This is a genomic window from Nocardia acidivorans NBRC 108247 (assembly GCF_001625085.1).
In the GTDB taxonomy this organism is placed as follows: domain Bacteria; phylum Actinomycetota; class Actinomycetes; order Mycobacteriales; family Mycobacteriaceae; genus Nocardia; species Nocardia acidivorans.
This window is the reverse complement of sequence record NZ_BDAW01000023.1, coordinates 1-55,211: the sequence shown is the minus strand read 5'-3', so window position 1 is coordinate 55,211 and position 55,211 is coordinate 1. Positions and strand designations below refer to the sequence as shown.

General features: G+C 66.9%; 57 protein-coding genes, 1 tRNA gene and 3 pseudogenes (1 of these 61 running past the window's edge). 33 read left to right on the top strand and 28 right to left on the bottom strand.

All coding sequences use genetic code 11. The features are described from left to right. Positions 1-178, top strand: the end of a protein-coding gene (locus tag NA10_RS14190) for a hypothetical protein (RefSeq protein WP_067568222.1). Its footprint begins 239 nt before the window's first position; the window shows 178 of its 417 coding nt (coding positions 240-417); its start codon lies beyond the left edge, outside the window; it ends in the stop codon at positions 176-178. A gap of 265 nt (positions 179-443) precedes the next feature. On the opposite strand, the gene NA10_RS14185 is transcribed toward NA10_RS14190, so the two are convergent. Next, positions 444-1,094 (bottom strand): TetR/AcrR family transcriptional regulator, encoded by a 651-nt coding sequence (locus NA10_RS14185; protein ID WP_067568220.1) that lies wholly within the window; start codon positions 1,092-1,094, stop codon positions 444-446. Positions 1,095-1,223: 129 nt separating this feature from the next. Here NA10_RS14185 and NA10_RS14180 point away from each other — a divergent pair, with 129 nt between their 5' ends. Continuing rightward, entirely contained in the window at positions 1,224-2,153 is a 930-nt protein-coding gene (locus NA10_RS14180; RefSeq protein ID WP_067568218.1) for a zinc-binding dehydrogenase, read from the top strand. A 55-nt stretch (positions 2,154-2,208) separates the two neighbouring features. On the opposite strand, the gene NA10_RS14175 is transcribed toward NA10_RS14180, so the two are convergent. The 3 genes from NA10_RS14175 to NA10_RS14165 are packed head-to-tail and all read right to left on the bottom strand — an operon-like array spanning position 2,209 to position 4,947. Continuing rightward, positions 2,209-3,000, bottom strand: a complete 792-nt coding sequence (locus NA10_RS14175) for a crotonase/enoyl-CoA hydratase family protein (protein WP_067568217.1) — start codon at positions 2,998-3,000, stop codon at positions 2,209-2,211. 42 nt (positions 3,001-3,042) lie between these two features. Then, positions 3,043-4,053: a quinone oxidoreductase family protein gene (locus tag NA10_RS14170; protein WP_067568215.1), complete on the bottom strand. Its 1,011-nt coding sequence runs from the start codon at positions 4,051-4,053 to the stop codon at positions 3,043-3,045. A gap of 42 nt (positions 4,054-4,095) precedes the next feature. Continuing rightward, on the bottom strand, positions 4,096-4,947 hold the full coding sequence (locus tag NA10_RS14165; RefSeq protein ID WP_067568213.1) for an MBL fold metallo-hydrolase: 852 nt from the start codon (positions 4,945-4,947) through the stop codon (positions 4,096-4,098). A 76-nt stretch (positions 4,948-5,023) separates the two neighbouring features. Here NA10_RS14165 and NA10_RS14160 point away from each other — a divergent pair, with 76 nt between their 5' ends. Next, positions 5,024-5,377: a winged helix-turn-helix transcriptional regulator gene (locus NA10_RS14160; protein WP_218021518.1), complete on the top strand. Its 354-nt coding sequence runs from the start codon at positions 5,024-5,026 to the stop codon at positions 5,375-5,377. 309 nt (positions 5,378-5,686) lie between these two features. On the opposite strand, the gene NA10_RS14155 is transcribed toward NA10_RS14160, so the two are convergent. Beyond that, entirely contained in the window at positions 5,687-6,622 is a 936-nt protein-coding gene (locus NA10_RS14155; RefSeq protein WP_067568211.1) for a GlxA family transcriptional regulator, read from the bottom strand. A 71-nt stretch (positions 6,623-6,693) separates the two neighbouring features. On the opposite strand from NA10_RS14155, the gene NA10_RS14150 reads away from it, so the two are divergent. Continuing rightward, on the top strand, positions 6,694-7,029 hold the full coding sequence (locus tag NA10_RS14150) for a cupin domain-containing protein (RefSeq protein WP_067568356.1): 336 nt from the start codon (positions 6,694-6,696) through the stop codon (positions 7,027-7,029). Here the strand turns inward: NA10_RS14150 and NA10_RS39520 are convergent. Both NA10_RS39520 and NA10_RS39515 read right to left on the bottom strand, forming a co-directional pair. Beyond that, complete coding sequence (locus NA10_RS39520; RefSeq protein WP_373862376.1) at positions 7,026-7,346, bottom strand: phthiocerol/phthiodiolone dimycocerosyl transferase family protein; 321 nt, start codon at positions 7,344-7,346, stop codon at positions 7,026-7,028. The two genes, NA10_RS14150 and NA10_RS39520, sit on opposite strands and share 4 nt — an antisense overlap. Further along, positions 7,240-7,494 (bottom strand): phthiocerol/phthiodiolone dimycocerosyl transferase family protein, encoded by a 255-nt coding sequence (locus NA10_RS39515; RefSeq protein ID WP_373862375.1) that lies wholly within the window; start codon positions 7,492-7,494, stop codon positions 7,240-7,242. Before NA10_RS39515 ends, NA10_RS39520 begins: the two co-directional genes overlap by 107 nt. 163 nt (positions 7,495-7,657) lie before the next feature. On the opposite strand from NA10_RS39515, the gene NA10_RS14140 reads away from it, so the two are divergent. The 6 genes from NA10_RS14140 to NA10_RS14120 all read left to right on the top strand — a co-directional run bounded on the left by NA10_RS14140 (position 7,658) and on the right by NA10_RS14120 (position 11,434). Continuing rightward, positions 7,658-8,467 carry an alpha/beta fold hydrolase gene (locus NA10_RS14140; protein ID WP_067568207.1) on the top strand — a complete coding sequence of 270 codons (810 nt, stop codon included), beginning with the start codon at positions 7,658-7,660 and terminating at the stop codon, positions 8,465-8,467. 80 nt (positions 8,468-8,547) lie between these two features. Next, the gene (locus NA10_RS14135) at positions 8,548-9,120 is read left to right on the top strand and encodes an NADPH-dependent FMN reductase (RefSeq protein ID WP_067568205.1); all 573 of its coding nucleotides are present in this window, start codon (positions 8,548-8,550) and stop codon (positions 9,118-9,120) included. A 92-nt stretch (positions 9,121-9,212) separates the two neighbouring features. Then, positions 9,213-9,431, top strand: a complete 219-nt coding sequence (locus NA10_RS36690; protein WP_157556502.1) for a hypothetical protein — start codon at positions 9,213-9,215, stop codon at positions 9,429-9,431. Positions 9,432-9,475: 44 nt separating this feature from the next. Further along, complete coding sequence (locus NA10_RS14130) at positions 9,476-9,994, top strand: DoxX family protein (RefSeq protein ID WP_067568203.1); 519 nt, start codon at positions 9,476-9,478, stop codon at positions 9,992-9,994. A 44-nt stretch (positions 9,995-10,038) separates the two neighbouring features. Beyond that, positions 10,039-10,722, top strand: a complete 684-nt coding sequence (locus NA10_RS14125; RefSeq protein WP_067568201.1) for a DsbA family oxidoreductase — start codon at positions 10,039-10,041, stop codon at positions 10,720-10,722. A gap of 58 nt (positions 10,723-10,780) precedes the next feature. Beyond that, positions 10,781-11,434: a TetR/AcrR family transcriptional regulator gene (locus NA10_RS14120; protein WP_067568198.1), complete on the top strand. Its 654-nt coding sequence runs from the start codon at positions 10,781-10,783 to the stop codon at positions 11,432-11,434. A 154-nt stretch (positions 11,435-11,588) separates the two neighbouring features. On the opposite strand, the gene NA10_RS37940 is transcribed toward NA10_RS14120, so the two are convergent. Together NA10_RS37940 and NA10_RS14110 are read right to left on the bottom strand one after the other, a co-directional pair. Next, positions 11,589-11,924, bottom strand: coding sequence for a hypothetical protein (locus NA10_RS37940; RefSeq protein ID WP_174562513.1), 336 nt, complete (start codon positions 11,922-11,924; stop codon positions 11,589-11,591). A gap of 251 nt (positions 11,925-12,175) precedes the next feature. Further along, on the bottom strand, positions 12,176-12,724 hold the full coding sequence (locus NA10_RS14110) for a hypothetical protein (RefSeq protein WP_157556501.1): 549 nt from the start codon (positions 12,722-12,724) through the stop codon (positions 12,176-12,178). 751 nt (positions 12,725-13,475) lie between these two features. Between NA10_RS14110 and NA10_RS14105 the strand changes: the two genes are divergently transcribed. Beyond that, entirely contained in the window at positions 13,476-13,952 is a 477-nt protein-coding gene (locus NA10_RS14105; protein WP_157556499.1) for a hypothetical protein, read from the top strand. Between the two features lie 390 nt (positions 13,953-14,342). Here the strand turns inward: NA10_RS14105 and NA10_RS14100 are convergent, their stop codons facing one another. Continuing rightward, the gene (locus NA10_RS14100; protein ID WP_245677200.1) at positions 14,343-14,762 is read right to left on the bottom strand and encodes an SRPBCC family protein; all 420 of its coding nucleotides are present in this window, start codon (positions 14,760-14,762) and stop codon (positions 14,343-14,345) included. Between the two features lie 424 nt (positions 14,763-15,186). On the opposite strand from NA10_RS14100, the gene NA10_RS14095 reads away from it, so the two are divergent. Beyond that, positions 15,187-15,435: a hypothetical protein gene (locus NA10_RS14095; protein WP_067568190.1), complete on the top strand. Its 249-nt coding sequence runs from the start codon at positions 15,187-15,189 to the stop codon at positions 15,433-15,435. 231 nt (positions 15,436-15,666) lie between these two features. On the opposite strand, the gene NA10_RS14090 is transcribed toward NA10_RS14095, so the two are convergent. Beyond that, positions 15,667-15,743, bottom strand: a tRNA-Pro gene (locus NA10_RS14090). A gap of 140 nt (positions 15,744-15,883) precedes the next feature. On the opposite strand from NA10_RS14090, the gene NA10_RS14085 reads away from it, so the two are divergent. Then, the gene (locus NA10_RS14085) at positions 15,884-17,566 is read left to right on the top strand and encodes a cation:proton antiporter (RefSeq protein ID WP_307188391.1); all 1,683 of its coding nucleotides are present in this window, start codon (positions 15,884-15,886) and stop codon (positions 17,564-17,566) included. 368 nt (positions 17,567-17,934) lie between these two features. Here the strand turns inward: NA10_RS14085 and NA10_RS14075 are convergent, their stop codons facing one another. Continuing rightward, positions 17,935-19,455, bottom strand: a complete 1,521-nt coding sequence (locus tag NA10_RS14075) for a catalase (protein WP_067568186.1) — start codon at positions 19,453-19,455, stop codon at positions 17,935-17,937. 366 nt (positions 19,456-19,821) lie between these two features. Between NA10_RS14075 and NA10_RS14070 the strand changes: the two genes are divergently transcribed. The 10 genes from NA10_RS14070 to NA10_RS14025 all read left to right on the top strand — a co-directional run bounded on the left by NA10_RS14070 (position 19,822) and on the right by NA10_RS14025 (position 28,500). After that, entirely contained in the window at positions 19,822-20,643 is an 822-nt protein-coding gene (locus tag NA10_RS14070) for a CoA transferase subunit A (RefSeq protein WP_067568184.1), read from the top strand. Beyond that, positions 20,640-21,422 carry a CoA-transferase subunit beta gene (locus NA10_RS14065; RefSeq protein ID WP_067568182.1) on the top strand — a complete coding sequence of 261 codons (783 nt, stop codon included), beginning with the start codon at positions 20,640-20,642 and terminating at the stop codon, positions 21,420-21,422. The genes NA10_RS14070 and NA10_RS14065 overlap by 4 nt, the downstream gene beginning before the upstream one ends. 29 nt (positions 21,423-21,451) lie before the next feature. Continuing rightward, positions 21,452-22,165, top strand: coding sequence for a protocatechuate 3,4-dioxygenase subunit beta (gene pcaH / locus NA10_RS14060; protein WP_067568354.1), 714 nt, complete (start codon positions 21,452-21,454; stop codon positions 22,163-22,165). Further along, positions 22,158-22,718 (top strand): protocatechuate 3,4-dioxygenase subunit alpha, encoded by a 561-nt coding sequence (pcaG, locus tag NA10_RS14055; protein WP_067568180.1) that lies wholly within the window; start codon positions 22,158-22,160, stop codon positions 22,716-22,718. Before pcaH ends, pcaG begins: the two co-directional genes overlap by 8 nt. Positions 22,719-22,744: 26 nt before the next feature. Further along, positions 22,745-24,862: a 3-carboxy-cis,cis-muconate cycloisomerase gene (gene pcaB / locus NA10_RS39355; RefSeq protein WP_067568178.1), complete on the top strand. Its 2,118-nt coding sequence runs from the start codon at positions 22,745-22,747 to the stop codon at positions 24,860-24,862. After that, on the top strand, positions 24,859-25,236 hold the full coding sequence (gene pcaC / locus NA10_RS14045; RefSeq protein WP_084514638.1) for a 4-carboxymuconolactone decarboxylase: 378 nt from the start codon (positions 24,859-24,861) through the stop codon (positions 25,234-25,236). The genes pcaB and pcaC overlap by 4 nt, the downstream gene beginning before the upstream one ends. Continuing rightward, positions 25,233-26,054: an IclR family transcriptional regulator domain-containing protein gene (locus tag NA10_RS14040; RefSeq protein ID WP_157556497.1), complete on the top strand. Its 822-nt coding sequence runs from the start codon at positions 25,233-25,235 to the stop codon at positions 26,052-26,054. Before pcaC ends, NA10_RS14040 begins: the two co-directional genes overlap by 4 nt. A gap of 6 nt (positions 26,055-26,060) precedes the next feature. Then, a complete protein-coding gene (locus NA10_RS14035; RefSeq protein ID WP_067568174.1) occupies positions 26,061-26,837 on the top strand; it encodes an IclR family transcriptional regulator in 777 nt (258 codons plus the stop codon). Between the two features lie 113 nt (positions 26,838-26,950). Then, entirely contained in the window at positions 26,951-28,123 is a 1,173-nt protein-coding gene (locus NA10_RS14030; RefSeq protein WP_067568172.1) for a 4-hydroxybenzoate 3-monooxygenase, read from the top strand. Positions 28,124-28,224: 101 nt separating this feature from the next. Next, positions 28,225-28,500 carry a DUF2277 domain-containing protein gene (locus NA10_RS14025; RefSeq protein ID WP_067568170.1) on the top strand — a complete coding sequence of 92 codons (276 nt, stop codon included), beginning with the start codon at positions 28,225-28,227 and terminating at the stop codon, positions 28,498-28,500. 63 nt (positions 28,501-28,563) lie between these two features. Here the strand turns inward: NA10_RS14025 and NA10_RS37550 are convergent, their stop codons facing one another. After that, positions 28,564-28,719, bottom strand: coding sequence for a DUF6131 family protein (locus NA10_RS37550; RefSeq protein WP_169812577.1), 156 nt, complete (start codon positions 28,717-28,719; stop codon positions 28,564-28,566). A gap of 309 nt (positions 28,720-29,028) precedes the next feature. On the opposite strand from NA10_RS37550, the gene NA10_RS14020 reads away from it, so the two are divergent. After that, a complete protein-coding gene (locus NA10_RS14020) occupies positions 29,029-30,036 on the top strand; it encodes an alpha/beta hydrolase (protein WP_067568168.1) in 1,008 nt (335 codons plus the stop codon). A 616-nt stretch (positions 30,037-30,652) separates the two neighbouring features. Here NA10_RS14020 and NA10_RS14015 read toward each other — a convergent pair. After that, entirely contained in the window at positions 30,653-31,087 is a 435-nt protein-coding gene (locus tag NA10_RS14015) for an Hsp20/alpha crystallin family protein (RefSeq protein WP_174562514.1), read from the bottom strand. Between the two features lie 190 nt (positions 31,088-31,277). Between NA10_RS14015 and NA10_RS14010 the strand changes: the two genes are divergently transcribed. After that, a complete protein-coding gene (locus NA10_RS14010) occupies positions 31,278-31,913 on the top strand; it encodes a TetR/AcrR family transcriptional regulator (RefSeq protein WP_157556495.1) in 636 nt (211 codons plus the stop codon). Between the two features lie 28 nt (positions 31,914-31,941). Here NA10_RS14010 and NA10_RS14005 read toward each other — a convergent pair whose 3' ends face one another. The 3 genes and pseudogenes from NA10_RS14005 to NA10_RS13995 all read right to left on the bottom strand — a co-directional run bounded on the left by NA10_RS14005 (position 31,942) and on the right by NA10_RS13995 (position 34,376). Next, positions 31,942-32,700: an SDR family NAD(P)-dependent oxidoreductase gene (locus NA10_RS14005; RefSeq protein ID WP_067568164.1), complete on the bottom strand. Its 759-nt coding sequence runs from the start codon at positions 32,698-32,700 to the stop codon at positions 31,942-31,944. Between the two features lie 172 nt (positions 32,701-32,872). Continuing rightward, positions 32,873-33,061 (bottom strand): annotated as a pseudogene (locus tag NA10_RS35575) (DUF1214 domain-containing protein); the annotation flags it as partial. Positions 33,062-33,398: 337 nt separating this feature from the next. Continuing rightward, the gene (locus NA10_RS13995; RefSeq protein ID WP_084514633.1) at positions 33,399-34,376 is read right to left on the bottom strand and encodes a LysR family transcriptional regulator; all 978 of its coding nucleotides are present in this window, start codon (positions 34,374-34,376) and stop codon (positions 33,399-33,401) included. Positions 34,377-34,615: 239 nt separating this feature from the next. Between NA10_RS13995 and secY the strand changes: the two genes are divergently transcribed. Together secY and NA10_RS13985 are read left to right on the top strand one after the other, a co-directional pair. Next, positions 34,616-35,935 (top strand): preprotein translocase subunit SecY, encoded by a 1,320-nt coding sequence (gene secY, locus NA10_RS13990; RefSeq protein WP_067568160.1) that lies wholly within the window; start codon positions 34,616-34,618, stop codon positions 35,933-35,935. A gap of 17 nt (positions 35,936-35,952) precedes the next feature. Continuing rightward, the gene (locus tag NA10_RS13985) at positions 35,953-36,807 is read left to right on the top strand and encodes a LuxR C-terminal-related transcriptional regulator (protein ID WP_084514631.1); all 855 of its coding nucleotides are present in this window, start codon (positions 35,953-35,955) and stop codon (positions 36,805-36,807) included. A gap of 33 nt (positions 36,808-36,840) precedes the next feature. Here NA10_RS13985 and NA10_RS13980 read toward each other — a convergent pair whose 3' ends face one another. From NA10_RS13980 to NA10_RS13945, 8 genes are all read right to left on the bottom strand, one after another. Beyond that, a complete protein-coding gene (locus NA10_RS13980) occupies positions 36,841-37,956 on the bottom strand; it encodes an alpha/beta hydrolase family protein (RefSeq protein ID WP_067568158.1) in 1,116 nt (371 codons plus the stop codon). Positions 37,957-38,161: 205 nt separating this feature from the next. Further along, positions 38,162-39,523, bottom strand: a complete 1,362-nt coding sequence (locus NA10_RS13975; protein ID WP_174562512.1) for an NAD(P)/FAD-dependent oxidoreductase — start codon at positions 39,521-39,523, stop codon at positions 38,162-38,164. A 75-nt stretch (positions 39,524-39,598) separates the two neighbouring features. Beyond that, entirely contained in the window at positions 39,599-40,027 is a 429-nt protein-coding gene (locus NA10_RS13970) for an SRPBCC domain-containing protein (protein ID WP_067568156.1), read from the bottom strand. 426 nt (positions 40,028-40,453) lie between these two features. Further along, a complete protein-coding gene (locus tag NA10_RS13965) occupies positions 40,454-40,930 on the bottom strand; it encodes a MarR family winged helix-turn-helix transcriptional regulator (protein WP_245677198.1) in 477 nt (158 codons plus the stop codon). Between the two features lie 93 nt (positions 40,931-41,023). Beyond that, complete coding sequence (locus tag NA10_RS38625) at positions 41,024-41,596, bottom strand: hypothetical protein (RefSeq protein ID WP_245677197.1); 573 nt, start codon at positions 41,594-41,596, stop codon at positions 41,024-41,026. 250 nt (positions 41,597-41,846) lie between these two features. Beyond that, positions 41,847-43,307 carry a patatin-like phospholipase family protein gene (locus tag NA10_RS13955; RefSeq protein WP_067568152.1) on the bottom strand — a complete coding sequence of 487 codons (1,461 nt, stop codon included), beginning with the start codon at positions 43,305-43,307 and terminating at the stop codon, positions 41,847-41,849. Between the two features lie 35 nt (positions 43,308-43,342). Then, complete coding sequence (locus NA10_RS13950) at positions 43,343-44,338, bottom strand: 1-acyl-sn-glycerol-3-phosphate acyltransferase (protein ID WP_067568150.1); 996 nt, start codon at positions 44,336-44,338, stop codon at positions 43,343-43,345. Positions 44,339-44,346: 8 nt separating this feature from the next. Next, positions 44,347-45,948, bottom strand: coding sequence for a lipase family protein (locus tag NA10_RS13945; RefSeq protein ID WP_067568148.1), 1,602 nt, complete (start codon positions 45,946-45,948; stop codon positions 44,347-44,349). Between the two features lie 162 nt (positions 45,949-46,110). On the opposite strand from NA10_RS13945, the pseudogene NA10_RS39715 reads away from it, so the two are divergent. Continuing rightward, positions 46,111-46,277 (top strand): annotated as a pseudogene (locus NA10_RS39715) (cyanase); the annotation flags it as partial. Positions 46,278-46,283: 6 nt separating this feature from the next. Here the strand turns inward: NA10_RS39715 and NA10_RS13940 are convergent. Then, positions 46,284-47,210, bottom strand: a complete 927-nt coding sequence (locus NA10_RS13940) for a LysR family transcriptional regulator (RefSeq protein WP_157556493.1) — start codon at positions 47,208-47,210, stop codon at positions 46,284-46,286. Between the two features lie 160 nt (positions 47,211-47,370). On the opposite strand from NA10_RS13940, the gene NA10_RS13935 reads away from it, so the two are divergent. Genes NA10_RS13935 through NA10_RS13925 form a run of 3 tightly spaced genes read left to right on the top strand, consistent with a single transcriptional unit; the run spans position 47,371 to position 51,466 of the window. Continuing rightward, the gene (locus tag NA10_RS13935; RefSeq protein WP_067568347.1) at positions 47,371-48,747 is read left to right on the top strand and encodes an MFS transporter; all 1,377 of its coding nucleotides are present in this window, start codon (positions 47,371-47,373) and stop codon (positions 48,745-48,747) included. After that, positions 48,744-49,493, top strand: a complete 750-nt coding sequence (locus NA10_RS13930) for a 3-hydroxybutyrate dehydrogenase (protein WP_067568143.1) — start codon at positions 48,744-48,746, stop codon at positions 49,491-49,493. The genes NA10_RS13935 and NA10_RS13930 overlap by 4 nt, the downstream gene beginning before the upstream one ends. Continuing rightward, entirely contained in the window at positions 49,490-51,466 is a 1,977-nt protein-coding gene (locus NA10_RS13925; protein ID WP_157556491.1) for an acetoacetate--CoA ligase, read from the top strand. Before NA10_RS13930 ends, NA10_RS13925 begins: the two co-directional genes overlap by 4 nt. A 201-nt stretch (positions 51,467-51,667) precedes the next feature. Here the strand turns inward: NA10_RS13925 and NA10_RS13920 are convergent, their stop codons facing one another. Both NA10_RS13920 and NA10_RS13915 read right to left on the bottom strand, forming a co-directional pair. After that, positions 51,668-53,272, bottom strand: coding sequence for an FAD-binding protein (locus NA10_RS13920; protein WP_067568344.1), 1,605 nt, complete (start codon positions 53,270-53,272; stop codon positions 51,668-51,670). 91 nt (positions 53,273-53,363) lie between these two features. Then, complete coding sequence (locus tag NA10_RS13915) at positions 53,364-53,966, bottom strand: TetR/AcrR family transcriptional regulator (RefSeq protein ID WP_067568141.1); 603 nt, start codon at positions 53,964-53,966, stop codon at positions 53,364-53,366. A 148-nt stretch (positions 53,967-54,114) separates the two neighbouring features. Here NA10_RS13915 and NA10_RS13910 point away from each other — a divergent pair, with 148 nt between their 5' ends. Beyond that, the gene (locus NA10_RS13910; RefSeq protein ID WP_067568139.1) at positions 54,115-54,966 is read left to right on the top strand and encodes an alpha/beta fold hydrolase; all 852 of its coding nucleotides are present in this window, start codon (positions 54,115-54,117) and stop codon (positions 54,964-54,966) included. Further along, positions 54,963-55,211, top strand: a pseudogene (locus NA10_RS13905) (glycosyl hydrolase); the annotation flags it as partial. The gene NA10_RS13910 and the pseudogene NA10_RS13905, both read left to right, overlap by 4 nt.

The window sequence follows — 55,211 nt, the reverse complement described above, 5'->3', positions numbered from 1 at the left end:
CGTCGATGCTCCTGAACTGGTGGCTGCCCTGGCCGAACACTCGGGATTCTCCGTGCTCACCGCGGCCGATCTCGATGGCCCGTTCGACGCCGGAGCCTGGCCTGAAATCGATCGAGCCGATATCAACTATTGGAAACCACGGACTCTCGGCGAAGCTCTCTTCAACTACTGGGACTAGGAAGAGCACGTCCTGGCCGCATCGCGATGTCCACGAGCCCGGCCCGGAGGAGGGCTACGTGCTCGCGAGCACCTTCAACGATGGCGCACGCGAATACCCCGCCGGGACGTTCTGCACGCCCCGGCTCGATCGTGGCACCTGCCTTCGACCACTACCGGCTGCACGCTGTTCCTCTTCTGCCCCGACGGCCAGCACTTCGCTCCGGTCTGCAGCCCGAGGTGTGGAATCCCAAGGCAGCGGACAGGGACGGGCGGATGCCTTTGTGTCAGTTCGCTGCTCGTGGCGCTGGAGTCAGGGTGAGGGCCGCGGGCACACTATCGAATGCGCGGCGCACATGCCGGGTGAGGGTAGCGATGTCGCGTGTCTCGGAGCCGGCGCTCCACTCATCGAGTGCGCAGTGGAATGAGGCGACAACGATGTCGAGGGCCAGGCGGGGGCGGTAATCGGCGCGAGGGTCGATGTCGAAACGCTCCTGCAGGACATCCAGGGCGTCGCGCACAGTTCGGGCGCAGAACTGGAGGTTGTTCGCGCCCATGGAGGGTGTGCACTGTGCGAGGCGGTGGCTGCGTGCGGCACGCTCGGCCCAGGCTTGCGGGGGCATTCGATCCAGCGCCGTGAGCAGGCTGTCCTGCAGTGCTTGATGGAGCGAGCCGGTACCGGGGGCGCGATCGGCCATGTCGGTCAGGAAGGCGGCCCACAGCTCGCGCAGCGGTGCCATGGCGACGTCTTCCTTGCTGGTGAAATTGCGGAAGAAGGTGCGTTTGGAGACGTCGACGGTGTCGCAGAGCTGCTCCAGGGTGACGTTGTCGAACCCATGGGCGTCGAACAGCTCGAGCGCTGTGTCGATCAGCGCCTGCCGAGTGCGCTGTTTCTTACGTTCCCGCAGCGGCAGTCGTTCGATCGCGGTATCGGGCATAACCCCAACATAGCGGCTTTAGCCTCTTAATGGCTACTGCGCATTGACACCTTTTGCCCCTCGGTGGCATATTGCGGCTTGCGCCGGCGTCCGTTCGGCGCACAGCATCCCTCCGAAAGGCGTTTCGACATGCGCGCATTGGTAGTCGACCGTTCCGTACCGTCCAGCTTGCGGATCGCGGAGGTGGCAGATCCGGAGCCGACACCACAGCAGGCGGTGGTTCGTGTCACCGCGACTTCGCTCAACGATGGAGAGGTTCGGTTCATGCTCGCCGACGCTCCTGAGGGTTCGGTGCTGGGCTGGGATGCGGCGGGGATCGTGGAACGAGCGGCCGCCGACGGCTCCGGCCCCGCGGTGGGCACGCCGGTAGTTACTCTCGGCTGGACCGGAGCCTGGGCGGAACTGCGCGCGGTCGACACCGATCGAATCGGCACGATCCCGCCCGGCGCGGACCCGGGCGCAATCAGCACCGTTCCAGTCGCGGGCGCGAGCGCCCTGCGCTCGCTGCACCGGCTCGGACCCATTCTGGGGCGGCGAGTGTTGATCACCGGGGCGACCGGTGGCACCGGCCGCTACGCGGTCCAACTTGCCCGCCTCGGCGGTGCGCACGTCATCGCCTCGACCGGCGACCCGGATACCCATGCTCGGGGCCTGCGTGACCTCGGCGCCGCCGAGGTCATCACCGGTCCCACCGAACTGCGCGAACCCGTTGATGGTGTGATCGATCTGGTGGGTGGCCCCCAGCTCGTCGATGCCTACCAGCGCTTGTCCGAAGGCGGAACGATCGTGGCTGTCGGCCATGCCGCCGGCGTGGCCGAGACGTTCCCGTTCGGAGCGTTCTTCGGTGACCGGGGGCGCCACGACCGGTCGATCACGACATTCTTCCTGCTGGCCTGTGCCGGCCTCGGCCCGGATCTGAGCTGGCTGGCCGAGCAAGTCGCCAGCGGCACCTTGGACCCGAACATCGCCTGGCGTGGTGAGTGGACCCGGTTCGGTGAAGCGGCCGAGGCACTGCTCTCACGCCGACTGCATGGCAAGGCGGTGCTGGAGCTGTCCTGAGCGCGGGTGCGCACCAGGTAAAACGCCACTGACTGGGGCGGAGCCCTTGTGCCGCCTATCGGCCCGTGAATTGGGCGTCGCGGCGTTCGAGGAACGATCGCATCCCTTCGTGGCCGTCGGCAGTGGTGAACAGGTGCGCGACAGTCGGTGCGAGTTTGTCGATCGCGGCCTGGTCGCCCTCGTCGCGAGTGAGATGTGCGGAGGCGAGGATGGCCCGGACGCCGAGGGGGGCAGCGCTCTCGGCGATGGTGTGGGCTATCTCGCGGGCTCGGTGCAGCGGGTCGGCGTCGACGAGGTCCTGGATCAAGCCGATGCGGTGCGCTTCGGCCGCATCGAATTCGTCGCCGGTAAGCATCCAGCGCATGGCGTTGCCCCACCCGGTTTCGCGCGGAAACCTCAGGGTCGCACCGCCGAATGGGTAGATGCCGCGGCGGACCTCGAGTTGGCTGAATCGGGCGTCGCGGGTGGCGACGCGGATGTCGGCGGCCAGCAGCAATTCGATGCCGAGGGTCAGCACACGTCCGTGTGCGGCGGCGACGACCGGTGTCGTCCAGTCGCCGTCGAGGCGCCACGGGTCGCGGCCGTCGGGCGGGTAGAAGTCGGAGCCGTCGGCGATCAAGGGTGCGACGTCGGCGAGGTCGAGACCGGCGGTGAAGTGCTCGCCGTGAGCGAATAGCACGCCGCAGCGTAGCTCGACGTCGGATTCGAGCAGAGCGTAGGCGCGAGAGAGGTCGTGCAGCATGGCCCGGTTGAACGCGTTGCGTTTGTGCGGGCGGTTGAGCCCGATCAACAGAATGTGCTCGTCGCGTTCGAGTGTGACTGTGCCGTAGTCGGTTTCGAAGTTCATTGCAGCTCCTGGGGCGGATGGTGCGGTGAATGGTTGTGGCACTCAGTGCGGGCTGTCGGCGCCTGGATCGAGGAACACCCTGCCGAGCGGGCGATCCTCGACAACGCGCCGTTGCGCCTCGGCGGCTTGTCCCAGTGGGTAGATCCGGTCGACACCGGGGTCGAGCGCGCCGGTGGCGAGGTGACCGAGCAGGGTGCGGTAGGTGGCGGCGAGCTTCTCTTGCGAGAAGGCGGTGAAGAGAAACCCTCTCAACTGCGCGGTTTTCCAGATGAGGTCCGTGACCTCGATGGTCGCCGTGGTGCCCGCGGTGTAGCCGATGGCGACCTGGATGCCGCCCGGGCGCAGGGTGCGCAGCGCTTGTCCGGTGAGGTCCCCGCCCAAGCTATCCAAGACGATGTCGACTCCGGCTCCGTCGGTCAGTCGCCGCACGCCGGTACTCAGGTCCTCGGCATCGAGGTCGATGATCGAATGTTGCTCGATGGGCGGAATCTCATCGAGGCGAGCCGCGCCGCGGACGGTCGAGATCAGTCGGGCAGCGCCGAGCAGTGGTGCGACCTGGGTCGCTGCCGCTGCCACCGCGCCGTACCTGCCGGGGGCGAGTACCACCTGACCCGGCCGCAGGTCGGCAACCTCGGTGAGCGCCAGCCAGGCAGTGAGATACCCGGCGCCGGCCACCAGGCCCGCGGCCTGATCGTCGGTGACCCCGTCCGGTATCGGCACCAGATGCGTGGCGGGGACGGCCGCGAATTCCCTCCAGGTGCCATCGGTCTTTGTTCCATAACCCCACGCGCACAACAGGACTCGTGCCCCGGCGCGCAGATCGGAGGCGCCGGGGTGTACGACGCTGCCCACCGCGCTGGCGCCGGGAACAAGGGGGAGTGGTTTGTGCATCGAGGCGGGCAGCACCCCGGTCCGGACCTTGTCGTCGAGCGGGCTGACACCCGCACGGTTGATTCGAATCAATACCTGGTCGCCGTGTGGTTGCGGTTCGGGCAGGGTGTCGACTTGCAACACCTCTGGTCCGCCGAAGGAGTGGAACCGGACTCCGCGCATGAGGGGGCCTATCGTTGTCGGGTAAGGGGTATGCCGGGATGCTCAACCGAGCAGCAGGGTCGCATTCAGCCAGACGGTGCCGGGATTGACATGATCCGGGTAGCGGCCGACCATATGGTCGAAAAATGCTTCAGGAGAGGGGTTCTCGTCGAGTGCCCGCTGTGCGCTGCGCAGGTATTCCGCGGTTTCGTCGAGGATGGCCGGGTCATCGGCGCGATCGGGGTCCTTGTGTCCGGCGATCACGGCTTCGGGTCGTAGGGTGCGCACGATGTCGATGGCCTGCAACCAGGAGTCGATACCGCCGGTGAGCCCGCCATCGGCGAGGTATTGGTGTACACCGTTGTAGGCGACGTCGCCGGCCACGACCAGCCCCAGCGTGGGAACGTGCAGCACCGTGGAGTCGTCGGCATCGCTGTGACCGACCTCGATCGGTCGCAACCTCCGACCCTCTAGGTCGAACCCGTTGACGGGAACGGGTTGCGCTATCACTCGGGTGTCTGGGATCTGACCGGGAAACAGCCGGTCCCAGAACAGTTTGCGTCGGCCGGTTGTCGAAAGCCGCATGAGTTGGATGGTGCCGGTGGTGGCATACACCACGACGCTGGGGAACCGTTCGGCCAGCCGGGCGGCACCGAACCAGTGATCACCGTGACCGTGAGTGATGTAGATGTGTGTGAGCCGTTTGCCGGATCGCCGCACCCAATCGCCGACACGCGCGGTCTGCTGCGCGGTCAACGGAGGATCGACGAGCACCGCGTCGCGCACCCCGCTGATCAGCGTGGTTGATAGCGGCGACCACAACTGCCGCGCGCCGGTCGGCAATGTGCCGGTCGTCGGAATCGGTTCGGAGACGAACACCTCGTACGACAACGTAGGGGCAGGGCGTCGTGACATATGCTTCTCCTTACCCGACAAAAGTAACTATCCTCAAGATAGGTACTATTGTCGAGAAAGTTTAGAAAGGTGAGCTGTGTCACATAGAAAGCTGGATATCGCGTCTCTGCGCCCGTATTGCCCGTACTACGCGGCGGCGTTCGATTCGATCGGCCGACGGTGGGCCGCGACCGTGTTGCGCGCCCTGTTGGGCGGCGCCACTCGATTCGGTGATATCGCGACGGCCGTACCCGGCATGACCGACAAGCTGCTGTCGCAGCGGTTGAAGGACCTCGAGGCTGACGGTCTCGTCGAACGCCAGGTTCAGCCGACCACTCCGGTGCGGATCGAATACCGGCTCACCGAGAAGGGCGCCGAGTTGGGCAAGGTGCTACTTGCCCTCAATGAGTGGGCGCTGGAGTGGATCGAACTGCCCGCCGAAGCCGGGTGAGTATCCGACTCGAATCGATGGTGCACGAGCTGGGTCGGGGTTGATCCTGTGGGCCTGTCGTGCTCCCGCTGCCCCACGGATCGTATGGGTTCCGGCACATGCTGCCACTGTCCTGTGGATGGCCCCGCGCTAATACTGCAACGCCACTCAGGTGAGTGGGTGGCCTCGGCGTTTGAAGTGCGATAGGCGGGCCTGGTGCTGGCGGCGTCGCCGCCTGCACCACCAAGAACAGGTGTGGTCGGCGGGATGGAGCCGACTTGCTCCGCGAAATTCCTCAGGCGAGCCCCGGATTGCATGGATCTCCGTCGGTCACGGGACCTGGAACGCTCGCCGGTAGGCGCCGGGTGTCGTGCCTACCTGAGCGCGGAAGCGGCGGCGCAGGTTGACCGCCGAGGTGAGTCCGACGCGGGCTGCGATCGCTTCTACCGGCAGGTCTGTCTCCTCGAGAAGGATGCGTGCCGCGGCGATCCGGCGGGACAGCAGCCACGCTCCCGGGCTCGTGTTGAGTTGGTCGGTGAAGCGTCGTGCCAGTGTGCGGGGCGAGACGGTGAGGTACGCGGCCATATCGCTCACCGACAGCGGTGTCGCGAGGTGTGCGTCGGCCCATTCGAGGAGGCCGTCCAGCGCGTCTGCGGGTGGTGGGAGTGGCGCGTATTGTGCCTGGCCGCCGTCGCGGTGCGGTGGTATCACCATGTGGCGCGCGACGAGTGCGGCGTGGGCTGCCCCGTGGTCCTGTCGGACGAGGTGCAGGCACAGGTCGATACCCGCTCCCGCCCCGGCGCTCGTGGCGACGTCGCCGTGGTCGACGTAGAGCACGTCCGGCTCCACGCGTATTCGGGGGAACTCCTGTCGTAGCTGCTCGGCGCGCGCCCAGTGTGTCGTGGCCGAGCGGCCGTCCAGTAATCCCGTGCGGGCTAAGGCGAACACCCCGGAGCAGATCGTGACAAGTCGCGCCCCGCGCTCGTGTGCCCGCAGCAGCGCACGGCGCACGCGAGCCGACAACGGCGCCTCCACTGGCGCCCAGCCCGGGATGAGCACGGTGTCCGCGGACGCGAGCGCCGAAAGGCCCCGCGTCACGGCGATCGAGTACCCGGCCGACGTCGGCACCGGGCCGGGCGTCTCGGTGCACACCTCGAACTCGTAGTGCTGCGGTACCCCGGCACGCACCGTACCGAAGACCTCGGCGGCGCAGCCGAGCTCGAACGTCGACTGCACCGGCCGTACCAAGGCCACCACGCGATGCATGGCAGAAAAGTACCCTATGACGTCATTCTCGACACTGTCTCGACACGATCGCGCACGGCACCGTGGAAGACATGCATCCCGAGATCCTCGCCCAAGAGGGCTACACCGCCGTCTCCGTCACCGAATCCTCCGTACGCGAGATCTTCCCCGGAATCCGGCTACGTCCGCTCTGGAAGGGGCCAAGCGGCGCGCACGCCAACGTATTGGAGATGGACCCGGGGACGTCGTGGCCGCACCGCGACGTCCACGAGCCCGGCGCGGAGGAGGTCTACGTGGTCGACGGCGTCTTCAACGATGGCGCGCGTGACTACCCGGCGGGGACGTTCCTGCACGCCCCGGCTGGATCGTGGCACGTGCCCGCGTCCACGACGGGATGCACGCTGTTCCTCTTCTACCCGCAGGGCTAGCCAGACCCGCCGCGGTCGGTCTGTCGCTTGCTCGTACGCTGAAGCCGCTCTCGAGCCGTGACCGGGGCTGGGATCCGCGTTGCTGGGGCGGGTCTGACAAGCACAGCACCGCAGCGCGACCTGTCCAGGTGTTCGCCGGTGCTCGATGCGGTCTCGATCCCGGCGACGATCTGCGCCTTGACCTCTTTGCCCAGGACACGCAGGTCGGTCTCAGGGGTGCAGGCGGTGACAGTCGGCGCGAAGCCCAGCGCGTTGGTGGCGTCGGTGGGCCCGGCCGAGGGCCGCAGGTGTGGGCGCATGTCGACGAGGTGATACAGGCATCTGCAATCCGATAGCGGCACTGGGTGTTTCGGTGTTTATCGCTCGTTCGGCCCGGATGATCGCGGCGGACACCAGGGCGTGCAGGGTGGTGCGCGCGGCACGCCCTGGTGCAGCAGTGCCTCGGTGTCGTTGGCCGACAGCCAGATTCGCTGTGCGGGAGCTGGACGGAAATCGTCGCCGGTGCCGTGACCTGTGAGGTTGTCATCTCACAGACAGTTACGTTACAGTCATGCATCGTAACGCAACTGGGTTCGCGGACCACGTTGCGCCACCACCCCTTTCGATGGATAGACAAGGAAGCACAACCATGAGCAATCACTCCCACACTGGTCTCGTCGCCTCTGTCAAGGCCGCCCTGGCTTCCCTGGTGTCGCACACCGCCGAGGGTGACGGCGACGGGCAGCCCAAGCCGACGGTGGTGCTGGTGCACGGCGCGTTCGCCGACGCCTCAGGATGGGAGGCGGTCGCCGCGCGGCTGCACCGGCGTGGGTTCCCGGTGCTCGCGGTACCGAATCCGCTGCGCGGCCTCGCCTACGACACCGCCTACGTGCAGGGCCTCCTGGCCGGCGTGGAGGGCCCGAAGATCCTGGTCGGGCACTCCTACGCCGGTGCGGTGATCTCCAACGCCGCGCCCTCCGTCGCCGACGTGGACGCGCTGGTGTTCGTGGCCGCGTTCGTCCCCGACGAGGGCGAAGCCCTGGGCGGCCTGCTGGAAACACATCCGGACTCCACGGTGCCGCCGCTGCCGCAGCAGGTCTTCCAGTACACCCGCCCGGACGGGTCCACCGGCACCGAAGTGTGGCTGGATCAGGCGCAGTTCGCGACCGCGTTCGCCGCCGACGTCGACGCCGCCACCGCCGCCTACTTGGCGGTGTCACAGCGTCCGGTCGCCGCGGAGGCCTTCGGCGAACCCGCCACCGCGGCTGGGTGGAAGAGCACCCCGTCGTGGGCGCTGGTCGCCACCAAGGACCAGGCCATCGCGCCGAGCCTGGAGCGGTTCATGGCGCAGCGGGCCGGTGCCCAGATCAGCGAGGTCGATTCCTCGCACGCGGTCATGGTCAGCCACCCGGAGGTGGTCGCGCAGGTGATCGAGAAGGCATACCAGGGCACGCGCTGACCCGTATCCGGCGGTGACACCCCGGGCGGGCACCGATGCCCGTCCGGCACCAGGATCGATCTCTCTCAGGAGCATTCCTCATGTCCGACCTGCGATTTCTCGCGTTGTCCGGCAGCCTGCGCCGCGGCTCCCACAACACCGGTTTGCTGCGCGCGCTCACCGCGCTGACCCCACCCGGAGTACACATCGACCTCTACGACGGCCTGGGCGGGTTGCCGCATTTCGACCAGGACTTCGAAGCCGACCCGCCCGCCGCGGTGGTCGAGCTGCGGGACCTGGTCGCGGCCGCCGACGGGGTGCTCATCGCCACCCCCGAATACAACTCGGCGATCCCGGGAGTGCTGATGAACGCCCTGGATTGGCTCTCGCGCCCGGCCGGCTCCTCGGCCCTGTCCGGGAAGCCGGTCGCAATCCTCGGGGCCTCGCCGTCGCAGTTCGGCACGGCGCGTGCCCAGCTGGTGCTGCGCCAGATCCTGCACCGCATCGGCGCCCCCGTCGTCGCCGGACCCGAAGTCACCGTGTTCCAATCCCACCTGCGCCTGAACACCGAGGGCGAGTTCACCCCCGACGAGTTCACCGCGACCCTGCTACGTCAACTCCTCGACGGGCTGACCGACCTGGCCACGCTGCGGACCCCTGCCGCCATCGCCTGACATGCCGACCAGCGAGCAGCATCGTTTTCCCGGCGCCCTGGGCGCTCCCCTGGCCGCGCGCCTCGAGCTGCCCGATACGCCGCCGCGCGCGTATGCGGTGTTCGCGCACTGCTTTTCGTGCGGCAGGGTTCGAACAGTACTTCGCCGAACTCGGCGGACTCATGGACGCCCCCGACACCGCCCCCGCCGTCTATGACGACCTGGCAGCCCGGTACGGGCTGAGCTACGGCCACCCCGACTGGCTCGAAGAGATCATCGCCCGCTACCGGCTCAACCCGCCCACCCACGGCACCCCCACCGTGCACCGGTAACACCGCCACGCACGGGATCGGGACGCAAAAGGTAAGGGACACAGATGCATTCGTTTAGTTTCGCCGTACTCGTGCTGCGAGCCGGACTGGGAATCATGATGGCCGCGCACGGCTATCACAAGGTGTTCCTCGGTGGCCGCCTGGCCGGGAACGCAGCCTGGTTCGAGAGCCTGGGCATGGCCCCGGGCTGGCTACACGCCCGGCTGGCCGCCGCCACCGAGGTCGGTGCCGGAATCGCCCTGGCGACCGGGTTTCTCACCGCCCCCGCCGCGGCGGCGTTCGTGGCGTTGATGCTGGTGGCCGTCGTCACCGTGCACCGCCGCAACGGCTTCTACGTCATGGACTCGGGCTGGGAATACAACCTGCTCATCGCGCTCGCGGCGGTCGCGGTCGCGGGCCTGGGCGCAGGACAGCTCAGCGTCGAACAGTTGCTGTTCGGGCATCCGGTGCTCACCGGCTGGACCGGGCTGGGCCTGGCCGCCCTCGGCGGAATCCTCGGCGGGGCCGCGCAACTGTCTCTGTTCTACCGGCCCACCGCCACCGCGGCGCACCCGCAGGCGTGACCGGATCACTCTGCACGGCAACCTGATCGGTGAAAGGAACGCTGGTGAAGATCGAGATCGTCTCCGACATCTCCTGCCCGTGGTGCTTCGTGGCCAAGGCACGCTTGCGTCGCGCGCTGGCCGAAGTCAGCCACCCCGACGCGATCACCGTGGAATACCTGCCCTTCCAACTCAATCCGGCGATGCCCACCACGCCGCAGCCGCTGCTCGAGTACTGGCTGGCGCGCGGTGGCCCGCGGTTCCGAGACGACCACGTTCGTGTCGCCGACATCGCCGCCGCCGAAGGCCTGACGATGCGCTTGGACAAGGCACTGGCGGTCAACACCTTCGACGGGCACCGCCTGATCCGGCCGGCCGGACACGACGGTGGCCCCGCCGCCCAGGCGGCCGTCGACGGCGCGCTCGAGCGCGCCTACTTCACCGACGGCGGCAACATCGCCGACCCGCACACCCTTACCGCGATCGCCGTCCAGGCCGGGCTGGACGGCGACCGGGTCGCGGCCGCGCTCGCCACCGATCTCGGTGCCGCCGAAGTACAAGCCGCGATCGCGCGCACCCGGCACGCCGGAATCCGCGCCGTCCCCACCCTTCTGGTCGACGACCACTACGCCCTGGTCGGCGCGCGCACCGCGGGTGACTACGCCGCCCTCTTCGCCCAGGCCAGCCTCGAACCCACCCCTCGCGCCCCGGGCGCAGCCTGTCACCTCGACGGCGGCTGCACCGACTGACACATCCCACCACCAGTTACAGTCTGAGCGTGTAACGAAACACAGAAACGGGGAGGCCATGACACCGTCGCGCACCGCATCCGGGGAACCCTCCGGAGAATTGTCGGCCCGCAAATCCGGTCCACGAGGCGGTCGTCCTCGCGACCCCGGCGTGGACGAGGCCATCCTCGTGGCGACACGGCGGCGGCTGGTCACCGACGGTTACTCGCGCATGGCCCTCGGTGACATCGCCGCCGACGCCGGGGTCACCCGCCCCACCCTCTACCGGCGCTGGCCCGGCAAGCTGGAACTGGTCATCGACGCCCTCGACTACGGGCTGCGCGCCCAGACCGCGGCCACCCCGCCGCTGCTGCTCGAAGTCATGACACCGAAAGAGGCGTTCACCGAGGCCATCCGCCGCGTCGACCCCTGCTACTACAACCCCGATGCCATCGTGCTGCAGGGCGGGTTCATCAGCGAAGCCGACCGCGTGCCCGAGCTCTTGGAACATGTCGTCACCCGCGCCGTCGAACCCCGCGTCAGCCAGGTCGAGAATGTGCTGCGGCAACTCACCGACCGCGGCGCGGTCCGCGCCGACGTCGATACCCGCACCGTCGCCACCATGGTCTTCGGCGCCTACTTCGGCGCGTTCCTGCGCGGCGATGACGCACGGACCCGCGCCGGGCTCGCAGACAAGCTCACCGCCAGCCTCTGGCCCGCCCTGCGGGCCTGAAACGCGCCGTACTCCCTCCTGGCCCCGGCCACAGCGTCGCTGGCTCCCGCCGGTCGATGCGCGCGTGCACGCCCGGGCAGGCGCGCACCCACGCACCACCGGCAAGGGCACCCGAACCCCATGACCGTTGAAGTGACCGATACACATCAGCTGCTCACCGCGCTGGACAGGCGGACCCGGCTTGCCCTTGCCACGGCGCTTCTTGCCGAACACGCTCCACCAGCCCCGAGCAGATCCGCCACGCGGTGCGGTCGGCCATCGCTTCACCAGCGGCGCGGGCTTCATCGGCCAGAAAGCGGTAGCCGAACTCCGGGTCCTCGCGGTGGGCGTCGAACAGGGCGTTCGCTCGATAGGCTGCCTCGAGTTCGGCGTCGGTGACCGGTTCGGCCAGCCATCGGTAATAGGGCTGGCGAGCCAGGTTCGGCACCCGGCACGTCACCGCGACGGGGATCCCGCCTCGGGCCAGCTCACGAACGAGGCGGTAACTCATTTCCCGGCAGATCCGCCTGCGCGAAATAGGCCGCGGCCTTCTCGAGGACTTCATTCTCCTGCTCCAGCAACCGGATCCGCCGCCTCGCTGCCCGAAGCTCGGCCGACTCGCTCGAGGGCATGCCCGGTTCACGTCAAATTGATATTCCGACCGTCCCGTGGCGCGACCGACCACCACCAGGTATCCAAACCGACGCTCGCGCACTGTTGACCGAACGGGGCGTCACACCGCGCTATCAATCGCTGATGCACTCAGGACCCGGTTATCAGGCCTGCGCGGTGCAGGAACGTCATCGCATTGTCCTTGCTGCCGTAGAAGCTCATATCGATGGTGAGTCCAGAGCTGGCGTTGCCGTAGTAGAGCTTGTGTGTCCCGTTGGTATCCACATACGCCAGGATTGAGCCGGATTTAACCAGTTGATCACCGGTCTTGCCCGGTAGTTGCTTCGCGGTGTCGATGTCGACCCAAGCATCGAAACGCTCGGCGCCGTTGAATTCGGCGAACAGGCCGTCGATGATCGGATCACCCGCCGGAATCGTGCAAGTCAGACGGCCTTTCTCGGAGTCTTTCCGACTCGGTTTGCACGTCGATGCCTGCTGTAGCGCGGCAGGCAACGCGTTCCGGGTGGCATTCTCGCCGGAGCCGCTCCCGGAATCCCTGGTGAACCACCAGATCCCGGTAGCCACTGCCCCGAGTATCACCACCACGGCCACCACCAACCCCACCACCAAAGGCGTCTTGCTCCGTGGTGGCACAGGCCCGGCACCGCGCAGGCCATATCCCGGTACCTGTTGTGGCACAGCATTATTGAACTGAGGGTGCCCCTGCCCCATCGGCGGCCACGACGGGGTATAGCCGGGATTGTCCCCCGCTACCGGCGGATGCGGATATCCAGCTTGCCCCGGCGGGCCCTCGGGTCGAAATTCGCTTCCTACCACTGTGGTTTCCGCCTTTCGCACATGCGGAAGCTCCCCGTGAATAGAGCTCCCCTCCCGGGGTCGGAGTGTAGCGGGTTATCGCGCTGGGAACACCTGCAAGTAAGGACTTCCAACGGTTTTAAGGGTCGAGCTCCGGCACGTGTCGGGAGAAGGACCAAAGGTTGTGGCGGGATCGAATTTCTGGCTCGATAGGAGACGGTGATTCAGCCGGCCGAACATCTTGTTGAACAGATGACGCAGGCTGATGCGTGCCGGTCCCCGGTCTCGCCGCCGTAGATAGTGCTCGCGGGTCGCGCCTGCGGTGGCCATCGAGGAAGGCCTCAGACCCATCCGGCAGCGGCCAAGCGCTCGTTCTTGATGCGCCGGTGGGTGATCGCCTTCGCCTTTCCGGAAGCCCGGACGTGATGGCCCCCGCCACCCCTCCAGCTCCTCAGCCCCACAATGGCCCTGCCCCGCAACTGGCGGCTACGCGGCCCGAATCCACCGGACAGGTTGTACAAGGCAAGGTGGCGGGCGAATTAGATAAGCGGCGTGAGGTTTACGCCGACGCGACCGGTATAAAGCACGGGGGCAACGTATTCCGCTGGGAAGACGCAAATGGTTCGGCTATTCGGTGACTCGTGAATACGTGCAGCACAAGGCCGCTGGGATCAAGTCGGGTGGACTGTCCGGCAATGGTTGCACCTTCTACTTCACGATCGGCAGTGGAACCTATTGGAAATCCTGGGGTGTCAAGAAGGGACCGGATATGAGCATCCGCTTCCATCACAACGACACCGACGCGCAGGACGAGATCTGGAGTGGCCTGGTCAACTTGGCTCGTCAACATTCGCAGCCCCGGCTCATCGCCGAGCTGCTCATGTCGATCCGTGCGGGACATCAGGTGAAGGTCGCTGGCGAATACACCGTGGACGCACGGGGACTCCACTATCCAGGCGTGAAGCGATCCGTCAATTGGTCCGATGCCGATCTCTCCGTCGAAGGCGGCCGAGTCCGGCTCTGGCCGAAGGGTCGTCCGGTAACCGAAGGCCTGCAACTGGACCCGTCCATACCCAATGTCGTATTGGTCCCCACCTCCACGCCGAGTTGACGCGGCCCCGCTGAATCGGTCATTACCCGTGAGCCGTTGATCTCTCGAGTGAGCTCTGAGTAACGGCGCATGCGCGGGTCGACTTTGTGGAACAGCCGCGTAGCGCGAGTCGCAACTCCGCGGTACCGCGCCCGCCACGCGCTGCTGCGCGGGCACGCCGACCCGCCCGGACTGTCGTCGGCTAGCGTGGTGGTCCTGAGATTCCGATGCAGCAGCGGCAGATTCGTTCGGGCATCTGGTCGGGGTCGCGGTCCACGCAGGGCCCGGTGTGGTCGTTCCAGGTGCAATTCGAACCGAGGGTGCGCCGCAGTCCAGACGTGCACCACCGGTGCGTTGTGTGTCAATGAACACTCACCGGGAGCATGCGGCATTGAGAACCGTTGGGCGCGCTCAGTTTTCGCCGTCGGTCTGCTCGGCGCGTGATTTTAGGCCTTGCGATTCCATGACGAGGTAACGGCGGGTCAGCCCAGCCATGAGGCCTCCCAAAATGGGTGCCGCGAGGCCGGTTTGGTCGATTGCCAGGCGCACGGATGTATGTTCGTCGTGGCGGGTGAGATCGTGGCTCGCGGTGGTGGTGAGGCCGGGCCCACCGGCTGCCCAGGTGAAACCAGTTGCCGGGTCCAGTGCGGTGACAGTCCACACGACTGGTAGCAGGCGCGGCTGGTGAATACGGGCGCGGCTTCCGATGGCAAGTGGGCCCGAGTCCAACCGCTCGACCCGAGTCATCGAGGCAGTCCATTGCGGCCACGATTCGACATCGGTGAGAACCTGCCATACCGTCTCGGCCGAAGCTGCTATCTCGGTGGTCATCTCGAAATGCATCCGTCGTCATCCCTTCCGTCACGGAGACGTGCCGTGCGTTCGACATCTGACGCCATGACCAGCTACAGCGGCTTGACGCAACGCTGCGGGTGCGCAGACTTTAGCGGACCAGCGCAGGGCGGGCATCGACGGCCTCTTCCGCTCGACGTGAGCGGCTGTCCGGTCGCCATAATCTCAGAATACGCAGGCGCACTTGCCCTCCGGCGCGAATTCGAGGCCGCCGTGGTCGGAAGGCCGCGGGCTGAGTTCCAGGTACACCGTTTTCTCCGGCGACCCGCCGAAGAAAACTCGGTCATACGGCAGGCAGCGACCCGCACCGCTTCGACACCGAGATGGAGTCGTCGACCTGGGTGGTGTTCATGCCCGCGTGTGAGTAGATGATCTCGACGCGCGGCAGCGGTGATTTGCCGCCTTGGCATCAGCCAACATCGCCACCGTGCTCAATCCCGTTCTGAGATATGAGGCGGCCACCGCTTTGGTCGCCGAAGCGATCGCCACTGGCGCCTCGTTTCCGGAGCTGGTCCGGCATTCCGCACTCATCGACGACGCGACTCTGACGCGCATGCTGAGCCCAGAGAATCTGTGCCAGGGTTCAACCCTGCCGCAAGACTCTGTATCGGAAGTGGCATCATCGCAGCAACCGCCCGCCACGGCGAAGTAGCGCAAACCATCATCATCACCACGGCATGCCGCGTCTGCGAACTCGCTGCAGCGGGGATTCAGATATCGGGTGCCGGTTGAGGTGACGTAGGAGTTGTGGCCTGCGCAGCGGAAGGCGGCGGGGGCCGCACTCTTCGACTAGGAACGCAGTCACCGCCCTCCGTATGTTGGCAGTTCTTGGCAAGGTACCTTGCTTCGAACTGCCTCACGGAGGACGGAAACCGCCTCTACCTGGTCGGGCTGACAGGATTTGAACCTGCGACCACTTGACCCCCAGTCAAGTGCGCTACCAAGCTGCGCCACAGCCCGTTGCACTCCGCTGCGCTTCGTGCTCGATGAGATTACATCAGCACCCCCCGGTTCCTCCAAATCGGCTGGTTCCGGGCGATTCCACCGCCCCTGTGAGGGGCTGCGACTCCGGCGGGGCGCGGTGCCGGGGGTTCGGGAGCGTGCGCTGTCAGGATGGGGCGGTGACCGAACTGTTGATCGTGAGTGTGGCCGCGCTGCTGGTGATTGCGGGGTCGGCGGTGGTGGGGCCGCGGCTTGGGGTCGCTTCGCCGTTGGTGTTGGTGGGGATTGGGGTTGGGGCGAGTTTGATGCCGATTTTCGCTTCGGTGCGGATCGAGCCGGAGTGGATTCTCGAGGGGGTGTTGCCGCCGCTGTTGTATTCGTCGGCGGTGTCGATGCCGGCGATGAACTTCCGGCGGGAATTCGGTGCTATCAGCGGGCTTTCGGTGCTGTTGGTGGTGGGGAGTGCGCTGGCGCTGGGGGTGTTCTTCATGGTGGTGATCCCGGATGTGGGGTTCGCGTGGGGTGTGGCGCTGGGGGCGATCATCAGTCCGACCGATGCGGTGGCGACCTCGATCATCAAGCAGACGTCGGTGTCCAAGCGCGTGGTGGCGATGCTCGATGGGGAGAGTCTGCTCAATGATGCGACGGCACTTGTGTTGTTGCGCACCGCGATTGTGGCTACGGCGGCGTCGTTCGCGTTCTGGGGTGCGGTGGGGACGTTCGCGTATTCGGTGGTGGTGGCGGTCGCTATCGGATGGGTGATCGGGCGGGGCAATTTGATGGTTCGGAAGAGGGTGACCGATTCGACGGTGAATACGGTCATCTCATTCACGGTGCCGTTCGTGGCGTCGGTGCCCGCGGAACTGCTCGGCGCCTCTGGGCTGGTGGCGGCGGTGGTGGCCGGGTTGATCACGGGAATCCGTGCGCCACGCGATCTTTCGCCGCGTAATCGGCTGTCGGACAGTCAGAATTGGCGCACCGTCGAACTCGTGCTCGAGGGCACGGTATTCCTGACCATGGGTTTGCAGATTCGCGCGATCGTCACCGATGTGCGGAACGATCACGGTGGTGTGGGAACGGCGGTGCTCATCGCCGCGGGTGCGCTGCTGTTGACGATCGCGGTGCGCGCGGCCTTCGTCGCCCCGTTGCTGCGGCTGCTCACCGCGAATGTCCGGCGTGGCGAGCAAATCCAGCCCCGGCTGGAGGGCATGCAGGAGAAGATGAGCACCGCCGCAGGCAAGCAGCAGATGCTGGAGCGCGCGAACAGCAAGCGCCGCAAGGTATCCGAGCATGATCTCGATCGGCTGGCCCGCCGGGTCACCAAGGGATTGGCCAATATCGAGTACTTCCTGCGCGAGCCGCTGGGCTGGCGGGAGGGCACCGCGGTGGTGTGGGCGGGGATGCGCGGAGCGGTGACCGTGGCCGCCGCGCAGACCCTGCCGGAGGACACTCCGCAGCGCTCGGTGCTGGTGCTCATCGCGTTCGCGGTGGCGCTGCTCTCGCTGGTGGTGCAGGGCGGCACGATCGGCCCGCTGCTGCGCCTGCTCCCACCCGATGCCGATCAGCCCACCTCGCGGGAGCAGCTCCGGGCCGAGCAGACCAGGATCATGGAGTTGATGCGCACCAGCGCCCAATCCATCCCGGAGCCCGAGCATGTGGATGAGGAGCCCACCTTCCAGCAGGCGCGAGCGCACCGCCTGGCGGTCATCGACGCACAGCGTTCGGCGCTGCTCGATGCCCGCGACAACGGCACCTTCGATGCCGATGTGCTCGCGAACGCGCTGGCCAACCTCGACGCCTCGGAGATCGCCATCGAATTGCGCGGCACCCTGATCAGCTGAGCGCGGCATTCGGTACGGGTCATGCCGGTGATATGGCTTTGCCTGAATTGCTCACTACTGCGCCGTTATGTGGACCTGCTGCGGGGTATACCGCGTTCAGGAGGTGGCAGAAATGGTTGCATTGGTGCTCGTCTTACTGGTAGCCCTGATTCTGTTCGGGGCCGGGTTCGCACTGAAGGCGCTCTGGTGGGTTGCGATCGCTTTACTGGTGGTCTGGGCTCTGGGCTTCGTATTCCGCGGAGCGGAATCCGGTAACCGCTGGTACAGATGGTGAATTGACGGCGAAGAAAACGCCGAGAACGGTGGTCCCGCTCATGTGATGAGCGGGACCACCGTCATGCGTGTGATTCATTGCGCCAATTGCGCGGTCAAGCCTTCTTTTGGGCGGAGGTCCGGGCCGGATTGGCTTGCTGAGCTGCTTTGGGATCGCGTTCGTCTTGTTTGGCGCGGACGCCCGCTTCGACTCGATCGCCCAGGTCCTTGTCGACATTGCGCCAGTATTCGAACGCCCGTGCCAGTACCGGCTCGGTCACACCGTTGAGCAGGTGGCCGACGATATTGTCGACCAGCCGTCCCCGCGCGGCGTCGTCGAGGACTTCGCGGACCATGGTTCCTGCCTGGCCCCAGTCGTCATCGTCCTTGCGGGGGGTGTAGGCCAGCCGCACCATTTCACCATCGGTATGCCAGCCCACGGGCGCACCGGAGACCGTGGGATCGGCGTGCGGTCCGCCCTTGGAATTGGGCACGTATACCGGATCGCCCGGGTTGTGGTGGCGCATCGCGCCGTCCTTGGTGTAGGACCGCACTTCGGTGGCGTGCGGTGAATTCACCGGCAGCTCTTTGTAATTCGAGCCGATACGGTGACGATGTGCGTCCGGATAGGAGAACCAGCGCCCGAGCAGCATCTTGTCCGGACTCGGGCCGGTGCCGGGAACCGCGTTGCTGGGCTCGAACGCGGCCTGTTCGATTTCGGTGTGGTAGTCGGAAGGGTTGCGGTTCAACGTCATTCGGCCGACCTCGATGAGCGGATAGTCGCCATGCGGCCAGACCTTGGTGAGATCGAACGGATTGAACCGGTAGGTCTTCGCGTCCTCGAACGGCATGATCTGCATATGCAGGGTCCAACTCGGGAAGTCGCCGCCCTCGATCGCCTCCCACAGATCCCGGGTGTGGTAGTCGGTATCCATGGACGCCATTTGATCGCCCTCGTCCTGGGTGAAGAACTCGATGCCCTGATCGGTCTTGAAGTGATACTTCACCCAGAACCGCTCGGCCGCGGCATTGACCCACATGTACGTATGACTGGAGTAACCGTTCATATGACGCCACGAACGCGGGATGCCGCGATCACCCATCAACCAGGTCACCTGGTGCGCCGATTCGGGTGACAGCGTCCAGAAATCCCACTGCATATCGTGGTCGCGAAGATTGTTGTCCGCACGGCGCTTCTGTGAACGGATGAAGTCCTGGAATTTCATGGGATCGCGCACGAAGAACACGGGGGTGTTATTGCCCACCATGTCGAAATTTCCCTGTTCGGTATAGAACTTGAGTGCGAATCCGCGCGGGTCCCGCCAGGTGTCCGGACTACCGCGCTCACCGGCGACGGTGGAAAAACGGGCCAGGACCTCGGTTTTGCTGCCCGGCTGGAAGACCGCGGCCTTGGTATAGGCGCTGACATCGTGCGTGACCTCGAAGGTGCCGAACGCGCCGCCGCCTTTGGCGTGCGGTTGCCGTTCGGGTACTCGCTCGCGATTGAACGCGGCCATCTTCTCGATGAGATAGGCGTCATGGAGCAGGATCGGACCATCGGGGCCGATGGTGAGGGAATGTTCGTCGCTGGGAACGGGGATACCGGCGTCGTCGGTGGTGTAATTCGGACCCGTCATTGCACTCCTCCTCTGCGTAACCTGGTGCGGCTCTTACAATTCGGTCAGACGGTCGTTCCACCCTTCCTGACTGTCCTATCGGGCGCTTACCCGGAGTGTCGCCGCCGAAACGGCCCTCGGCCTCGGCGCGGCCGTGCTGCATCTGATCGAAATCTCAGTTTTGCCCGATCTTCGTAGGATATCGCTCGCGGGGAAGGGAACGGTCGGCAGTGGCAGCGGCCGGGATGCGCGTGTTTGTTTCGAGCCGGAGTGCTCCGCGCGGTATGCAGGGTGCGGGTGGGTTGAGTCGTGGAGGGATGCGCGTTAATGTGTGCGTATTGCGACTAGCTGTTCGCATAGCGCACACATTGCTGATAGGGAGTGGGTATGGCCAGGATTCTTTCCTTGGCTGCTGCGGTGTCCGAGCTCATCGGCGACGGGGATACCGTTGCGTTGGAAGGGTTTACGCATCTGATTCCGGTTGCGGCGGGGCAGGAGATCATTCGGCAGCGGCGGCGTGAGCTGACCTTGGTGCGGATGACGCCGGACATCGTCTATGACCAGATGATCGGGGCGGGCTGTGCTCGCAAGCTGGTGTTCTCGTGGGGTGGCAATCCGGGCGTCGGCTCACTGCATCGCTTCCGGGACGCGGTGCAGCATTCTTGGCCGGTTCCGCTCGTGATCGAGGAGCATAGCCATGCCGGGATGGCCAACCGGTATGTGGCCGGTGCGTCCGGGCTGCCGTTCGCGGTACTGCGCGGCTACGCGGGCACCGATCTGCCCGGGGTCACCGACACCATCAAAGCCATCACCTGCCCGTTCACCGGCGAGCAACTCGCCGCGGTGCCCGCCTTGAATCCGGACGTGACCGTCATTCACGCGCAACGTGCCGATCGGCACGGGAACGTTCAACTGTGGGGTTTGCTCGGGGTGCAGAAGGAGGCGGTGCTCGCCGCGCGGCGGAGCCTGGTCACCGTCGAGGAGATCGTCGAGGAGCTCACCCCGATGCCCGGTGCGATCGTGCTGCCCGCCTGGGTGGTGGATGCCGTGGCCGAGGTGCCGGGCGGCGCGCACCCGTCGTACGCCCAGGGGTACAGCGACCGGGACAACGCGTACTACGCGGCGTGGGATGCCATCGCCCGGGACCGCGGGGAGTTCACCGCCTGGGTCGATCGGCACGTGCACGAGACGAGCGGGAGCAGGGCATGACCATCACCGAAACACCTTCGGCGACAAACGATTCCGAGTACAGCGCGGACGAGATGATGACCGTCGCCGCCGCGCGAGCCCTCCGCGACGGCACCCGCTGTTTCGTGGGCATCGGCCGCCCCTCCACCGCGGCCAATCTTGCCCGCGTCACCCACGCCCCGAAGCTGGTCCTGATCTACGAGTCGGGCACGCTCGGCTCCAAACCGGGTCGACTCCCCGCCTCGATCGGCGACGGGGTGCTCGCCGAGACGGCCGATGCGGTGGTCAGCGTGCCGGAGGTGTTCAACTATTGGCTGCAACCGGGGCGCATCGACGTCGGCTTCCTCGGTGCCGCGCAGCTGGACCGATTCGGCAATATCAATACCACCGTCATCGGCGGAGATTACGCCGATCCGCAGGTGCGGTTGCCCGGGGCGGGTGGCGCGCCCGAGATCGCCGCGTCGTGCGGCGAGGTGTACGTGGTCATGCGTCAGTCTCGGCGATCCTTCGTCGACCGGGTCGATTTCATCACCTCGTTCGGACACGGAAGCGGACAAGGGGAGCGGGCACGGCTCGGAATGCGCGGTGCGGGACCGACTTTGGTGATCACCGACCTCGGTGTCATGCGCCCGGACGCCACCGGCGAACTGGTGCTCACGGCAGTGCATCCCGGCGTAACCGTCGCCGAGGTGCGCGCCGCGACCGGATGGGAACTGCGGATCGCCCCCGCCCTCGCGATCACCGATCCGCCCACGGCGCAAGAGCTTTCGACGCTGCGGGCGCTCGAGGCCGCCTCATGAGCACCGTCCCCGCGAAGGACCACCGGGCAATGGCGGCGATGGCGGGCTACCGGCCGGACCCCACGGGCACTCATCCATCACTGGACTTCCCCGACTACCGGTCGACCGCACTGCGTCATCCCAAACAGCCGTTGGTGCTGCTGCCGCAGACGCTGACCGAGATCACCGGTCCGGTGCTGGGCAGCGACCTGGTCCGTCCGGGCGATCACGACCTGACCTTCCAGCATCGCGATGACCCGATCGGTCAGAAGATCCTGGTCTTCGGCCGACTGCTGGACGGCGACGGCCGCCCGATTCCGAACTCGCTCATCGAGATCTGGCAGGCCAATGCCGCCGGGCGCTATCGCCATCTCGGTGATCGCTGGGACGCTCCGCTGGACCCGAACTTCGACGGCGTCGGGCGCACCCTCACCGACGCGCACGGCCGCTACGAATTCGTCACCGTCAAACCCGGCGCGTACCCGTGGGGTAATCACCACAATGCCTGGCGGCCCGCCCATATCCACTTCTCGGTATTCGGCCGCGCCTTCACCCAGCGGCTGGTCACCCAGATGTACTTTCCGGACGATCCGCTGTTCTTGCAGGATCCCATCTACAACGCCACCCCCGAAGCCGCACGGCCCCGGCTGATTTCGACGTTCAGTCTGGAACGCAGCAGGCCGAACTGGGCGCTGGCTTTCGAGTTCGACATCGTCGTGCGCGGCCGCCACGCCACCCCGTTCGAGGAACCCCATGATGACTGAGGCGCTGCCGAGTACACCCTCGCAGACCGTCGGCCCGTACCTGCATATCGGCTTGGACTGGGGCCGCGACGGCAGCCTGGTGGTGCCCGAGGGAACCCCCGGCGCGTTCTGGATCCGGGGCGCGGTGCTGGACGGCGCCGGGCAGCCGATGCCCGATGCCCTGATCGAGACCTGGCAGGCCGATCCGGCGGGGCGGTTCGACCATCCACATGAGATGCGGGGCCGGGCACACGGCTGGAAAGGGTTCGGGCGCAGCGATACTCGACTCGGCGAATTCGCCATCTATACGGTGCTCCCCGGGACTGTGCCCGCGCGGGACGGTCGTCCCCAGGCTCCGCACATCGATGTCTCGGTGTTCGCGCGCGGCCTGCTGCATCGCCTGGTGACTCGGATCTATTTCCCGGGAAATTCGCGGATCAACGCCGCTGATCCGGTGATCGGCAGTGTTCCGCCACCTCGGCGCTCGACGCTGGTGGCGCAATCCGCACCGGACGGTTACCGCTTCGACATCCGCGTCCAAGGCGCCGACGAGACGGTGTTCTTCGATGTGTAGAACCGTGTTCGAGGAGGCGTCGAGCGATGTCTGACGGATTGTTCGACGGCGTACTCGCCGCCGGGCCGGTTGCCGAGGCGGTCGGCGATCGAGCCTGGGTGCAGGGCATGCTCGATTTCGAGGCGGCGCTCGCGTGTGCGTCCGGGACGGCGGGCGTGATTCCGCGCCGAGCCGCCGACGCGATCGTAAGCCGTTGTGACGCGGCGCTTTACGATGTCGCCGAGCTCGGGCGGGAGGCCGTCGCCATCGGCAATCCCGCGGGTCCGCTGGTGCGCGCGCTCACCGCGCGGGTCGCACCGGAGGCCGCGGGCTACGTTCATCTCGGGGCCACCAGTCAGGATGCCCTGGACTCGGCCGCCATGCTGGTGACAGCGCGAGCCCTGGACCTGCTCATCGTGGATCTGACCGTCTGCGCGCAGCGGCTCGCGCAGCTCGCCGAGACCCATGCGGGCACCCTCCAGGTCGGCCGCAGCCTGCTGCAGCAGGGCCCGCCGGTGACCTTCGGACTCACCGCGGCCGGATGGCTCGGCGGCGTCGCGGCGGCACTGGATCGTCTGAGCGAGGTGCGCGCGCACCGATTGGCCGCGCAGTTCGGCGGTGCGGTCGGCACCCTGGCGGGCCTGGGCGACAAGGGAATCGAGGTCCGCGCCGACCTCGCGCGGCGACTGGGGCTGGCCGATCCGGCGATGCCGTGGCATACCGAACGCGGTCGGATCACCGAGATCGCCGGCGCGCTCGGCCAGACCTGCGGGGCGATCGGCAAGATCGCCCGCGATATCGCCCTGCTGGCGCAGACCGAAGTCGCCGAGGTCGGTGAGCAGGGGCCGCCCGGGACCGGCGGTTCATCGACCATGCCGCACAAGCGAAATCCGGTCGCGGCGGTACTCGCCGCGGGCTCGGCCGCCGCCGGTCCCGGTCTGGTCTCGACTCTGCTGACCGCGGCGGTCCAGGAGCAGCAACGGGCCGTAGGGGCCTGGCACGCGGAATGGCGGCCCTATACAGAGCTGTTGCGCACCACCGGCTCCGCCGTGCACTGGCTGCGCACGAGCCTCGATCGACTGCGGATCGATACGGTTCGAATGCGCGCCAATCTGGATCGCACAGGTCCGGTCCTGTTGGCGGAGAACGTCGCGATCGCCCTGGTCGACGCCTCCGACGGCGCGGTCGGCCGCCAGCGGGCTGCCGATGCCATCGCCGCTCATGCCGCGCCGGGGGCCGATGCCGATTTCATCGAGCGGCTGGCTTCCGATCCGCTGATCAATCCGTTCCTGGATCGCGACCGGATCGCGGCACTGCTCGACCCCGCACGGTATCTGGGGTCCGCCCGGCAGTTCGTCGATCGAGCGCTGAGCGAGTGGAAAGACCGTGCCCGGGTGGCGGTTTCGGTGAATTACGTCCTGGATGGCCCCGAAGACGGTGAGCCGGTGGTCTTGAGCGGCTCCATCGGCAGCGATCTGCGTATGTGGGAGCCGCAGGCCGCGGCGCTGGCGGCCGCGGGCTATCGGGTGCTGCGTTATGACCATCGGGGGCACGGAGATTCGCCCGTGCCACCGGGTCCGTACCGTATGGCCGATCTCGGGGCGGATGCACTCGCTCTGCTCGGACGGCTCGGCATCGAGGACGCGCACTGGGTCGGTCTGTCACTGGGCGGCATGGTCGGGGCATGGCTGGGTGAGTATGCGCCGCAACGCATTCGAAGTCTCACCCTGTGCTGTACCTCGGTCGAGCTCCCGGCCGCGGCCTGGTCCGAGCGAGCGGCGGCGGTGCGGGCCGCAGGCGCCGCGGTCATCGCGGAGGTATCTGTGGCGCGCTGGTTCACCCTCGAATGGCGTGCGGCGCACCCCGAACGGGTGCGGTACTTCGCGGACATGATCGCCGGTCAAGCAGCGGAAGGCTACGCATCATGTTGCGAGGCGATCCAAACCATGGACATCGCCGGTGATTTGGGGCGGATCACGGCCCCCACGCTGGTGATCTCGGGCGCGGATGACCCCGCCACTCCGCCCGAGCACGGCCACCGCATTGCCACGGCCATCCCGCGGGCCCGACACGAAATCGTCGGTCCGGGAGCGCATTTGGCCAATGTCGAATCCCCGCAGCGGGTCAGCGAGCTGATTCTTGCCCATCTGAAGGAGAATTCGTGAACAACCGCGCCGATGACGGTATGCGAGTCCGCCGGGAGGTGCTTGGCGACGCCCACGTCGACGGAGCCGTGAGTCGAACCACCGACTTCACCAGGCCCTTCCAGGAGTACATCACCGAATCGGTGTGGGGAGCGATCTGGACCCGCCCGGGACTGGATCGGCGCACCCGCAGCTGCGTTACCCTGGCCGTGCTCACCGCCCTCGGGCGGCACGAGGAGATCGCGATGCATGTGCGCGCCGCACTCGGCAACGGCCTCACCCCGGCCGAGATCGCCGAGGTGCTGCTGCACACCGGGGCGTACGCGGGAGTGCCGGCGGCGAACGCCGCGTTCGCGATCGGGCAGCGGGTATTGGCCGAGGAAGGATGCGAATGACCACCGATGAGCTCGACGGTCCGGTCGACTCGGCCGGTCGCGGTGCGCACCATGTGCAGTCGCTCGAGCGAGGGCTCGCTGTCATCAAGGCGTTCGGCGCGCGGACACCCGAGCTCACGCTCTCCGACGTCGCCCGTGCCACCGGTCTCACGCGGGCGGCCGCGCGGCGATTTCTGCTCACCCTGGTCGATCTCGGCTACGTCCGCACCGACGGCAAACGATTCTCGTTGACCGCGAAGGTGCTGGAACTGGGCTATTCGTACCTCTCCGGCATGACGCTGCCGGAGGTGGCGCTGCCGCACCTGGAGGAACTCTCCGCGCGGATGCGGGAATCGACCTCGGTCTCGGTCCTGGACGGCCCGGATGTGGTGTACATAGCGCGCGTCGCGGCGTCCCGGATCATGACCGTCAGCATCAATATCGGTACGCGATTCCCGGCCTACGCCACGTCGATGGGCCATGTGCTGCTGGCGGGCCTCTCGGCCCGGGAACTCGACGACTATCTGACCGAGACATCGCTGCGACGATTCACCCCGAATACCCTCACGGATGAGTCCGAACTGCGCGCTGAGCTGGAAGCTGTTCGGGCACAGGGATATTCAATCGTCGATCAGGAGCTGGAGGAGGGGCTGCGCTCGGCCGCGGCGCCCGTGCGCGACAGCTCCGGCCGAGTCGTCGCCGCGGTGAACATCTCCACCCATGCCACCCGTCGCAGCCTGGAGGATATTCGCACCGATCTGCTTCCGCTCCTGCATACCGCGGCGCGGGCCATCGAAGCCGATTTGACCGTGGCCCAGCCGACTACCCGCCTGGGCTGATTCGCGATGGCAAGATCCGCCAGCGGTGAATCCGTGCTCTCCCGGGTGGTTCGCATCTACGAGGCGTTCGGTTCGGATGAGCCCGCCCTCACCATGTCGGAACTGGCGCGGCGCAGCGACCTGCCGTTGGCGACGGCCTCGCGATTGGTGCACGAGCTGATCGGCTACGGGTGGCTGCGCCGAACCCCGGACCGCCGCATCCGGGTCGGTGTTCGGTTGTGGGAATTGACCGCACGCGCCGCCCCAACCCTCGGATTACGCGCCGCCGCAATGCCTTTCATGACCGATTTGCACGCGGTTGTCGGCCAGCATGTGCAGTTGGGTGTGCTCCAGGATCGCGACGTGCTCTATATCGAGCGGCTTTCCGCGCCGGGCGCGGTGCCGAATCAGAGCCACCTCGCCGGAAGATTGCCGCTGCATGCCGCAGCGCCGGGGCTGGTATTGCTCGCCCATGCCCCGGGCGAACTACAGCGGGCCGTCCTGTGCGGGCCGTTGCGTGCGCTCACCCCGCACACCCTGACCGAACCCGCCGCGCTGCGGGCGGCCCTGTGCGAGGTTCGGCGAACCGGGGTGGCGTTCTGCGCCGGTCACGTCAATGAACCGGCCGCCGCGATCGCGGTGCCACTGCGGGCCGGTGGCGGTCGGATCGTCGCGGCGCTGTCGCTGATCGTGCCGAACGACGAGTCCGCCCGCACGTACGTTCCGGCGGTGCGCGCGGCCGGGCACGGGATATCGCGTGCTCTGGGCTTCGCCCCGAGTGCGGATTCGGCTCTCATTCAATAGGAATCGCCTGTCGCCTCGGGTGTGATCGGCGCAATGCTGGGATCGCCTCACCACGGCGGTGGGGTGCGCGGTGAAGCTCGTCGCGCGGTCGATTTCGCTGAGAGGTTCGCGCGATGCGCACACGGGTCGGAATCATCGGTGCGGGACCCGCGGGTCTGCTGCTCGCACAGCTGCTGGATCGCTCGGGTATCGAATCGGTGCTGATCGAGCGGCAGAGCGCCGAGCATGTGGCGGGTCGTATCCGCGCCGGAATTCTCGAATCGACCACGGTCGATGTGCTGCGCGCGGCCGGTGTGGGAGATCGACTGGCGCACACGGCGATCGAGCACCGCGGCATCTATCTGCAATGGCCCGGCACGCGCCATCAGGTGGACTTCGCCGACCTCATCGGGCGTTCGGTGTGGGTGTACGGGCAGACCGAGGTCACCGCCGATCTGATGGCGGCGCGTGCGGCGGCCGGTCAGCGGATCCACTACAAAGTCACCGATGTCGGTGTCCACGAGGTGGATTCGGATCGACCACACATCACCTTCCGTGACGAGCACGGCGTGGCGCGCCGCATCGACGCCGATGTCATCGTCGGCTGCGACGGCTTCCACGGCCCGAGCAGACAGGCGATCCCCGCCTCGGTGCGCCGGACATGGGAAAGGACATACCCTTTCGCTTGGCTGGGGGTACTCGCCGAGGTCGCCCCGTCGACCGACGAACTCATCTACGCCTGGCACGAGGACGGCTTCGCCCTGCACAGCATGCGATCACCCGCGGTGAGCCGCTTCTACCTCCAGGTCCGCCCCGAGGAAGATATCGCCGAATGGAGTGACGACCGCATCTGGGCCGCGCTCGCCGAACGCCTGCACATCGACGGCTGGACACTGCGCACCGGGACGATCACCGAGAAGAGCGTCCTGCCCATGCGCAGCCACGTCACCGCACCCATGCGCCACGGTCGCCTGTTCCTCGCCGGCGATGCCGCCCACATCGTGCCGCCCACCGGTGCCAAGGGACTCAATCTGGCGGTGGCCGATGTCGCTGTCCTGGCCGAGGCACTCACCGCCTGGCTCGGCGCCGGTGACGAACGCGCCGCGGCCGCCTACTCCGCCACCGCCCTGCGCCGAGTCTGGCGCGCGACCCACTTCTCCTGGTGGATGACCACCATGCTGCACCGCCACGGCGATGATTTCGACGGTGAACTGCAACTCGCGCAGCTTCGCCGCATAGCCCAATCGACCCATGCGGCAACCGAACTCGCCGAGAACTACACGGGCACCTCGATCGAAACGGCCTGACGCGGACTGCCGCTGCGGCATGAACCGACCTCGCGGGCAGTATCGAGGTCGCTGAACGGTGTCCGGACCCTCCCAGTTCTCCCGGGCGTAGGCTCACGGGCATGTGCCGCAACATTCACACCCTGCACAATTTCGAGCCGCCGGCCACCGCGGACGAGGTACACACGGCAGCCCTGCAATACGTCCGCAAGATCAGCGGAACCACCAAACCCTCCCAGGCCAACCAGGCCGCCTTCGACCTCGCGATCGAAGAGATCGCCGCCGCGACCGGCAAACTCCTCGCGGGACTCACCACCAACGCCCCGCCCAAGGACCGCGCCGTCGAGGCCGCCAAAGCCAAGGCCCGCGCTGCCGTTCGCTACACCCCACGGACGTAAACCCCCTTCCGGCCTCGGCCGGAAGGGGGTTTACGCGTCCCAGGTGCTCTTCGAGCAGCGGGATCAGTAGTAGTGGCGGCGTCCGCCGACCGCGCGTCCTGTGGCGCCGAGCAGCATCAGGGCCAGGCCGACGACAAGCGCGATGATGCCGAGCGTTGTCAGGATCGGGATGCCGAGCAGGATTCCGGCCAGTAGGAGGATGATTCCGAGCGCGATCATGTGGGTTCCTTTGAACTGATTGCAATGACAGGACCGCTGTTCCCCGAATGCAACCGTTGAAACATCGGGCAAGCGACGAGGATTCGGGTTCGACCGCCCGACCTGGTCAGCGCCCCGCCGTGGCCGTCCACCAATCCGATCGCGGGTCCGCTCCGATACCCTCCCTGGCCGTTCCGAACGGGACGGTCGGACAGCGCCGAGCTCGAGCCGCCGTCGGCATGCGGTTCGCTCCCGGCACCGCGCCCTCCGGCATTCGCCGTGAGCTGACGAGAGGGATTCCCGGCCTTGAGAACATATCGATCGACACGGATGGCGGTGGCGCGCTGGGCGTGCACCGGGGGACTGGTGATCGCCGGGCTGGCGGGTGCGGTGTACCCGGCAGTCGCGGCGCCCGCCGAGTCCCGCATCGTCTCGGTGGCGGATGTGGGCGACCGGCAGCAGACCGTGATGGTGTTCTCGCCCGCCATGGACCGGGCGATTCCGATACAGGTCCTTCGGGCGGCCGATACGACGCGGCCGCGGCCGATCATGTACCTGCTCAACGGCTCCGGTGGCGGACCGAACAACAGCGGGTGGGACGCGCAGACCGATACGGTGGATTTCCTCCGCGGCAAGGATCTCAATGTCGTGACCCCCGTCGGTGGCAGCAATTCCTATTACACGGATTGGCTCCGCGATGACGCGGTCCTCGGGCGGAACAAGTGGCAGACCTTTCTCGATGACGAGTTGCCGCCGGTCATCGAGAAGTACTTGGGCGCCAATGGAAATCGCACACTGGTCGGGGTGTCGATGAGCGGCACCTCGGCGCTGAACCTCGCGATCGCCAAACCCGGCTTCTGGAACAGCGTGGCGTCCTACAGTGGTTGCCCGCAGACCTCGGATGCCGTCGGCCATGAATTCGTGCGGCTCACGGTCGAGAACTGGGGCGGCGGACAGAGTGTCGCGAATATGTGGGGTCCGGCCGATGGGCCGCTGTGGCGCGCGAATGATCCGCTCGTGAACGCCGACCGATTGCGCGGGACCGCCGTGTATTTGAGTGCCGGCAGCGGCATTCCGGCCGCGCCGTACGACACACCCGCCGATCCGCGGGTGCTGGACGGCCGCATCCCACTACCCGTGCAGATTGGATTCGGCGGACCGATCGAAGCGGCTATCCACTACTGCACCGTGAATATGGCAAATCGGTTGCACGAGTTGAATATTCCGGTCACCTTCGATGATCGTCCGGTGGGTACGCATTCCTGGGGCTACTGGGAGGAGGAGATGCGGCGCGCCTGGCCTTTCCTGGCGCAGACGATCGGCAGCGAAGTCCGCTAGCGAAGAGCGGGTGCGCCATCGGACGGTTTGTCTCGCCGCGCCCGGGTACGCCCATAGCGTGCGACTGTTCGGTCTGGTTGTCAGCAGACCCCAGTTCGCGCCCGAGTACGCGGCGGGCGCACCGTCACCGGTGACGGCATTTCGAGGACGAGTGACGCGCCCGCGGCGTTTTCACCGCGGGAATCCGACGGGGGGCCGTGCCGCGAGTGAGGGTGAGCGCGCACGGCCACCGCCGCGGTCCATGCATACGACTGAATCGGAAAGAGATGTCACCTCCCTTCGAGATCACCTGTGTATCCGCGCGGATGCGGTGCGGGTGGTCCCCGCTGCCTAGGCCCTCGCGGGGCAGGTCGGCGCCCGCTTCGCGAGGATTTCGGCGCGATCGGGATCCGCGTGTGGCCCGGATGCGGGCCGGGATCCGGGATCGCGGCGCTTCGCGTGCCCCGCGCCCGCGCCGGGGCTTCGCACAGAATCCGCTCCACCTCGTCGAATAACGGCGCCAGGTCCGGATCCAGCAGCAACAGGGCGGTATCGAGTTCGTCGATCGGGGAGATACGGGTATCGGGCGCGATCATCGTCGACCTCCGGCGTGAAATCCGCGCGCGGCGCGGGGTTCTCAGGCGTTGATGGCGCGATGCCGGTCGCTGTGCTCGATTTCGATCTTGCGGGGTTTGGCTTGTTCGGCGACCGGAATCGACAGGCGCAGTACGCCATCGGTGTAATCGGCGCGAATGTGGTCGGTGTCCAGGCCGTCACCCAGGAACAGTTGCCGGCTGAACATCCCGCGGGCGCGTTCCGCGGCGAGCATGGCTCGACCGGGATCGAGTTCCGCGCGCTCGGCGCGCACGGTCACCACATTGCGTTCGATATCCAGATCCAGGGACTTGGTGTCGATCCCGGGTAGATCCAGTTCGACCACGAACTCATCGCCGTCCCGCCACGCGTCCATCGGCATCACCGCCGGGTGGGCGGCGGTGCCGAGCATCTGCTGCGCCAACCTGTCCAAATCGCGGAACGGATCGCTACGCATCAGCATGGTCGCCACCTCCACTTCCTTCAATCTTTCCTTCGACCGATCAGATAATCTGTCATACCTGACATAGATTTGTTTTAGCACCGGGTGAAGATCAGTGCAAGAGTCCGAGCTCGAGAAATTTCGGGTTCTGATTCGATCCGGCCAACGGGACCCAGGCTCGCGATCGGCGTGCACCGGTTAGGGTGTGCACCAGGAGGTGGCGGCGGTGGACAGAACAATGTCGCGGGCCCGGCAGGAGCGTCGACGGGTGGTCGTGGCCGCGGCTGCCGGATTGTTCGCCGCGTGCGGTTATCGGGCGGCGAGTATGGAGGAGATCGCCTGCCGGGCCGGGATCAGCAAACCCGTGCTGTACAAGGCGTTTTCGAGCAAGCTGGAACTGTACCTGGTGGTGCTGCACGAAGCGGTGCGGGACTTGGAAGCCACGCTCACCACCGCACTGGCCCCGGCCCGGGGGATGCGGGCGGTCGTGACGGCCACGGTGTCGGCGGTATTCGAGTTCGCCGACACCCATCCGCGCAGCGCCGCCCTACTGGGCGGCGCGGCCCTGGCCGAAGAGCCCGCCGCGCAGCGCACCGCCCATCAGGCCGCGACCCTGTGCACCGACACCTTGATCGCGGCTCTGGCGCCGTATCCATTGGCACGGCCCGAACTGGGCTGGTTGATCGCGGCGGAGGTGGTGGCCATCGCACAGTCGTGCGCGCGCGATTGGGTGGCCACCGGCAAGCCCCTACCCAAACCCGATGCCATCACCACCACCGCGGATCTGTGCTGGAGCGGCCTGTCCGGTGTTCAACTGGCACTCAAACCCCCGCTGCACACGGGCGGTGGCGTGCCTGCGTGAGTGCGGGGCGTTGACGCCGGGTCGTGTTCTACACCAACAGTTTTCCGCCGTCGATGGTGATCACCTCACCGGTGACGAAGGAGCTCGCGGGTTCGGCGAGGCGGGTGATCCAGGAGGCGATGTCCTCGACGCGTCCGATCCGGCCCGCCGGCACCGACGCCGCGTACGTCGAATACCAGTCGGCGACAGCGATGTCCGACATCCCTCCGACGCCGAGAATGGGGGTGTCGACCTGACCGGGCGCGACACCGTTGACCCGGATTCCCCGCGGCCCGAGTTCCACCGCCCAACTGCGGATCAGGCTGTCCACGGCCGCCTTGCTGGCGGAGTAGACCGACGACCCCGGTCCGGCCATACGGGCTGAAATACTGGAAACCACAACGATATTCCCGCCGGGGGAGGTCAGCAGTGGCAGCAGTTCTCCGGTCAGCAGGGTCGGGGCGATCACATTGGTCTCCCACTGCTCCCGTACCGCGGCCTCGTCCAGGTCATCGAGCGGGGTGTTCCGGAAGATCCCGGCATTGTGCACCAGCACGTCGAGCCGGCCGCCGTGCGCTCGTACCGCGTCCGCGACCGCGTTCGCGCCCTCGGCGGTGGTGACATCGGCGACCACCGGGATCAGCGCCGGATGCGCGGCTGCCGCAACATCGAGGGTTTCGCGTCGCCGCCCGGTGATGACGACACCGGCCGCGCCCTGCTCCGCGAACGCCGTTGCGGCGGCCCGCCCGATCCCGGTACCGCCGCCGGTGACGACAATGAATTGACCGTCGAAAGTCTGCTCGGACATATTTCTCCTTCACCCGGATCGGAACCCCGGCGGTCCCGCGTCGGGTGGCAACCCGCCGCGTCCCGAGACCTATTCCGCAGGGCGGAGAACTGGAAGGCTCAGCGGTGGTCATCCGCCGTGAAACGTGCTGCTACAGACGCTATATCGCCCTGAGCTGAACCTTGTCGACGGCTCAGGCGGACTTGATTACCTTCGGGATTTCCCACTGTCCCTTGCCCGGTGGGAGGATCGACGGCGGGGATTCCGTCGGCCAGTACACGCGCAGGGTCAGTACGAGGTTGCCCTGGGGGACCGGTAGCCAGTCGGCTTCCTTGTCGGTGCCGGAGGATTCGTTCTGGAGGTAGAAGGTCAGTGACCCGTCAGAAGATGCTTTCCCGCCTTCTCACCGGTCGTCCGGGAGCCGGAAGCGTCGATGACCGGCGTCCACCCCCATTGTTCGAGGATGTGCTATCGCCCTTGTCCGAGCACGCCGCCGCGGTGACGATGAGCGCGCCGCCAGCATTTCCCGTCGAAAGCGTGCCTCACGGAATCTCCTTCGCGATAGAGCCGGAACAACCGGCCGCATTCGATAGAGAACCTGGGCATACTCCTTATCTGTAAGTAACATTCAGGGCTTCGCACAGCCCCGGCAACGCGGTCCACAGCGGGTTCGACCCAATTCGGGGCGGCCACTCGCCAGTGCGAAAGGAGCTTGCCTGTCAGACGACTCGGCGGAGGCTGCTGTTCAATCCACTGTGGGCGACGGCGGATTCGCTGAAGGCTCGAATCCTGGCCGTCTCGTGGGAGGTTCGCCAGAGGAAACCCGATTCGATCGGTGCGGCATTGCGCAGCGGGATGTAGGTGACGCCGGGGCGGGGGTGACAGCGCGCGGTGCGGTCTCCGATGAGGAAGCCGCCCGCGCCGATTCCGGTCATCGCCAGCAGCTCCTCGAGCGTATTGGCGCGTTCGCCGTGGGTGATCGGGCGACCGCCGGGTGTGGTCTCGGGGTTCAGGTCCGCCACCAGTGCGGACGGCCAGGATTTGGGAACACGCAGCAGTCGTACCTCGCCGAGGTCTTCGAGATCGACGGCGGCGCGGGCGGCGAGCGGATGCCGGATCGAGACGGCCAGCATGCGGCGCTCGGCGATCAATACCGGGCCCAGGGTCAAGGCGGGGTTGGTGATCGGCCGACCGGCCAGCACCATATCGCAGTCGTCGCCGAGCCAATCGTCCACGCCGCCACCGCGGAACACCTCCTTGATGGTGAGCGTGGTCTGCGGATACGCGGCCCGGAACTTCTCGCCCACCGCATAGGTCAGCTGCCCGGCCGCGGCCCCGAGGAAGCCGACGGTCAGCTCACCGTCGACGCCGCGACCAGCGGCGATGGCACGTTGCAGCGCTCGCTGAACCGTTTCGTGGGCAGGGCGCAGATCCGTGAGGAGTTGATGTCCGATGGCGGTCAGCGCGACGCGGCGGGTGGTGCGGTCGAACAGTCGCGCGCCGACGCTGCGCTCCAATTGCCGGATTGTCTGGGTGACGCGGCCGGAGGACACCCGCAGTTGTTCGGCGGCACGCCCGAAGTGCAGATGGTCCGCCAGCGCGAGGAAGGCCTCGATCTCGTACAGCTCCATCGATTTTCGCCCGGGTACGAGCGGGGTCTCGGTGCGCGTGGTGTTGAGGTTCATCGGAATGGTCATGGGTTCCTGTCCTCGATGTGACCAGCTGCGTGACAGAGCGTAGGAAGCCCGCGCCCGATGCGGTATCAGGTATGTGCCTTACATTCCCGATATCCCCCTGTCGAGGGAGGTGGAAGTCCGTCTCCCGGGCGACGTGAGCGGCGGTGCGGAGTCCGTAGCGTCGAGGGCCCCGGCAGGCTCGTCCGATACCGCTCCGAGCGGGATTCGCCTGTGTAACCGATTCGTGCACAGGAGGATTCGTGCTTTCCGCCTTCATACCGGCTATGCGGACCCCGGAGCCGCGGCAGCGGATTCTGCTCACGCTGGGTCTGCTCGCACTGTATCGGCTGGGCGCGAGACTACCGTCGCCGGGCGTCGACTACCCGGCGGTGCGCGAATGCCTCGACCTCGCACAGGGCGGTGACTCCGCCGGTATCTACCAACTCGTGAATCTCATGTCCGGTGGTGCGCTGCTGGAGCTTTCGGTCTTCGCGATCGGCATCATGCCGTACATCACCGCGAGCATCATCACCCAATTGCTGGCCGCGGTGATCCCGCGATTCGAAGAACTGCGCAAAGAAGGACAGACCGGACAGAACACAATCACGCAGTACACCCGGTACCTGTCCGTCGCGCTGGCGGTATTGCAGGCTTCGACGCTGGTGGCATTGGCCGCGCACGGCGGACTGCTGCGCGGATGCCCCCGGAGCGCGCTGGCGGACCGCTCGCTGCTCGCGATGATCTGCCTCGTAGTGGTCATGACCGCGGGCGCGGCGCTGGTCATGTGGTTCGGCGAGTTGATCACCGAACGCGGTGTGGGAAACGGCATGTCGCTCTTGATCTTCGCAGGGATCGCGGCGCGCATCCCCTCGCAGGGCATGGCGCTGCTGGACGGCAAGGGTGTGCTGGTCTTCGCCGGAATCTGCGGTACGGCGCTGCTGACCATTGTCGGCGTGATCTTCGTGGAGCAGGGGCAGCGCCGTATTCCGGTGCAGTACGCCAAACGAGTGGTCGGCCGCAAGAAGTACGGCGGTTCGTCCACGTATCTGCCGTTGAAGGTGAATCAGGCAGGGGTCATCCCGGTGATCTTCGGATCCTCGCTGCTGTATCTGCCGAATCTGCTGGCGCAGTTGACCCGGAAGGATTCGGGGAGTCCGGCGAGGTGGCAGGAGTTGATCCAGAAGTATCTGACCAATCCGAGCGGTCCGGTCTATGTCGGGATCTACTTCACGCTGATCGTGTTCTTCACCTATTTCTATGTGGCGATCACCGTTGATCCGCGAGAGCGCGCCGAGGAGATGAAGAAATTCGCCGGGTTCATCCCGGGATATCGCCCCGGTAAGCCGACCGCGGACTATCTCGGTCACGTGCTGAGCCGCATCACCCCGGCCGGCGCGCTCTACCTGGGCGCGGTCGCCGTCCTGCCGAATCTGCTGCTGCACTTCGGCGCCACCGATTCGACGCAGGCGCTGGCGCTGGGCGGCACCTCGGTGCTGATCGTGGTGAGCGTCGGGTTGGATACTGTCAAACAGATCGAAAGCCAGCTGCTGAACCGGAACTACGAAGGTTTCCTGCGCTGAACCTAGAGTCGGAGGGTATGGCCTCGAATTCCTCGCCACGTCCGCGGCGCCGGGCCGCGTCCTCGCTCGCGCTCGCCATTACCGCGGCGACGCTGTCGGTGGGCAGCACGATCGCACCGGCGCCCGGTGCGCCACCCAATTCCCTTCCGGTAGCGCAGAACTCGGATGCGGTGCGGACCCCGGCGGCGGTCGAGGCCGCGAACCCGTCGACCATCTCGGTGCTGATCGCCGACGGTCATCTGGTCTTCCGGTCCGGTCTGCGCGCGGTGATCGGCGCCCAACCCGATATCGAATGCGTGGGCGAGGTCGGCGACGGCGAGGCCGCGCTCCGTGAGATTCGGCGGCTCCAGCCCGATGTCGCCCTGGTTTGCCTGGATATGCCAGGACTCGACTACTCGGCCCCGGACGGCGGCACCCGGATTCTCACCCTCACCAATCAGGAATCCGATGAAAACCTGTACCGCGCATTATCTCTCGGCGCCAGCGGCTTCCTCACCAAGGCGCTGCCGGCGGCGGGTTTGATCTCCGCCATCCGTACCGTCGCGTACGGCACCGCGCTGATCGACCCGAGCCTGACCCGCCGCCTGATCAAGCGGCTGACCACCGGAATCGACCCCTTCCCCGCCGCCCCGGAAATCGAAACCCTCACCGCCCGTGAACACGAGGTCCTGCTTCTGATCGCCAACGCCTACACCAATCCCGAGATCGCCCGACTCCTGGGCGTAGGCGAGCAGACCGTCAAAACCCATGTCTCCAACGTCCTGGCCAAACTCGGTGTCCGCGACCGCGTCCACGCCGCGGTGTACGCCCACGCCCGCCGCCTGGTCCCGCGTGCGGCGCATTCGGTCCCGGACATCGTCGCGCGTCCATGACCACTCCGCAATGTGGCTGTGGCGCTTCGGGTTTCACAGATGGGAGCGGAGGAATCCCAGCGTGTCCGGGAGGGAGGCCAGGAATGCGCCGCTGTGGTCCTTGCCGGGGTACCGGGTGACGGTCACCTGGATGTCGGGGTTGGCGGTGCGGAGGTGGTCGCCGAATTGTTCGGTCCAGGTGGGGGCGACGTCGATGTCGGCGGTGCCGTAGCCGATGGCGATATCGATGGGGAGTTGCTCGGTTCGCAAGTCCGTCAGTTCGGCGATGTCGGCCTCGAATGTGGGTGTGGGCGAGTCCGGATCGGCGACCAGGGCGGCCGGACGCCGACCGGCCGCCGCGGCGGTGAGATCGGCCAGGCAGGTCGAATTCGCCTGTGCCACATAGTCGCGGCCGAAGTCCGACAGGAAGGGAGTCACCCGATCCGGGTGAAGCTGCTGGAGGGCCGTCAGAAAGTAGGCGGCGTAGGCGATTTGGTTGGCCGAACCGGTCGAGGAACTGCGGAACATCTCGCGCAGGCTCGGTCCGGTGTTGGCCCGCAGTCCGGTGACGACCGCACCGTTCAGTCCCGCCGCCGGTCCGGTGGGGTCGTAGAGCGAGACCGCGCTGAGGGCGGCGTGCGAGCCCTCGGATTGGCCGATGACGACCCAATTGCGGGACAGCGGAACGGGTGTCGTGCGTACCGCCGCCACGGCGTCGAGAATCGAGCGGCCTTCCACGAGCGTGTTGTAGTAGCTGAACCCGCCGCCGGTTCCCAGCCCCTGGTAGTCCGGGGCCAGCACCGCGTACCCGCTCCCGAGTATCTCGCCGAAATAGCCGCGGTTGCGTTCGGATTGCGGATGGTGCGAGGGCGCACAGCCGTCCGCGACTCCCACCGTGCCGTGCGCCCACACGACCAGCGGCCAGCCACCCGCGGGCGGCAGTCCGGGCGGCAGATACAGCCCGGCCGATGCGGGCGCGGCCTGCCCGTACCGGTTCGCCGTCGTATATCGGAGTTCGATCGCGGCCGCGGCGGCGGGGAACGACCACGCCGCGTCGAGGAGACCGACCGACACCTCGGCCGTCGCGGGCGGACTCGTCAGGACCGCTGCCAGCGCCAGGCAGAAAACGGCGACGCGGCAGGCCGCCGTGCGCAACGACAGTGCGAACATGATCGAGAACCGTAGCGCCCCAATCACCCGGACCGACGCCCATCGCTGGGAAATCGGCGTGCGATCTTTGGCGTCAACTCCAGGACAGGGCTCGCACCAGCGCGTCCACGGCGGCGGGCAGGCGCCGTCGGAGGGCGCGCCGAAGCACCCTCTCCGGCGACGAAAACGACTGATACCGAACCCGATCCGAATCGTCAGTGCGAGGTCAGTCGGTGTCGCTGATCGCTTTCAGCGCCACCGGCACCTCCTCGGCGGGCAGGTAGCAGTTGGTCTGTTCGAAGCCGCCGATGGTGTGGGCGTCGTAATCGCCGTAGCCGATGCGCAGGAAATCGTCGCCGCTGAGGCCGTGCACGGTCCAGTCGAAGGCGACGCGGGCGCGGGCGACGACGGTGCGCAGCGCCATCAGGTGGTAGCCGCGGGCCGCGAATTGTGCTGGGATGCCGCGCAATCCGATTTTGAGGGGGCGGGCCACGGCATCGCGGCCGCCGAGGTCGACCACCATGCCGAGGTCCGGATGCCGATACGGTTGGACCGTGCCGCCGCGCAGGGTCGCGAGCAGGTTCTTCGCCAGGTGCCGGCCCTGGCGGATGGCGTGCTGTGCGGTGGGCGCGCAGATCTTGCCGTCGCCCTCGGTCAGGTCGGGGACCGCGGCCGCGTCGCCGCACGCCCACACCCCGTCCAGCCCGGGCACGGTGAGATCGGCCGCGGCGACAATGCGGCCCTTGGTGGTGGCCGCGCCCAGATGTCCGGCCAGCGGGCTGGGCGCGATGCCCGCGGTCCACACCAGCGTGCGCGTGCGAATGAAGCGGCCGTTGGTGAGGGTGACGCCGTGGGCGGTGACCTCCTGCGCCGAAGCGCCGGAGATCAATTCGATACCGCGTTCGGCCAGAATCCGCTTCACCTCGGTGCCGAGTCGCTCGCCCAGTTCGGGCATGATCCGGTCGCCGTGGGTGACCAGATGCCACCGCACCATCTCCGGGTTCAGCCGCGGGAAGTAGCGGCGGGCTGCGGCCTGGGTGACCTTGTTGAGTACGGCCGCGGTTTCGGTGCCCGCGTACCCCGCGCCGATGGTGACGAAGTTGAGCCGCTCCCGATCCTCGTCCTCCGCACCGCGCACCGCGGCGATATCCAGCTGCCGCAGCACATGATCGCGCAGATGCATGGCCTCGGCGAGGGTCTTCATACCGAAGCCGTACTTGTCGAGTCCGGGCACATCGAGCACCCGGGTGATGCTGCCCGGAACCAGCACGAGATGGTCGTATCCGACCGCGAATTCGCCACCCGTCGGCCGCCGCACGATGACCTGCCGCGTTGTGGGCTCCACCCCGATGGCGGTGCCCGGCACAACCTCGGTGCGCCGCAGCACCCTTCGCAGCGATACCGACACCGACCGCGGATTGAGCACCCCCGACGCCACCTGCGGCAACAACGGCAAATAGAGCAATCCCGCCACGGGCGTGATGAGTTGGATGAACGCTTCCTCGGGCTTCAGATGGCGTTCCAGATACCGCGCGCACTCCACACCCGCGAAACCACCGCCGATGATCACGATCCTCGATGGCTCCATCGCACCACCATAACAACGGAACGGGCCGTTCGCGGGTCGTCGAGGTGAGCGGGCGAAAGCCGTTGCGCGGTGGCGCTAACCGTGTTCGGCGGCCTTCTTGATGCCGCTGACATGGGTTTGCCACATCCCGCGCGAGTGCTCGGCTTCGTCTTCGCTGGCGTTGTTGTCCTGGCTCAGGGTCAGGTGAGTGGTCGTGTCGTCGCCGGTCAATTCGTAGGTGAGCGTGTGGTAGTTCTCCGGGACGTCCGGTTGGCCGGTGAGCGGGCTGAAGTGCGTCATCTTCAGCAGGCGGCCGGGCTCGAAGGCGAGGATTTCGCCCTTGTCCTCATAGGTTTTGCCCTCGTATTCGCCCGCCCAGACGATCGGACCGCCGACCCGCCAGTTGGTGCGCACCTGGGCGCCGAACATGAATTCGCGGATCCGTTCGGGGTCGGTCAGCGTGCTCCACACCTGCTGCGGTGAGGCGCTGATGTCGGTCTCCGCCGTGGCGATATATCCCGTCATAGCGTGCTCCTTCCCTGACTGATGGACTTTCAGCGTAGGCCCGGAGTGGATCTTGGTCTTGCAAGAAAGCGTCAGGACGACGCGCGGCCGCCCCGGCGTGAGTCGGCATTGGCGTCAGGGTGCTGAGCAATTGCGGTAGGGCCGGGACGGTTTCGGGGGAGAGTCCGGCGACGGTCTCCTCGGCCAGCGCGTGCCAGAGCACTTTGATGCGCTCGATTAGCGCGCGGCCGCTGTCGGTGAGTTCGACAATGCTGGCGCGCCGGTCGTCTGGCTCGGAGAGCGGCGGATATGACCGGATGCCAAGGAGTTGCGGACCATGAGCGTAATGCTGGGCGGTTCGCAGCCCAGCGCGCGATCGCGGCCGCCAGCCTGCTGCTGCCGCGCGACCGCATCGACCCGTGAGATCCGGTGGCGCGCCGGGCAGGTTCACGGTCGCGGATACGGGTCCATATCCCGCAGGCGCTGCCGGTGGCTCTGCTGTAATTCGCTCACGTGGGTCAGGAAGCCCGCGATCATTTCCAGTTCGGTGGGGTCGTAGCGGCTCAGCATGGTCCGGTAGCCCTCGTGGACCAGGGGTGCGATGAGGTCTTGGACGCGACGCGCGGCGAGGTCGGTGGCGACCACGATCACCCGGCGGCGATCGGTGGGATGCAGGGAACGGGCGATATAGCCCTGCTTCTCCAGTCGGTTGAGCATGATGGTGGCCCCGGCGGCGGTGAGGCCGAGTTGTGCGGCGAGCATTCCCGGCGTGGTGGACTTTCCGTCCCCGAGCAGAACGATTTCCAGCGCGCGCCGATCGGTCTCGTTCACTCCGAGCAATCGGATTAATTCGCGGGCCAGATCCTCGAGGGTTCCGTGGTAGAACTCCAGTGCTTTTCTGAGCTCTATTGCGATCGGCGCCACTGGAAACATGAAACCTCTCAAAAGCAGTCACCATACCTGGACCGGGCCACCGGTAATGGCCCGATCCAGGTATTCACCACTCCGCCCCGCGGATCAGCTGACGGTGGTGGTGGTGAGCGTCGGGGACGGATTCGGATAGCACGCGGTGGCGACATTGCCCACGACTGCCACCTTGGTCGTCATGGTCATACCCGGATTGGCATAACTCGTCCCGGCGTATTTGCTGGTGATCGGTGTTCCCGGGGTTCCGGCGGTGACATTGATGGTCACCGCGGGCGGGGTGAAGCTGGTGCCGCCCGCGATCGGACCCGGCACGGTGAGAACGACATTGCCGCCCGAGGTGCTGACGGTGCCCGCCACGGTTCCGCCGGATGCGGAAGCCGAGACCAGAGTGGAATTCGCCGGGGTCGGGAAGGCCATCTTCAGGTTGCTGATATTTGTCACACTGAAGCCGGAGGCCGAACTGGGAACCGTGGAAGCACCCGGGGTGAGGGTGATGGCCACGGCCGAGCCCGAGGCCGCCGAGCTGGGCGCGGTCCCATTCACCGAGGTGGTCATGCTCGAGGTCTGACCGACGCCGAAGATGGTGCCCTGGCAACTCCAGTTCACCGTGACCGGCGTGGCATTCGCGGGGGCGGCCAAACAGAACAGAGTGGCGAGTGCCACGGGAGTAACAACACCGGCGCGAAGCAGTACGGAAGCGGCAGATCTCATAACTATCTCCAAAAAAGGGTGAAGCAATCCAAGAGGTTTGAAATGTAGCCTGTTCGCTTCTCTTCGCGGGCGGAAATCGCGAATAAAACTTTGGTTTTCCCCGGCATTCGAGTGCTGCTCGGTATGTATTTTTCCGCAGTTAGATATTGACTCCGGATAGTTGAAATCGCTTAGGCATCGAATGGCTCCGAATACCTCGCGGTCAACAAAGCGGTGCCGCGCCGAACAGGAGATTGCCCGGGGCGCCGGGCTCCTCGCTGGTGAAGAAGTCGGCGAAGGCTTCGTCGAGTTCGTCGAGGCTCAGCACGCCGTCGTTGTTGGTGTCCAGGCGCAGCGAGACCGCGTGGATGCCGGCGGTGTCGACGCCGAGCGCGTTGAGCAGGTGGTGCAGTTCGTCGACGTTCAGGACCGCGTCCCGGTCGTGGTCGGCGGCCGCGAGAATGGCCGCGATGGCGGGCAGGACGTGGGTGTCGTAGTCGGCGGGATTACCGGTCAGGCGGGCCAGCGCGTCGACGTATCGGTCACGGTCCAGCCGGGCTCCGGGATCGACGCCGGCTTCGCGGCAGAGTCCGGCCCAGAATTCCGTAATGGCATGGTGAAGTCTTGTGCCGGTGGCACTTTCGGGCGGGCAGGCGAAGGCGGCGCAGATGCGGTCGGCGGCCGCGGAGTATTCGCGGAAGGAGACGCGCTGATCGCGGTCGTGGTCGAAGAGATCGAAGAATCGGGCGAGCTTGTCGCGCACGAAGCGGGAGGAGTTGGGGGACGGCGGGATTCGGCGATGGTCCCGGGTGCGCGGCCGGATGGTCGCGGTCTTGCGCTCCTCGGTGGCGTTCAGATACTCCACGGTGCTGCGGTATCCGGCCGCCACCCGTCGCTCGAAGATCTCCACCTGCTGCCGGACACCGGTGTGCAGCCCGGTGTCCGGCGGTTCCAGCAGATCCTCACCGGTGGGCAGCAGGTGCACGGTCACCCCCGCCGGGCGCATATTGATCACCTGCCCGAGCCGATGCCGCCGGGACACCTCGAAGACGGTCTGCCCCAATTGCCAAGGCAGGCGCGGAGATTTCAACGGCAGTTCGCGCTGGCGCAGCCGCAGGACGTAGATCTCCTTCGCGCCGAAGGAGACCGCGCGGGTCAACGGCACCGTCTCCACCACACCGCCGTCGATGTAGTGCTCGGCCCCGATGCGCAGCGGCCGCCACAGTCCCGGAATACAACTCGAGGCCAGCAGCGCCGGAACCAATGGCCCGTAATCGAAGTACCGCGCGGTGGCCCGTTCGATGGAGGCGGCCGCGCACTGGAACGGAATCGCGAGCCGCTCGATGCGGGTGTCCGCGCCGACGTGGCGTTCCAGGACCTCGCGCAGTGCGTCCTGGGTGGCGAGTGCGGGCCGCATCCGCACCAGATTGGTGAGGAGCGGACGCAGCGGCACGCCCATCACCTTCCTGGTGAGCGCGTCATGCCAGAACGCGGTCAGCGCCTCGATCGTGTCCCCGGTGCGGTGCGCGGCCAGGATCGCGCCCTGGATCGACCCGACCGAGGTGCCGACGACCAGGTCCGGGGTGATGTCGTGCTCGGCGAGCGCGCGCAGCATGCCGACCTGATAGCCGCCGAGCATGCCGCCGCCGCCGAGTACGAAGGCGGTGCGGGGGATCTCTGTCATAGCGTTCGTCATAACATCGCGGCTCCCGAGACGATTCAGTGGACCGGGCGGAGTGGCATCGAAGAGTGAACGGCCGGAACGGTTTCCAGGTTTTCGCCGGTGCGTGCGGTCGCGATCCAGGCATCGACCTCGCGCCACTGCCCGCGCAGCCAGGCGGCGAATTCGGTGCGCTCGCGGGGCACCTCGGCGGCCGGGATATGCCACCACCCGACCCGGACCTCGCCGCTGCCGATGCACGGATAACCCAGCCCGCCCGCCCCGGTGAGATCCTCCAGTCCGGTCTGCGCGAGCACGACCACGTCCGCGGTCGGCGCGCCGGCGGCGAGCATCCAGGCGCCGGTCGGATGCACCGGCATGACATGCGGGCACGCCTCGGCCTGCGCGGCCTGCGCGTCGCGGCCCGCCGCCCGCAGCGTGTCGATGGCCTGCCGCCAGCGCCTGACCGAATAGTTCGTCCCCTCGGGGAAGAGCAGCAGCGCATCGGTGGGCAGCGCATCGGCGGCCTGTCGTTGCAGCTGTTGCAGGGCAAGGGTTTTGCCCTGCTGATCGAACCGGCAGTAGACCACGCCCGAGGCCGCGTAGGCCGCCCGCAGCCCCGGGGTGAGGGCGGCGCAGCGCTTGGCGATGGTGTAGGTGTCCCGGCCCAGATCGCGGGCGATGAGATGGGCCATCAGCGCGCTGTTGAAGGCCCCGGCGTGCCGGGCCAGCACGATCACCGGTCGATCGGCCGGAATGCGCGGCGGCGGAGCGCAATTGAGATCGATGCGCGCCATCGCGAAACCCCAACCGTAGAACCGCCGGTTCAGCGCGGCGAGGCGGTCGCATCCGCCCTGCCGCCCCGAGCGCCGGATCTCTCGGCTCGATCGGCCGTCGATCTCGTACACGAGCAGGAACGCCGCCGAGAGCAGGAGCAGGCGTGCCCGGCTGCGCAGCGCCTCCGAGATACCCGGCAGCGACACCACCAGGCGCGCGAGCAGCAGTACGGGCGCACCGGCGACCAACAGCATTCCGCCGAGGACGGCGGTCGGCACCCTGCTCCTCATCGGAACCGCCCGAATAGCCACGCGCCCGGTTTATCCGGGGTCGGGTCGAGGCAGAACTCGCGGATGGCGGTGATCAGCTCATCGGTGGTGATCGTCTCGGAGCCGTCGATATCGAGGCGATCGAACAGCACCGACGCCTCGGCGGTGGTGAATTCGCATCCGAGGAGCAGTTCGATCAGTTCGCCTCGATCCAGCACTCCGTTGCGGTCGGCGTCGGCCAGCTCGATGACGGCCTGTGCCAGCGGCGTGATGTCTCGATCGAATCCCTCATTGTCACAGTGCCTTTCGAGCCAGTCCAGGAATTCGGTGACGGTGATCCGCCCGTCCCCGTCCGCATCGGCCCTGGCGGCCATCGAATGCCAGAGCGCCCGGTAGCCCGCGCGCACCGCCATGGCCCGGGGCGAGCCGGGGGCCTCGTGGAACGCCTGCACCAGCCGCAGTCCGAAGGCCTCGTAGTCGTCGGCGGTCAGATAGCCGTCGCCGGTGATGTCCAGCAGCCCGAATCCGTGTCTGGCGCTGAGTGATTCGGCCACGGCGGGCGCGCTCATGCGTTCGCCGACCCAGGAGATCATCTCCGGTACCGCGCACAGCATGCCCGAATGATCGATTCCGATGCACGTGGTCAGGTGGATATCGGTTCCGGCCCTGCGTATTTCGTCGACGAAGCGGGTGACGACCACCATGGGCAGCACGGCGTCGCCGGTGCTCGCCGCCAGCATGACCGGTCGATCGAATCGGGCCGAGGGCACCCGGCAGGCGCGCAGCATCTCATCGACGCCGGGGCGGCCGCTCAGACCGGTGGTGCCGATGTCCTCGTTGGTGAGCAGGGTGACCGCGTGATGGATATCGCGCACCGGCGCGTGCTCGGCGAGCTCGACCAGTCGCCGTCCGAGGCCGGTCAGGAAGGCGTGCGTGTCCAGGCCGCGGGTGGTGCGCAGTCCGGCGAGCAGATAGGGCAGGAACAGGGTGATGGCGGCGGTGTCCTCGGCGGTCTGCAGATCGATGATCATCGGCACCTCGACCGGCGGAGCCAGCGCCACCGTGCCGCGGAAGTCCAGCTCCGGAGCGTATTTGGTGGCCATCAGCCCGGTGAAGAGGGCAGCGTGACCGCCCTGGGAGAAGCCGACCGCGACCCAGCGCGGGCTCAGCGGATGACCGAGCTGGTGCGCGGCGCGGACGATGTCGACCACATCGTCGGCGGCGGCCTCGCCATTGAAGTAGGGGTGCGGGCCGGGGGAGGCCAGTCCCTCGTAGTCGGTGACGGTCACGACGTATCCGGCGTCGAGCCACATGCCCACGTGCCGGCTCTCCGGTCGCGACAAGCCCGCCACCGATGGTGCGGTGCGGTCGGACAGTCCGGTGGTTCCGTGCGCGTAACTGATCACCGGCCAGCCGTCGACTGGCGGGTCGCCCTCGGGAATGAATACCGATCCGGAGACGATTCGGCCCGATCCGTCATAACCGATGCCCTGATACCACACGCGATATGCCGCCGCGCAATGTTCGGGCCGGAACGATGTCGGGAGTTCTTCGCTGCTATCCAGGGTGCCCGCTCGATGGAATGCGGTTTCCCGCAAAAGATTTCCCGCACTGATCATCGTCCGCTCCGTTTCAGTGACCGATTGTGTCGATGCCGAATTGCGGTAACGCGATCTCGAAGGAGAATTGTAGATGGGCTGCGGTCGGGTTGCCGCGAACCGAGATCACGCGCAGGTACCGTCTTTTGTCGGCATCCCGTTTCCGCGGCTTTTCCCGCGACTCAGTTCGGCGACGGCGTGATCAGCGCCATCAACTTCACCCTGGACGTCGGCAAGGTCTGGCCGCTGATATTCACCCCGACCCGGAGGGCGGCGAACGCGCCGTCATCACCCTCAACGGCAAGTACCTCCCGGCCAAACCCTTCCGATCCGGAATCGTTCGGCTCTGAATGCCTTCAGGCGGAGGGGGCTCCCAGGAGCTGGGGGCGCAGTGCCAGCACCTGGGCCCGCAATGCCCGGACGATGGCCGCCACCTCCGGTCGCCGCAGGGTTTCGGGGCGGGTGACGAGCCAGTAGGTGAGTTGGACGGCGACCTCGTCGGGCAGGACCCGGATGAGGTCCGCGTGCCGGTCGGCCATGAAGCAGGGGAGCAGGCCGATGCCGGCGGCGGCGCGGGTGGCCTCCACGTGCACGAAAACGTTTGTGGAGGAGATGGATTCGCGCATGGTGGGTGCGAAGAGCGTCGGTGCCAGGTCGAGGTCGTCGACCTGGAGCATGGAGTCGATGAAGTACACCAGCGGATGATTCGACAGATCGGCGACGGATTCGGGGGAGCCGTGGGCGGCGAGATAGGACTCGGAGGCGTAGAGGGCGAGGGTGTAGTCCCCGAGGGCGATGGCTTCGGCCCGCCGAACCTGGGGTTTGCCGACCACCACCTCGATATCGAGGCTGGAGCGTTGCAGGGATGCCCGGCGGGTCGCGGTAATGATCTCCACCGTCACTTTGGGGTGTTCGCGCTGTACCTGCGCGATGGCGGGCGCGGCCAGATACGCGCTGAAGCCATCGGTCGCGGACATTCGAACCACCCCCTCGAGCACCCGCGCCCCATCGGTGCCCGAGGCCAGCGTCCGCACCGCGGATTCGATGGTTTCGGCCGCCGCCAACGCTTCTCGGCCCAATTCGGTCAACTCCCACCCGCCCGCGCCGCGCATGAGCACCCGCCCGCCCAGCGCGTGCTCGAGCGCCGCGATCCGCCGCGAGATGGTGGTGTGGTTCAACCCCAGCTCATCGGCTGCTGAAACGTAGCGGCCGGTCCGCCCCACCGCGAGCAGTACGAGCAGGTCATCCGGATTGGGTCGGGAAGTGGCGGGGGTCACGCTCATTTCTGCATCTTCGCAGATATGCCCTGCGAACTTGGCCATTGCTGCCATTCGAATGTGCACGAATACTCGGTACCTGATTGATTTGTGGGCCGCGTCACAGATGAGGGGACGCGGCCCGATCGTGAAGGAGTTGCACGATGAGCGTCCGGGATACCGAGCCATGAGCGTCCGGGATACCGAGCCGCCGCAGGACACCGCGCTGGCGGGACTCCGGCGGGTGGTGGCCGCCTCGATGGCGGGCACCGTCGTCGAGTGGTACGAATTCTTCCTCTACGGCACGGCGGCGACGCTGGTCTTCAACAAGGTCTTCTTCGCCAAGGGCACCAGCGATCTGGATGCGATTCTGGCGGCGTTCATCACCTACGCGGTGGGCTTCGCGGCGCGGCCGATCGGCGGAATCGTGTTCGGGCACTTCGGCGATAAGTACGGGCGCAAGAAGCTGCTCCAGCTGAGCCTGCTGCTGGTGGGCGCGACCACCTTCCTGATGGGCTGTCTGCCGACCTTCGCCCAGGTCGGCTATCTGGCCCCCACCCTGCTGGTGGTGCTGCGCTTCATGCAGGGTTTCGCGGTCGGCGGTGAATGGGGTGGCGCGGTTCTGCTTGTGGCAGAACACAGTCCGAGCAGAAGTCGCGCGTTCTGGGCCTCCTGGCCGCAGGCCGCGGTACCGCTGGGCAATATGCTCGCGACCGTCGTGCTGTTGATCCTGACCTCCACGCTCTCGGACGCCTCGTTCCTGTCCTGGGGTTGGCGGGTGGCCTTCTGGCTCTCGGCGGTGGTGGTGCTGATCGGCTACTACGTGCGCACCAAGATCACCGACGCGCCCATCTTCCTGGCCGCGCAGCAGCTGGCCGAACAGGAGAAGGCGACCTCGTTCAGCGCCATCGAGGTGCTCAAGCGTTATCCGCGTGGGGTTTTCACCGCCATGGGCCTGCGCTTCGGCGAGAATATCCTGTACTACCTGGTGGTCACGTTCAGCATCACGTATCTGAAGGTGCATGTCGGGACCAATACCAAGGTCATCCTGTGGTGGCTGTTGGCCGCGCACGCGGTGCATTTCGCGATCATCCCGCTGGCGGGACGGCTCAGCGACCGGTACGGCCGTCGCCCGATCTACCTGATCGGCGCGCTGGCCGCGGGCACCTGGGGCTTCTTCGCCTTCCCCATGATGGACAGCAAACACAATGCGGTGATCCTCGCGGCCATCATCATCGGCCTGGTCTTCCACGCCTTCATGTACGCCGCCCAGCCCGCCATCATGGCCGAGATGTTCCCGACCCGAATGCGGTATTCCGGTGTCTCCCTGGGGTATCAGGTGACCTCGATCGTGGCCGGATCGCTCGCGCCGATCATCGCGGTGCGACTGCTCAATACCTACAAATCCTCGGTGCCGATCGCCTGGTACCTGGCCGGTGCGGCCGCGGTCACCGTGGTCGCGGTGCTGTCCGCCCGCGAGACCAATGGCGCGGATCTGGCCGCCATCGACCTGGCGGACGCGCAAAGCGTTGCCGCCGAGAGCAATCGGAAGGTGCCCGCATGACAGCGGATCTGACCGGTCGCACCGCCCTGGTCACGGGCGGTGCGAGCGGGATAGGCGCGGCGTGCGCCAAAGAGCTTGCCGGACAAGGAGCCACGGTGATCGTCGCCGATATCGACGGCCCCGGCGCGAAACAGGTCGCCGCCGAGATCGGCGGGCACGCCTGGGAAGTGGACCTGCTGGACGTCACAGCCCTGGAGGACCTGCGCCTCGAGGTCGACATCCTGGTGAACAACGCGGGGGTGCAGAGCATCAGCCCGATCGTGGACTTCGCGCCCGAGCGTTTCCGAATGTTGTTGGCGCTCATGGTCGAAGCGCCCTTCCTGCTGATTCGCGCGGCCCTGCCGCATATGTACGAGCGCGGCCATGGCCGAATCATCAATATCTCCTCGGTGCACGGTATTCGCGCCTCGGCCTACAAATCCGCGTACGTCACCGCCAAGCACGCGGTGGAGGGGCTGTCCAAGGTGACCGCGCTGGAGGGCGGCCCGCACGGCGTCACCAGCAATTGCGTCAGCCCCGGCTATGTGCGAACCCCGTTGGTGGACAGGCAGATCGCCGATCAGGCCGCCGCGCACGGTATCGACGAACAGGAGGTGGTGGAACGGATCATGCTCACCGAGAACGCCATCAAACGCCTGGTGGAACCGCAGGAGGTGGCCTCGCTGGTCGGCTGGCTCGCCACCGACGCCGCCCGCATGGTGACCGGCGCGAGCTACACCATGGACGGCGGGTGGAGCGCGCGATGACACTGTCCGAGCAGATCGCGCCGCAGTGGGTGCCCGATGCGGAAACCCTTGCGGGCGCGCGCATCACCGACTTCACCCGATTCGTCGAAGAGCGCTACGGCGTCACCGCCGCGGACTATCACGAACTCTGGCGGTGGTCGGTACGGGACATCCCGGGGTTCTGGCGGGCGGTCTGGGAGTACTTCGAACTCGGTGACACTCCTGCGGAGGTGCTGGCCGAATCCGCCATGCCGGGAGCCGAATGGTTTCCGGGGACCCGGCTGAATTATGTCGACCGGGTGGTGCGTCAGGCGCGCGCCGACCGGCCCGCGATCCTCGCCCTGGGCGAGGACATCCCGGTGCGGGAGGTCTCCTGGGCCGAAATGCTTTCGCGCACAGCAGTGCTGGCCCGTAGGCTTCGTGCACTGGGAGTCGGTTCCGGCGATCGGGTGGTCGGCTATCTGCCCAATATTCCCGAGGCGGTGATCGCCTTCCTCGCCACCGCGAGTATCGGCGCGATCTGGAGCGCGTGCGGTCAGGACTACACCGCCCAGGCGGCCTTGGATCGGCTCGGTCAGCTCGAACCGACCGTACTGATCACCGCCGACGGCTATCGCTTCGGTGGCCGGGCACACGACAAACGCGACGAGATCGTCGCTCTCCGTGCGGGTCTGCCCACGCTGCGGGGCACCATCCTGCTCGCACGGTACGGTCACACCCTCGACGGCACCCTCGATTGGGATGACGCCACCGAAGACCTCGCCGCCGACCTCGGCTGGACCCCCGCCGGCATCGCCACGACCGCGGTCGATTTCGCCCACCCCCTGTGGGTGCTCTATTCCTCCGGCACCACCGGCAGGCCCAAGGGAATAGTCCACGGCCACGGCGGCGTCCTGCTGGAGCACCTCAAAGCCATTGCCCTGCACTCCGATATCGAACCCGAGGACACCTTCTTCTGGTACACCAGCCCCAGCTGGATGATGTGGAACTTCCAGGTCGCCGGTCTGCTGGCCGGTGCGACCATCGTCTGCTACGACGGCAGCCCCGCGTATCCGGCCCCGGATGCGCTGTGGGCCATGGCCGCTCGCACCGGAACCACCGTGCTGGGCACGAGCCCCGGCTATGTCCTCGCCTGCGAGAAGGCGGGCGTGCTACCCTCTCGCGCCCACGATCTGAGCCGACTGCGACAAATCGGCATCACCGGCTCGGCCCTGCCCGCCACCTCCTCGCTGTGGTTGCGCGACCATATCGGCGATATCCCGGTCTCTGCCATCAGCGGCGGCACCGATATCGTCTCCGCCTTCATCGGTGGTGTCCCCACCGTTCCCGTCTGGCCGGGTGAACTCTCCGCACCGTATCTCGGTGTGGCCCTGCAAGCCTGGGATGAATCCGGTGACCCGGTGCACGGTGCGGTCGGCGAACTCGTCGTCACCGCCCCCATGCCGTCCATGCCGCTGCGCTTCTGGAACGATCCGGACGGCTCCCGCTACCGCGACGCCTATTTCGACACCTATCCCGGCGTCTGGCGGCACGGCGACTGGATCACAGTCAACCCGCACGGCAGCGTCACCGTGCACGGCCGCTCCGATTCCACCTTGAACCGCAATGGGATTCGGATGGGCAGCGCCGAGATCTATCAGGTGGTCGAGGCCCTGCCCGAGGTTCTCGAAGCCCTCGTCCTGGGTATCGAACTACCCGATGGCGGCTACTGGATGCCGCTGTTCGTCGTACTGCCCGAGGACCGAACCCTCACCGACGACCTGCGCCTGCGTATCACCAGCGCCCTGCGCACCCAGCTCTCTCCGCGCCACGTCCCCGATGAAATCCAGTGCGCCCCGGGCATTCCGCACACCCGCACCGGCAAGAAACTGGAGGTCCCCCTCAAACGCATACTCCAAGGCGCGGATCCGGCCCGGGTCGTCGACCCCAGCGCCATCGACGCCCCGGAACTGTTGTCCTGGTACGCCACTCACCGTTCCTGCACGACCAGCTGATTGCCCTCGACGTCGAAGTCCGGCACATACCGGTCGAACCATCGGGGCTGATACCAGATCCGATCCCCGATCACGGCCATGGCGGCCGGAACGTCGGCTTCTACAGCGCCTTCGGCGGTCGGCGGCCGGGGCGGGTCCGATGGGGCTGGGGCGGGCCCGAGGTGAATGTGATGATGTGGCTGCCCGCCAGCCTGTGAGCGCTCAGAGCGTGCTGTTCACCCGCACGCTGTGCGCGCCGGCGCGGCGACCGGAGAATACGCAGTCCGCCAGGGACAGCCCGCTCACATAGGAGTTGGAGCAGACGCCGACCGCCGCCCGGCCCGCCGCGAACAATCCGGGGATGGTGCCGCCGTCGGTGGTGCGGACCGCACCGGTGTCCTCGTCGACCAGCAGCCCGCCCAGGGTCAGCATGGGCATCGGGTAGGTCAGCCGTGCCTTGAACGAAATATCCAGCAGCGCATAGGGACCCGTGCGGATCGGCTTGCGGATGTCGGCGGGCTTGCCCAGCGGGTCGGGGGCGTTGTGTTCGATGGCGCGATTGTGCGCGTCGACGGTCTTGCGCAGCGCCGCGGGTTCGATACCCGCGCGGGCCGCCACATCCTCGATGGTATTCCCGGTGATGCGCTTGACTCGCATGAGCCGTTCGGTCTGCATGCGCTGGAACCACACCGACTGTCCGCCGAGCTGGCGTTGCGCTTCGGCCATCAGTTCCGCGTCCACCAGCAGCCACGCTCGATTGCCGGGTGCGCTCGCGATCGCCGCGCCCATGGCCGCGCCGTAGCGGGATTCGTCGATTATGCGCCGGCCGTCGGCATCCACCGCGATCGAGCCGAAGAAGGCGCTCGGCGGCGCGATGAACCGCCAGGTCGACAGGGCGTCCATCTTGCCGGTGGCCGCGCCCGCCGCCTGCGCCATGGCGATGCCGCTGCCGTCGTCACCGGCGGTACCGAGTGGAAGTCCTTCCGCCCAGGGGTAATTCGGCGCGTGCTGGGCGACCATCGCCCCATTGGCGATGAAGCCACCGGTGGTGAGAATGACGCCCGAGCGCGCCCGGATGTGCACCGTCCGGCCATGTCGCGCCTCGAGGCGATCCATCAGCTTGCCGACCGTATTGCGCAAACCCGGGTGGTACACACCGGGTTTGGCCGAGATGCGGGCCAGTGCCGCGAACCGCCGCCGCACCTTGTCGGGCGCATCGGTCAGCGAGACGGCCCGCACACCTACCACTCGGCCGTCCTCGATGACGAGTTCGGTTGCCCTGGTGCCGATCTGAACCCGAACTCCATGGCGGGCGGCGGACTCGGCGAGCGGCTCGAATACCTTCTTACCCGAGACGCCCCGCCCGTGCGCGCGATGTCCGCGCTGCGCCGGTTTCGCCAATTCCCGGAAACCGCCTGAGTTTTCGCTACCGGAGTAGTACAGGTAGTGGTCATCGGTGGGGTACGAGGTCTTGTACGGGCACAGCGACGGCTGGAACGGTACCCCGTGCGAGCTGAGCCAGTCGATCATGGCCGCCGAGCCCTCGCAGAACCGTCGCAGCGTCTGCTCGCTCACCGCATCGCCGACCTCGGCCCGCAGGTAGGCCAGCATATTCTCGACATCGTCCGGCACGCCCGCCGCGCGCTGCACCCAGGTGCCGCCGCCCGCGTACACGATGCCGCCGGACAGCGCGGTCGCGCCGCCGCCGAGGAACCGGTCGAGGGCCAGTACATCCGCCCCGGTCTCGCGCGCGGCCAATGCTGCCGCCACACCCGCGCCGCCGTAGCCCACCACGACGATATCGGCCGAAGAATCCCAGGTCCGCACCGTTGCGACCACCTTCCCGAATGAGAATGCCGGCGTCCCCTGCCGAGCGAACTGAACTATAACGTGTTCTAGTTCGCCGGGCCATTCGCGTTCAGGCCGACAGTTGCGCGCTGAGTCCGTCGATATAGGCGCGGAAGAGAGCGGCCATATCCACCCGCTCGGGATCGAGCAGCCATTGCAATTGCAGGCCGTCCATCATGGCCGTGATCTGTCGGGCGATGGCGGTGGTATTGATATCGGGGCGCAGCGTGCCATCGGCGATGCCGCCGTCCAGCGCGCCCGCGAGGAAGGTTTCGAGCACCCGATAGCGATTGACCACCCAGTCCCGGGCGGGGTGATCGAGGGTGACCGCCTCGCTGGTGACCACGGTGAACAGCTGCACCAGTCCGGGCACGTGCATATTGTGCTCGACGAGCCGAACCAGTTGTCCCAGTGCGTCTTTGCCGCGCAACTGCCGGTTCATGCCGAGTCGATCGGTATCGAGCCGATCGCGATATTCGAGCACCGCGGCCAGCAGCGCCGCCTTGTTCGGGAAGTAGTGCAGCAGTCCGGGCTGGGAGAGTCCGCAGCGCTCGGCGATATCGGCGATCGAGGAATTGCGATAGCCGTTCTCGGCGAAGCTCTTCAGCGCCTGATCGATGATCTGCTCGCGGCGGTCGTCGCCCCGTCTCCGGCGTTGGGGATGCGGCGTCATGTGCTGGGACAGTAGTCGTACTGCCGGGACCTGCAAAAACAGCTGTACATAACGAACATATAACGGTACCGAGTGGTAACTCGGTAAACTGGATTCGCACTGGCACACTCGTGTCAGCCGTACAGGGACGTGCGAGGAAGGACAGCCGATGACCCAGGGCAGCCAGACGCCGATCGAATCGATCACGCTGCGAGGCGGAGCGGGCGCGCTCGCCGGATGGGAGGTCAACCCACCCGCCGGTACGCCGGAGCTCGGCACCGCGGTCCTGGTGCCCGGCTTCACCGGCTCCAAAGAGGACTTCGAATTCATGCTCCCGCTGCTCGCGGCGGCCGGGTATCGCGCGGTCGCCTACGACCAGCGCGGCCAGTGGCAGTCCGAGGGCCCCGATGACATCGCCGGGTACACCATGGCCGATTTCGTGGGTGACCTGCACGAGGTGATCGATCAGGTGTCGCCGGACGCGCCCGTGCATCTGGTCGGGCATTCCTTCGGCGGGTATGTCGCCCGCGTCGCGGTGGTCGAGACGCCCGCGCGATTCCGCAGCTTCACCCTGCTGGCCTCGGGGCCGTCTTCGGTGCGGGACATCAATTTCCCGCCGCCCGCGATGGTCGCGCAGATTGTCGAGCAGGCCGGGCAGGAGGCCATCTTCCAGCAGATGAGCGCCGCCATGACCGCCTCGGGTGCACAGATCGCCCCGACGCGAATGGAGTTCCTGCACAATCGGATTCTGCAGACCAAGCAGGCCAATATCCTCGGCATTCTCAAGTGCATGGAGCAGCCGCCGCTCGCCGATCCCGCCGCGTTGCGCGATGCCGGGGTGCCGCTGCTGGTGGCGTACGGCGACACGAACGACCTCTGGGCGCCCGAGGTCCACGTGAAGTTCGCCGAACAGTTGCAGGCTAGGACCGCGGTGTATCCGGGCTACGGCCACGTGCCGAACGAGGATGTGCCCGATCAGGTATCGGCCGATCTGGTGAGCTTCTGGAAGGAACAGGCATGACCGACTTCATCGACGACCTGCTGGCCAAGCTGGACCTGGAGGCCAAGATCCGGCTCGTCTCCGGGTCCAATATCTTCCGGTTCGCGGGCGATGACAGCATCGGACTGGCGGAGATGCCGGTCTCGGACGGCCCGTCCGGTGTGCGCGGGGAGACCTGGGACGAGCGCGACCCGTCGGTCAGCCTGCCGTCCGGATCCGCGCTCGCGGCCACCTGGGATCGGGAACTGCTGGCCGAGATCGGCGGG

What these genes read in the sequence shown, in the direction of transcription:
- NA10_RS14185 (WP_067568220.1), bottom strand. Translation starts at nt 1,094, where the DNA reads ATGCCCGATACCGCGATCGAACGACTGCCGCTGCGGGAACGTAAGAAA.
- NA10_RS14180 (WP_067568218.1), top strand. Translation starts at nt 1,224, where the DNA reads ATGCGCGCATTGGTAGTCGACCGTTCCGTACCGTCCAGCTTGCGGATC.
- NA10_RS14175 (WP_067568217.1), bottom strand. Translation starts at nt 3,000, where the DNA reads ATGAACTTCGAAACCGACTACGGCACAGTCACACTCGAACGCGACGAG.
- NA10_RS14170 (WP_067568215.1), bottom strand. Translation starts at nt 4,053, where the DNA reads ATGCGCGGAGTCCGGTTCCACTCCTTCGGCGGACCAGAGGTGTTGCAA.
- NA10_RS14165 (WP_067568213.1), bottom strand. Translation starts at nt 4,947, where the DNA reads ATGTCACGACGCCCTGCCCCTACGTTGTCGTACGAGGTGTTCGTCTCC.
- NA10_RS14155 (WP_067568211.1), bottom strand. Translation starts at nt 6,622, where the DNA reads ATGCATCGCGTGGTGGCCTTGGTACGGCCGGTGCAGTCGACGTTCGAG.
- NA10_RS14150 (WP_067568356.1), top strand. Translation starts at nt 6,694, where the DNA reads ATGCATCCCGAGATCCTCGCCCAAGAGGGCTACACCGCCGTCTCCGTC.
- NA10_RS14140 (WP_067568207.1), top strand. Translation starts at nt 7,658, where the DNA reads ATGAGCAATCACTCCCACACTGGTCTCGTCGCCTCTGTCAAGGCCGCC.
- NA10_RS14135 (WP_067568205.1), top strand. Translation starts at nt 8,548, where the DNA reads ATGTCCGACCTGCGATTTCTCGCGTTGTCCGGCAGCCTGCGCCGCGGC.
- NA10_RS36690 (WP_157556502.1), top strand. Translation starts at nt 9,213, where the DNA reads ATGCGGTGTTCGCGCACTGCTTTTCGTGCGGCAGGGTTCGAACAGTAC.
- NA10_RS14130 (WP_067568203.1), top strand. Translation starts at nt 9,476, where the DNA reads ATGCATTCGTTTAGTTTCGCCGTACTCGTGCTGCGAGCCGGACTGGGA.
- NA10_RS14120 (WP_067568198.1), top strand. Translation starts at nt 10,781, where the DNA reads ATGACACCGTCGCGCACCGCATCCGGGGAACCCTCCGGAGAATTGTCG.
- NA10_RS37940 (WP_174562513.1), bottom strand. Translation starts at nt 11,924, where the DNA reads ATGAGTTACCGCCTCGTTCGTGAGCTGGCCCGAGGCGGGATCCCCGTC.
- NA10_RS14100 (WP_245677200.1), bottom strand. Translation starts at nt 14,762, where the DNA reads ATGACCACCGAGATAGCAGCTTCGGCCGAGACGGTATGGCAGGTTCTC.
- NA10_RS14075 (WP_067568186.1), bottom strand. Translation starts at nt 19,455, where the DNA reads ATGACGGGTCCGAATTACACCACCGACGACGCCGGTATCCCCGTTCCC.
- NA10_RS14070 (WP_067568184.1), top strand. Translation starts at nt 19,822, where the DNA reads ATGGCCAGGATTCTTTCCTTGGCTGCTGCGGTGTCCGAGCTCATCGGC.
- NA10_RS14065 (WP_067568182.1), top strand. Translation starts at nt 20,640, where the DNA reads ATGACCATCACCGAAACACCTTCGGCGACAAACGATTCCGAGTACAGC.
- pcaH (WP_067568354.1), top strand. Translation starts at nt 21,452, where the DNA reads ATGGCGGCGATGGCGGGCTACCGGCCGGACCCCACGGGCACTCATCCA.
- pcaG (WP_067568180.1), top strand. Translation starts at nt 22,158, where the DNA reads ATGACTGAGGCGCTGCCGAGTACACCCTCGCAGACCGTCGGCCCGTAC.
- pcaB (WP_067568178.1), top strand. Translation starts at nt 22,745, where the DNA reads ATGTCTGACGGATTGTTCGACGGCGTACTCGCCGCCGGGCCGGTTGCC.
- NA10_RS14040 (WP_157556497.1), top strand. Translation starts at nt 25,233, where the DNA reads ATGACCACCGATGAGCTCGACGGTCCGGTCGACTCGGCCGGTCGCGGT.
- NA10_RS14035 (WP_067568174.1), top strand. Translation starts at nt 26,061, where the DNA reads ATGGCAAGATCCGCCAGCGGTGAATCCGTGCTCTCCCGGGTGGTTCGC.
- NA10_RS14030 (WP_067568172.1), top strand. Translation starts at nt 26,951, where the DNA reads ATGCGCACACGGGTCGGAATCATCGGTGCGGGACCCGCGGGTCTGCTG.
- NA10_RS14025 (WP_067568170.1), top strand. Translation starts at nt 28,225, where the DNA reads ATGTGCCGCAACATTCACACCCTGCACAATTTCGAGCCGCCGGCCACC.
- NA10_RS37550 (WP_169812577.1), bottom strand. Translation starts at nt 28,719, where the DNA reads ATGATCGCGCTCGGAATCATCCTCCTACTGGCCGGAATCCTGCTCGGC.
- NA10_RS14020 (WP_067568168.1), top strand. Translation starts at nt 29,029, where the DNA reads ATGGCGGTGGCGCGCTGGGCGTGCACCGGGGGACTGGTGATCGCCGGG.
- NA10_RS14005 (WP_067568164.1), bottom strand. Translation starts at nt 32,700, where the DNA reads ATGTCCGAGCAGACTTTCGACGGTCAATTCATTGTCGTCACCGGCGGC.
- NA10_RS13995 (WP_084514633.1), bottom strand. Translation starts at nt 34,376, where the DNA reads ATGACCATTCCGATGAACCTCAACACCACGCGCACCGAGACCCCGCTC.
- NA10_RS13985 (WP_084514631.1), top strand. Translation starts at nt 35,953, where the DNA reads ATGGCCTCGAATTCCTCGCCACGTCCGCGGCGCCGGGCCGCGTCCTCG.
- NA10_RS13980 (WP_067568158.1), bottom strand. Translation starts at nt 37,956, where the DNA reads ATGTTCGCACTGTCGTTGCGCACGGCGGCCTGCCGCGTCGCCGTTTTC.
- NA10_RS13975 (WP_174562512.1), bottom strand. Translation starts at nt 39,523, where the DNA reads ATGGAGCCATCGAGGATCGTGATCATCGGCGGTGGTTTCGCGGGTGTG.
- NA10_RS13970 (WP_067568156.1), bottom strand. Translation starts at nt 40,027, where the DNA reads ATGACGGGATATATCGCCACGGCGGAGACCGACATCAGCGCCTCACCG.
- NA10_RS13955 (WP_067568152.1), bottom strand. Translation starts at nt 43,307, where the DNA reads ATGACAGAGATCCCCCGCACCGCCTTCGTACTCGGCGGCGGCGGCATG.
- NA10_RS13945 (WP_067568148.1), bottom strand. Translation starts at nt 45,948, where the DNA reads ATGATCAGTGCGGGAAATCTTTTGCGGGAAACCGCATTCCATCGAGCG.
- NA10_RS13940 (WP_157556493.1), bottom strand. Translation starts at nt 47,210, where the DNA reads ATGAGCGTGACCCCCGCCACTTCCCGACCCAATCCGGATGACCTGCTC.
- NA10_RS13935 (WP_067568347.1), top strand. Translation starts at nt 47,371, where the DNA reads ATGAGCGTCCGGGATACCGAGCCGCCGCAGGACACCGCGCTGGCGGGA.
- NA10_RS13930 (WP_067568143.1), top strand. Translation starts at nt 48,744, where the DNA reads ATGACAGCGGATCTGACCGGTCGCACCGCCCTGGTCACGGGCGGTGCG.
- NA10_RS13925 (WP_157556491.1), top strand. Translation starts at nt 49,490, where the DNA reads ATGACACTGTCCGAGCAGATCGCGCCGCAGTGGGTGCCCGATGCGGAA.
- NA10_RS13915 (WP_067568141.1), bottom strand. Translation starts at nt 53,966, where the DNA reads ATGACGCCGCATCCCCAACGCCGGAGACGGGGCGACGACCGCCGCGAG.
- NA10_RS13910 (WP_067568139.1), top strand. Translation starts at nt 54,115, where the DNA reads ATGACCCAGGGCAGCCAGACGCCGATCGAATCGATCACGCTGCGAGGC.